Origin of the sequence: Dapis purpurea BLCC-M126, assembly GCF_050015975.1 — a bacterium.
GTDB lineage: Bacteria > Cyanobacteriota > Cyanobacteriia > Cyanobacteriales > Microcoleaceae > Trichodesmium.
Genome location: NZ_JBNHER010000145.1, coordinates 1 through 54,928 on the forward strand (window position 1 = coordinate 1; position 54,928 = coordinate 54,928).

Annotated in this window: 34 protein-coding genes and 1 tRNA gene; 21 read left to right on the top strand and 14 right to left on the bottom strand. The window is 35.9% G+C overall.

Annotated features, from left to right (window positions below; translation table 11 throughout):
- Nucleotides 1–350: 350 nt before the first annotated feature.
- The gene (locus tag ACP6PL_RS12755) at nt 351–1,772 is read right to left on the bottom strand and encodes an AMIN domain-containing protein (RefSeq protein ID WP_426545639.1); all 1,422 of its coding nucleotides are present in this window, start codon (nt 1,770–1,772) and stop codon (nt 351–353) included.
- A gap of 152 nt (nt 1,773–1,924) precedes the next feature.
- Between ACP6PL_RS12755 and ACP6PL_RS12760 the strand changes: the two genes are divergently transcribed.
- Together ACP6PL_RS12760 and ACP6PL_RS12765 are read left to right on the top strand one after the other, a co-directional pair.
- Nucleotides 1,925–2,512, top strand: a complete 588-nt coding sequence (locus ACP6PL_RS12760) for a Uma2 family endonuclease (protein ID WP_426545640.1) — start codon at nt 1,925–1,927, stop codon at nt 2,510–2,512.
- Nucleotides 2,513–2,702: 190 nt separating this feature from the next.
- A complete protein-coding gene (locus ACP6PL_RS12765) occupies nt 2,703–4,193 on the top strand; it encodes a TldD/PmbA family protein (RefSeq protein ID WP_426545641.1) in 1,491 nt (496 codons plus the stop codon).
- Between the two features lie 262 nt (nt 4,194–4,455).
- On the opposite strand, the gene ACP6PL_RS12770 is transcribed toward ACP6PL_RS12765, so the two are convergent.
- From ACP6PL_RS12770 to ACP6PL_RS12790, 5 genes are all read right to left on the bottom strand, one after another.
- Nucleotides 4,456–4,947, bottom strand: coding sequence for a tellurite resistance TerB family protein (locus ACP6PL_RS12770; RefSeq protein ID WP_426545642.1), 492 nt, complete (start codon nt 4,945–4,947; stop codon nt 4,456–4,458).
- Nucleotides 4,948–5,401: 454 nt separating this feature from the next.
- On the bottom strand, nt 5,402–6,421 hold the full coding sequence (locus ACP6PL_RS12775; protein WP_426545643.1) for an ABC transporter ATP-binding protein: 1,020 nt from the start codon (nt 6,419–6,421) through the stop codon (nt 5,402–5,404).
- A 149-nt stretch (nt 6,422–6,570) separates the two neighbouring features.
- A complete protein-coding gene (locus ACP6PL_RS12780; RefSeq protein WP_426545644.1) occupies nt 6,571–6,774 on the bottom strand; it encodes a hypothetical protein in 204 nt (67 codons plus the stop codon).
- Between the two features lie 830 nt (nt 6,775–7,604).
- Nucleotides 7,605–7,808: a hypothetical protein gene (locus ACP6PL_RS12785; RefSeq protein ID WP_426545645.1), complete on the bottom strand. Its 204-nt coding sequence runs from the start codon at nt 7,806–7,808 to the stop codon at nt 7,605–7,607.
- Between the two features lie 663 nt (nt 7,809–8,471).
- Nucleotides 8,472–9,404: a histone deacetylase family protein gene (locus ACP6PL_RS12790; RefSeq protein ID WP_426545646.1), complete on the bottom strand. Its 933-nt coding sequence runs from the start codon at nt 9,402–9,404 to the stop codon at nt 8,472–8,474.
- A gap of 257 nt (nt 9,405–9,661) precedes the next feature.
- Here ACP6PL_RS12790 and gyrA point away from each other — a divergent pair, with 257 nt between their 5' ends.
- The 5 genes from gyrA to purF all read left to right on the top strand — a co-directional run bounded on the left by gyrA (nt 9,662) and on the right by purF (nt 18,585).
- Nucleotides 9,662–12,298, top strand: a complete 2,637-nt coding sequence (gyrA, locus tag ACP6PL_RS12795; RefSeq protein WP_426545647.1) for a DNA topoisomerase (ATP-hydrolyzing) subunit A — start codon at nt 9,662–9,664, stop codon at nt 12,296–12,298.
- A gap of 1,188 nt (nt 12,299–13,486) precedes the next feature.
- A complete protein-coding gene (lnt, locus tag ACP6PL_RS12800) occupies nt 13,487–15,103 on the top strand; it encodes an apolipoprotein N-acyltransferase (protein WP_426545648.1) in 1,617 nt (538 codons plus the stop codon).
- A 368-nt stretch (nt 15,104–15,471) separates the two neighbouring features.
- Nucleotides 15,472–15,687: a hypothetical protein gene (locus tag ACP6PL_RS12805; protein ID WP_426545649.1), complete on the top strand. Its 216-nt coding sequence runs from the start codon at nt 15,472–15,474 to the stop codon at nt 15,685–15,687.
- A gap of 347 nt (nt 15,688–16,034) precedes the next feature.
- Complete coding sequence (locus ACP6PL_RS12810) at nt 16,035–16,400, top strand: hypothetical protein (protein ID WP_426545650.1); 366 nt, start codon at nt 16,035–16,037, stop codon at nt 16,398–16,400.
- A 706-nt stretch (nt 16,401–17,106) separates the two neighbouring features.
- Entirely contained in the window at nt 17,107–18,585 is a 1,479-nt protein-coding gene (gene purF, locus ACP6PL_RS12815) for an amidophosphoribosyltransferase (RefSeq protein ID WP_426545651.1), read from the top strand.
- Between the two features lie 1,111 nt (nt 18,586–19,696).
- Here the strand turns inward: purF and ACP6PL_RS12820 are convergent.
- The gene (locus ACP6PL_RS12820; RefSeq protein WP_426545652.1) at nt 19,697–20,323 is read right to left on the bottom strand and encodes a chorismate lyase; all 627 of its coding nucleotides are present in this window, start codon (nt 20,321–20,323) and stop codon (nt 19,697–19,699) included.
- A gap of 803 nt (nt 20,324–21,126) precedes the next feature.
- Between ACP6PL_RS12820 and ACP6PL_RS12825 the strand changes: the two genes are divergently transcribed.
- On the top strand, nt 21,127–22,755 hold the full coding sequence (locus tag ACP6PL_RS12825; protein ID WP_426545653.1) for a hypothetical protein: 1,629 nt from the start codon (nt 21,127–21,129) through the stop codon (nt 22,753–22,755).
- Nucleotides 22,756–23,721: 966 nt separating this feature from the next.
- Nucleotides 23,722–25,674 carry an ATP-binding protein gene (locus tag ACP6PL_RS12830; RefSeq protein WP_426545654.1) on the top strand — a complete coding sequence of 651 codons (1,953 nt, stop codon included), beginning with the start codon at nt 23,722–23,724 and terminating at the stop codon, nt 25,672–25,674.
- 583 nt (nt 25,675–26,257) lie between these two features.
- Here the strand turns inward: ACP6PL_RS12830 and ACP6PL_RS12835 are convergent.
- Nucleotides 26,258–26,338 (bottom strand) — tRNA-Leu (locus tag ACP6PL_RS12835).
- 288 nt (nt 26,339–26,626) lie between these two features.
- Between ACP6PL_RS12835 and accC the strand changes: the two genes are divergently transcribed.
- Entirely contained in the window at nt 26,627–27,982 is a 1,356-nt protein-coding gene (accC, locus tag ACP6PL_RS12840) for an acetyl-CoA carboxylase biotin carboxylase subunit (protein WP_426545655.1), read from the top strand.
- 185 nt (nt 27,983–28,167) lie between these two features.
- Here accC and ACP6PL_RS12845 read toward each other — a convergent pair whose 3' ends face one another.
- A complete protein-coding gene (locus ACP6PL_RS12845; RefSeq protein ID WP_426545656.1) occupies nt 28,168–28,452 on the bottom strand; it encodes a YggT family protein in 285 nt (94 codons plus the stop codon).
- Nucleotides 28,453–28,731: 279 nt separating this feature from the next.
- Between ACP6PL_RS12845 and psbX the strand changes: the two genes are divergently transcribed.
- From psbX to ACP6PL_RS12865, 4 genes are all read left to right on the top strand, one after another.
- Nucleotides 28,732–28,851 carry a photosystem II reaction center X protein gene (gene psbX / locus ACP6PL_RS12850; RefSeq protein WP_293141669.1) on the top strand — a complete coding sequence of 40 codons (120 nt, stop codon included), beginning with the start codon at nt 28,732–28,734 and terminating at the stop codon, nt 28,849–28,851.
- Between the two features lie 299 nt (nt 28,852–29,150).
- Nucleotides 29,151–30,038 carry a Ycf66 family protein gene (locus tag ACP6PL_RS12855; protein WP_426545657.1) on the top strand — a complete coding sequence of 296 codons (888 nt, stop codon included), beginning with the start codon at nt 29,151–29,153 and terminating at the stop codon, nt 30,036–30,038.
- Nucleotides 30,039–30,984: 946 nt separating this feature from the next.
- Nucleotides 30,985–32,154: a trypsin-like peptidase domain-containing protein gene (locus tag ACP6PL_RS12860; RefSeq protein ID WP_426545658.1), complete on the top strand. Its 1,170-nt coding sequence runs from the start codon at nt 30,985–30,987 to the stop codon at nt 32,152–32,154.
- 423 nt (nt 32,155–32,577) lie between these two features.
- Nucleotides 32,578–33,384, top strand: coding sequence for a PPC domain-containing protein (locus tag ACP6PL_RS12865; protein WP_426545659.1), 807 nt, complete (start codon nt 32,578–32,580; stop codon nt 33,382–33,384).
- A 106-nt stretch (nt 33,385–33,490) separates the two neighbouring features.
- On the opposite strand, the gene ACP6PL_RS12870 is transcribed toward ACP6PL_RS12865, so the two are convergent.
- Complete coding sequence (locus ACP6PL_RS12870) at nt 33,491–33,694, bottom strand: chlorophyll a/b-binding protein (protein WP_426545660.1); 204 nt, start codon at nt 33,692–33,694, stop codon at nt 33,491–33,493.
- Nucleotides 33,695–34,172: 478 nt separating this feature from the next.
- Nucleotides 34,173–35,210: a succinate dehydrogenase/fumarate reductase iron-sulfur subunit gene (locus tag ACP6PL_RS12875; protein WP_426545661.1), complete on the bottom strand. Its 1,038-nt coding sequence runs from the start codon at nt 35,208–35,210 to the stop codon at nt 34,173–34,175.
- 790 nt (nt 35,211–36,000) lie between these two features.
- Between ACP6PL_RS12875 and ACP6PL_RS12880 the strand changes: the two genes are divergently transcribed.
- The 4 genes from ACP6PL_RS12880 (at nt 36,001) to ACP6PL_RS12895 (ending at nt 39,960) form a co-directional block, all read left to right on the top strand.
- Nucleotides 36,001–36,534 carry an RDD family protein gene (locus tag ACP6PL_RS12880; protein WP_426545662.1) on the top strand — a complete coding sequence of 178 codons (534 nt, stop codon included), beginning with the start codon at nt 36,001–36,003 and terminating at the stop codon, nt 36,532–36,534.
- A 33-nt stretch (nt 36,535–36,567) separates the two neighbouring features.
- A complete protein-coding gene (gene rpmG / locus ACP6PL_RS12885; RefSeq protein ID WP_094672223.1) occupies nt 36,568–36,756 on the top strand; it encodes a 50S ribosomal protein L33 in 189 nt (62 codons plus the stop codon).
- 69 nt (nt 36,757–36,825) lie between these two features.
- A complete protein-coding gene (gene rpsR / locus ACP6PL_RS12890) occupies nt 36,826–37,041 on the top strand; it encodes a 30S ribosomal protein S18 (protein WP_426545663.1) in 216 nt (71 codons plus the stop codon).
- Between the two features lie 876 nt (nt 37,042–37,917).
- Nucleotides 37,918–39,960 (top strand): ribonuclease catalytic domain-containing protein, encoded by a 2,043-nt coding sequence (locus ACP6PL_RS12895; protein ID WP_426545664.1) that lies wholly within the window; start codon nt 37,918–37,920, stop codon nt 39,958–39,960.
- Between the two features lie 919 nt (nt 39,961–40,879).
- Here the strand turns inward: ACP6PL_RS12895 and recJ are convergent.
- Nucleotides 40,880–42,964, bottom strand: a complete 2,085-nt coding sequence (gene recJ, locus ACP6PL_RS12900; protein ID WP_426545665.1) for a single-stranded-DNA-specific exonuclease RecJ — start codon at nt 42,962–42,964, stop codon at nt 40,880–40,882.
- A gap of 1,278 nt (nt 42,965–44,242) precedes the next feature.
- Here recJ and ACP6PL_RS12905 point away from each other — a divergent pair.
- Nucleotides 44,243–44,374: a hypothetical protein gene (locus ACP6PL_RS12905; protein WP_426545666.1), complete on the top strand. Its 132-nt coding sequence runs from the start codon at nt 44,243–44,245 to the stop codon at nt 44,372–44,374.
- 707 nt (nt 44,375–45,081) lie between these two features.
- Here ACP6PL_RS12905 and psaB read toward each other — a convergent pair.
- Nucleotides 45,082–47,310 carry a photosystem I core protein PsaB gene (gene psaB, locus ACP6PL_RS12910; protein WP_426545667.1) on the bottom strand — a complete coding sequence of 743 codons (2,229 nt, stop codon included), beginning with the start codon at nt 47,308–47,310 and terminating at the stop codon, nt 45,082–45,084.
- A 115-nt stretch (nt 47,311–47,425) separates the two neighbouring features.
- Entirely contained in the window at nt 47,426–49,687 is a 2,262-nt protein-coding gene (gene psaA, locus ACP6PL_RS12915) for a photosystem I core protein PsaA (RefSeq protein ID WP_426545668.1), read from the bottom strand.
- Nucleotides 49,688–50,346: 659 nt separating this feature from the next.
- Here psaA and ACP6PL_RS12920 point away from each other — a divergent pair.
- Together ACP6PL_RS12920 and ACP6PL_RS12925 are read left to right on the top strand one after the other, a co-directional pair.
- The gene (locus ACP6PL_RS12920) at nt 50,347–52,539 is read left to right on the top strand and encodes a ubiquitin family protein (RefSeq protein ID WP_426545669.1); all 2,193 of its coding nucleotides are present in this window, start codon (nt 50,347–50,349) and stop codon (nt 52,537–52,539) included.
- Nucleotides 52,540–53,004: 465 nt separating this feature from the next.
- Entirely contained in the window at nt 53,005–54,519 is a 1,515-nt protein-coding gene (locus tag ACP6PL_RS12925; protein WP_426545670.1) for a thioredoxin-like domain-containing protein, read from the top strand.
- The last annotated feature ends 409 nt before the right edge of the window (nt 54,520–54,928 follow it).

The window sequence follows — 54,928 nt, forward strand, 5'->3', positions numbered from 1 at the left end:
CTCTACTGTAATGATTCTGGTTTTATTATAAGTGATCATCCGAACATGATATTACCTCTCCTTGAAAAGAAGAGGATTGACGAACAAGAAAATTTTGATTTATTATCCCCTTAAAAGGGGAGGCTTTAAACCACAATATTTCGGTAAGAATTATCCCTTGATTTTTCTGCCCAACTATACGGCTCAAATACTAACTTTTTGAGCATGAAAAGCTGAAACAGGCGCACTTTTTTGACCCAAAAAAGGCACTTGTCTTTATATGTCAATGCTTTTAGATTTAATCAGCCAGCCCTAATTATCTGAAAATGAAGTAACATCATGTTATACAGATAAATCTTTTTTTTTAATCCCTAAAAACTGCTAATATCATAAAATCTGGAGCGCGGTAAATCTTCAACCACACGCACTTCTACAATATGCTCTTCATCTATGGTAACGGAACGAGGAGAAGCAAGAAGAACAGTACCAGCTCCAACTGCTGCTCCTGCCAAGAAACCAAAACCCGAACCAGTTAGAAGTAATAATGCTAATCCCCCACCAGCACTACTGGCTGCCAAAACCTTTTCATTAAAATCAGGGTGTCCTCGGAACAATTCAGATTGAGCAGCAAAAGGGATAAAACGACCATTCAAATATATAGCTCTGGCAATAAATTGACTACCATGACTATTAGTATCAAAACCACCAATTACAGGTGTTTTAGCTGGCACTATAATTCTACCAGATTCATCAGCGATCGCTTCTTCAAGAAGTAAAACTTCTTGTATCTCAATATCCCGTGGTAGTCTAATTTCTCCTGTGGGGTAAATTAAACCTATTATCTCTCCTTCTTCAATTAAGATAGAAGTATCATCTTCAGATTGGTTTTTCCCCGAAGTCCCAGGTAAAGGTTCTCCAAAAGAAATGACATCTACTGATTCTGTAGTGCTATGGTTTGATTCTTCTACAACTTCAGCTTCTGGGGGAGGTGGAACAAAAGTATCTTCAGTCTCTTTCGTTTGGAGTTGTGGCACTTCGTCAATTTCAGAGGGTTCAGTAGGAGGTTGTTGATTACCCAAAGCATCTATTAATGGAGAACTTACACTATCTGGTTTGTCAGTAGGAATAACCAGGAATGGAATGGAAGGATCTGCCGAAGGTGGGGGGTTTGGTAGAGGAGATTCTGCTTTTGGATCGGTTTCTAGAAAACCTACTCTATCTTGCTTTGGTGGAGTAGAAACTTGATTATCTTCTACTGTGGTAGATTCAGAACTTTCTATTTCTGTAGATGTTGTTGCTGGTGCAACAGAATTTTCATCTAAAATGATTTGCTCTTCTGCTGTTTCTGAGATTTCCCCCTCATCCACAAGTAGACGCAACTGCCAACTATTTTCTTGCGGTTCTACCTGTTCTAATTTGATTTGTTTAGTAGATATAGCTACCTCTGGAGCAAAATCTATAATAACTTTTGCTTGTGTTGGTTCCTCTTGAGAAAGACTAACTCGACGCACCAACCCTGCTGGATATAACTCAGTCACATTTACACTAACCTCGGTATCTGGAATGTAGACAACTAGACGAGCAGGTTTGCGTTCAACAGAATAACTAGGAATTGTACCTCCTGGGAGAGTAAACTGAAGTTGATTATTATCTGGGTCAAAAAACCAGTTTGTTAAGAAAGCTGCTAAAACTGGTCGAGGCAAACTTAAATTAATCACCAGTGTTCCCACTAAGCCAATCAATTTGAATCGAGATTTTAATTTTGAGAGATTTTTTTGATATTGACTTGCCATAAGCTAACTCCTCACAATCCCACAACCATTTAATTATTAAGCTAGAATTTATAATCTATAAAGTTTGTCAAACTGGACTAAATATAGAACATTATCTAAAATAGATTAGACAAGCTTCAGATTAACATAAGAATGGTAAAGGAGGCAAAGTTATGGAAACATCGACAATTTATTTACCAGCCAGATTAGAATTAAAAATTAATCTCACCCAGTCACAATTTTGGCAACTTTGTCAAGAAAATGACGATTTAAGATTTGAAAGAACTGCCACAGGAGAATTAATTATTATGCCACCTACAGGGGGAAACACAAGCGAACGTAATGCAGATTTGATTTATCAACTAAAAGCTTGGAGTCGTCAGAAAAATTTGGGTAAAGTATTTGATTCTAATGGTTGTTTTCAATTACCAAATGGGTCTGACCGCTCTCCTGATGCTTCTTGGGTCAAACTTGAACGTTGGGATAGTTTAACCGTTGAAGAACAAGATAAGTTTGCACCTTTATGCCCTGATTTTGTGGTGGAATTAATGTCTCCTAGTGATTCTTTGCCAAAAACACGAGAAAAAATGTTGGAGTATATAGAAAATGGTGCATTGTTAGGATGGTTAATTAATCGAAAAAAACGAGAAGTAGAAATTTATCGCCCTCAGCAAGAAGTAGAAATATTGCTAAATCCTGAGACAGTTTCTGGAGAAAATATTTTGCCTGGATTTGTATTAGATTTAGAGACTATTTGGTAATATAATTCTTAGCTATCAGTAGTCAGTTTTTAGCTATTTGATAAATGCAGAAACCTGATTTATCAAGGAAATTTGGTAGTTTAAAAAATAATAGCAATCAACCGGGTTTATTGTTTGGGATGCGTAATTTATGTAGATTATGCAAAATTTGATATAGAATAAATAAAGGCAAATTAATACTAACAAAAAAATGGTACAAGCACCAGTAAAAATTCAAACTACGGAACTAGCAACATTAGCAATAGACCTAATTCGTCAGGCGGGATGTGAATATGGAGATATTCGGTTATGTACTTACCATTCTCAAAAATTGATGGCTCGCGATCGCTCTCTCAAGCAATTACAAGATAAAGTTAGCTCTGGGTTTGGAGTACGAGTTTTGCTCAACGGTGCTTGGGGTTTTGCTGCGAGTCATCGCCAAACACCAGAGGAAATAGTTAGAGTTGTTGCCTTAGCAGTAGATATTGCTAAAGGTAGTCGTCTATGTCAACAAACACCTGTGCAGTTGGTATCTGTAGAAAGCTACCGCGATACCTACATTACTCCTATCGAAATAGATCCATTTACTGTTCCTATTCAGGAAAAGGCGGAACTACTTTTAAGTCTGAATGAGAAATTATTAAGTTATGAAGAACAGGGGATTAAAAAAGCTTTTTCTTTTCTCAGCTTTACTAAAGAAGAAAAAGTATTTGCTTCCACAAATGATTCCCTAATTGAGCAAACAATTTACCGGAGCTATCCTGGGTTTACTTGCACAGCCATTGCTAATAATGATGCTCAAAGTCGTAGTTACGATAGACCTCCTTTAAATATAGGGTACGAGCATATTAACCCCACTGATTTATTGAGTCAAGTAGACAGAGTTGCTTCTGAAGCAATAGAAAAAGTTCATGCTCCCAAGGGACCTGCTGATATTCGTTCTACTTTAATTTTAAAGCCAACAAATCTATTTTTAACAATTCACGAATCAGTTGGACATCCCACCGAGTTAGACAGAGTTTATGGTTATGAAGCTAATTTTGCTGGTACTAGCTTTGCTACTACCGATAAATTAGGTAAACTCCAATATGCTGCCCCTTGGGTTAACTTCAAATGTGATCGCACTCAAGCTGGTGGTCGTGGTACGGTAGGATACGATGACGAAGGTGTTAGATCGCAAGATTGGTATGTTGTCAAGGATGGAATTTTAGTAGATTATCTGACAGACAGAGAAACAGCTTACCGACTTGGACGTGGTAGCAGTAATGGTTGTGCCTATGCTGACAGTTGGTCGAGTATACCTATGGTACGCATTCCCAATTTGGGATTAGAAGCAGGTGCAGATGGTGGCAGTAACACTGCTACTTTAGCAGAAATGATTGCCGATACTGAAGATGGAATTTTAATTGATGGTATTGGTAGTTTTTCTATCGATCAACAACGGCGAAATTTTCAATTTGGTGGGGATGCGTTTTGGCAGGTGAAAAAAGGTAAAGTTGTGGGAATGTTGAAAGATGTAACTTATCATTCTATGACGACTGATTTTTGGAATAGTGTTGATGCTGTGGGAAATGCTGCTGAATGGGAGCAGTGTGGTACTAATATGTGTGGGAAAGGAGAACCGATGCAGATAGCACAAATGACTCATGGTTGTGTACCAGTGCGAGTGCGTGATATTTTGATTGGTAGTGGAGCTGGTTAATTTCAGTTATCAGTTTGTAGTAGGGCTTCAGCCCGATAAATCTATCTGGGGCTAAAGCCCTACTACTACAAGCTTCATTATAGGAGTCTTGGAAAAATGCCCCTTACTTTTAGCTCGCAAAAATATAGTGATTTATTGGTAAAATAAAAGTTAATTTAGTAGGTTGGGTTAAGCGACAGCGCAACCCAATATATACCTAAATTATTGTTGGCTTTCCTTAACCTCAACCCAACCTACAAAGCTGATTAATAATTCCTCCTAATTATAAGGTTTCAGTATGAATCAACGCCTTAAGCATACTCTCAACATTTTCTTCCATGTCTACTAATGTATTTAGAGCCATGGTAATATCATCTTCAACTCCCAACAATTTAGCCGCTTTTTTTACAGCTTCTTGCTCTTCTTTTGAGTAATCCTTATCTGCCCGAGACATTTTAATGGCATGATACAGTAATGTTCTTGGTGCCGAAAAACCAGGAACATCTCCTTTGACCTTGGGCAACAGGTCTTCCAAGTTGGCATTCTTGTAGTTAAATGTTTTGTATTTTTCTATTACTTCTTCAGGAGCGCCAATCATCCGTTGATGATTTATTAACCAGTTCATCTCTGACTCTGGCACATCTCCATCAGCTCCAGCAATAACGAGCAGTACGTACCCAAAGTTAAGATATGCTTCCAAGGGAGCTGAGGAAATACCCTGAGTCCTTTTCAGGTATTCTGAACCTGCTATCATTTGCTCTTGATTTGTCGTCATAATTTGTTTCCTTTTCCTATCTGTTCAAGTCGAGTTTACTGTAGCAACAATTTTTTGGCCTCATCGTGAGGACAAAACTTGCAAAAGTTGGGAATAAAAGAATTTTAGAGAAATGGGAATAAACATAAATGAAACCCTATAAGCCAAGTTAACTTATTTTGGCAAATATTGAAACCTTATTTAAAATGGCATGAAGCTAGTGCCGCTACGCAGAAGTCATGCATCGAGTGCGTAATTCTAAGGTCTCCATTTCCTGCGGAAACCCTTCGCGAACAGAATGTAAGACGCACTCAAGACAGTCAAAAGTCAAAAATAATCCTTGAATGAATTTGATCATTTATAACTGTCCTAACCATAATGCGTAGTGCTATATAAAATGGCACAGAAACCAGGTTTGTCTAAGTAGATGTCAGTCTTGTGGAATACCTAACACAAACCCGGTTTATACTAAAGTTTACCGCATACTCTGTTTTTTCTCTGCTTTCAAGTCTCGACTCCCGGCAGCAGCTAATTCTGCATCCATTAGAGTTTTTCCTGTTGCTGCTAGATAAACATCATCTAAACTTGGTCGCGCTTGAGCAATACCAAAAATGGGCAAGCCTGCTGCTTGCAATGATTGTTGAATTGTGATTAAAGCATCACTTTGGGGTGTGACAACTAAGTTTAAAGAATTGCCCTGAGCAGCATTGATAATCACTTCTTGAACTATTGGTAAAGGTTCAAGTAATGTTTTTGCTGTTTCTGCTTCTTCAGTAGGGGAAAATTCTCTAATGCGGAGAGTTATGCGATCGCCTCCTACCCGGTCTTTAAGTTCAGAAGGAGTTCCAGTTGCGATCACAACACCTCGATCAATAATAGCTACCCGGTCTGCTAAAGCGTCAACTTCTTCGAGATAATGACTGGTAATCAAAACTGTTGTCCCTGAGTCTCGCAACTGACGTAAAAAATCCCACACTGCTACCCGACTATCAATATCTAAACCAACTGTGGGTTCATCCAAAACCAAAACGTCTGGTTGATGTAGCAAACCTGCTGCTAGGTCAAGACGTTTCCGAATACCACCAGAGTAAGTACCTGTTTTTTTATCCGCCCAATCTTCTATACCTAGGAGGCGAATCACTTTGTCAATTCTTTCTTTGGCCAATTTGCCAGGGATATGATATATTGCTGCTTGTAGTTGCAGTAGTTCTCGACCTGTTAATACTTTGTCTAGGGCCACTTCCTGGGCAACATAGCCAAGGCGTTGTCTAGCTATTCTCGGTTGGTCAACCACTGAAACACCAGATACTTCTAAACGCCCAGCATCTGGTGTAATTAGGGTACATAGAGCGCGTAGCGTAGTTGTTTTGCCAGCGCCATTGGGGCCAAGTAAACCAAATATTTCCCCAGGTTCTATCTTGAAGGAAATGTCCTTAACTGCTACAGATGAACCATAACTTTTTTGAAGGTTTTCTATTAAAACTGCTGGTGCCATAGTTATTGGTATATTCAGAGTTTTCCCTAAATATTGTAATTGTTTATTCTTTATTTGGCCAAGACATAAGGTTTTAAGTCTCCAGTTTCAGGCACACAGAGGTGCTGATAACTGAAAAGGCACTCAGCAGACACAAAGATAGATAAATTTTATTCAACAAATTTTACCCATCCACGGCGAACATGGTAAACCAATCTATTAATTATGGCATATTCGTCATCATCTAGATAACCGGTGAATAGTACACGCCGAATCTGTTCGCGTTCATCGCTGGTAATCATACTAGAGGACATCACTTCACTGAATACTTCATCAAGTACATTTTTTGCTGGTGATATATTGAGTAATCTCATGTAAATTATTAACTAATGACTAACTAAAACTGATACTTTTATTATTAGGATTTTTGTAATTAGATAGGGTGATTTGAGTAATGATTAGTTAATGATTATTCTCAACTTAATTTATAGTTAATATCATAGGTTCGATGTGAGTATGTTTCTGTTTGTTAGTGATGTTTGTCACTCATATTAAATCTGGTTGTGAAAAATCACATAAAATTAGCGGAAAACATAGGCAGCAGCCAATAGATGAACCATAACTATTTTGAATATTCTCTATTAAAACTACTGATACCATAGTTATTGATATATTTAGAATTTTTCTGAATATTGTAATTATATCAAATCCGGTAGTATCGGTGTAATTAGATAGTTAATCTAGGAGTCAGGAGTCAGGAGTCAGGAGGAAAGAGAATTTAGAAACATTTGCTCTTGAATGAAGATGAAAATTTTTTTTATACCGAATTAAGCGGATTTGATATTAGATATTTCTGATAATTCACCTGAAACCCCTTTGACAAGCTTGTTGAATTTTAATTTCCAAAAAAGATATAGACTTTTTGCATTAGTAGGCAACAGATAATAGCTCATCTGGCAACAGGGAATAAATTTTCATACTAAAGGTACGACAAATGATTTTGTCAGTAGCTTTTACTTCTATTGCTTAGAATAAATAAAGGGTAGGTTTATTTTCTGGATATATCTATTGTTTATAGCAGTTTTCATTAATATAGAATGCAGAGATTTTTGGCTTAAAGGTAGAACGCAGAAGTTTTGTAGCTTACCTTTGTGAAAACCTCTTATCTATTTGGTACTAAGTATAGTACAGAAGTAGGTCAATTTCATTTAACAAATTTTACCGATCCACGACTAATATGATCGACTAACGTTTCCATCATGGCATATTCACCATCATCTAGATAACCAGTCAATAATACACGCCGAATCTGTTCGCATTCATCGCTAGTAATAACACTTGAGGACATCACTTTACTAAATATTTCCTCAAGTACACTTTTTGCTGGTGATATATTGAGTGATTTCATGTAAATTATTAACTAATGAGTAACTAAAACTTCAATTGTTATTATTAGGGTTTTTGTAATTAGATGCTGTGATTTGAGTAATGATTAGTTAATGATTGTTCTCAACTTAATTTATAGTTAATATCATACCTTCGATGTGAGTATGTTTCTGTTTGTTGGTGATGTTTGTCACTGGTATTAAATTTAGTTGTGAAACACCATATAAAATTAGCTGAGGTCAAAGGCAGCAGGCAAGATACAAAAGTATTTTATAGCACTTTTGATGCTAGCAGGAAATACAACAACCTGGACTATTATAATTTTAAAGCAAATTTTACTTGGTAAATATTTGATTTAGCTTATGTTGCATGAGGTTAATATCTCAACAATTTGAGAATGACCGTAAGCTTTAGTAATATCTAATGTTGTCATTCCATACTTGGTTATCAAAAGGTAATTTTTCAAATTCCTTTCTAACTTTGATGCCTTATCTCCAGAATAAATATACCGTCTAAACTGGATTTAGTATTAGTCATTAGGAGGCTTGAATAAAAGGAAATTAACAATAATTAATTATTCACTAAATCTTATCTATTATTAAGATTTTGGTAATTAAATAGATTGATTTGAGTCATAATTAGTTGGTGATTTTTCTTGATTTAAAATGTGAACATTTTAAATTATTTACATGAATTGAAAACAACTTTCAATTGTTGCTAATACTGACTGAGATAAACTAGGTAAGTCATAACCCCCTTCTAAACCAAATAATATTTTGTGGGTTATTTGTAAACAATATTCTGTAAATAATCCATAGTCTTCTGGTTGTAGAGAAATACCTGCTAATGGATCGTCATGGTTAGCATCATAACCAGCACTAACAATCAATAAATCTGGTTGAAAGTTAGCTAAAAAGGGTATGACTTTTTGCTCGAAAATAGGTTGATAAATAGCCATTGTACTACCTGGTGACATAGGTAAATTTAGTACATTATTGTAGGAACCATGTTCATCAGCATATCCTGTTCCTGGATAGCAGGGAGATTGATGTAGAGAACAGTAAGCTATATTCTCATTAGTTTCTACAATTTCCTGGGTGCCATTGCCATGATGTACATCCCAGTCGAGAATGGCAACTTTGTTAATATCTGGTTTTTCAAGGGCGTAATGAGCAGCGATCGCTGCATTGGAAAACAAGCAAAATCCCATACCCCGTTTAGTTTCAGCATGATGTCCGGGTGGTCTAGCCAAGACAAAAGCAGGTTTTCCATTTCCCAGGACTAGATCGACCCCATCTAACCAAGCACTTACCGCTAACAATGCCACATTATAACTTTTAGCAGAAACTGGTGTATCCCCATCTAGATAACCGCCACCTTGATTAGCGATTTCTGCTACTGCTTCAATATGACTGCGAGAATGAACTTTTTCGAGCAGTATCATCAATGATGGATCGCGCTTTTCTACGGGAGTAGGTGACAGCCATTTCAGTTGGCCATTTTGAGTAGGAAACGTTTTGAGAGTTTCCACAATAGCAGTTAAACGTTCTGGTCGCTCTGGGTGTAACATACCAGTTTTATGTTCGAGAAATTCATCAGAATAAATAACAGAAACCATATTACAAATATAAATATTAGAGGTTGTCCAACTGACTCAAACTTTTAAGTGAAATTATACCAATCTTTTAACTTTTCATCCAACTATAAATATCTCTCTATTTTCCATTTATTTTAGCAAATATTCAGACACAATGTGCTATAATTTTAGATAGAAACAGCATATTTTTTTTATCATGCCGAAGTTAATCGGATTTCCTCCGATTTTTTGGGATTTGTTGTTAGTTAATTCTAAATTTTAATGGAGTTTTTCATTTTATGACTACTTCTGAGTCACGAATTGTACCAACCGATCTGCGGAACGAAATGTCCCAATCATACCTAGAATACGCCATGAGCGTTATTGTAGGTCGGGCATTGCCAGATGCTAGAGATGGTCTCAAGCCCGTGCATCGTCGCATACTTTATGCTATGCACGAATTAGGTTTAACTCCAGACCGCCCTTTCCGGAAATGCGCTCGTGTAGTGGGAGAGGTACTGGGTAAATACCACCCCCACGGCGATACGGCAGTATACGATGCTTTGGTGCGAATGGCTCAAGATTTCTCAATGCGATCGCCCCTGATCCATGGTCACGGTAACTTTGGTTCTGTAGACAACGATCCACCTGCTGCTATGCGTTACACAGAATGTCGTCTGCAACTCCTGACTAGCGATGCTATGCTGCGGGATATTGATGCCGACACAGTAGATTTTGCAGATAACTTTGATGGTTCTCAACAAGAACCGTTAGTACTCCCTTCTCGTGTTCCGCAACTATTCCTCAACGGTTCCTCTGGAATTGCAGTAGGGATGGCAACTAATATTCCTCCTCATAATTTGGGAGAATTGATTGATGGTTTGGTTGCACTAATTCATAACTCAGAAATAACTGAAAATGAATTAATGCACTATATTCCCGGTCCTGATTTTCCTACGGGCGCTCAAATTCTAGGTAAATCTGGTATTCGAGATGCTTACACCCTCGGTCGCGGTTCCATTACAATGCGTGGTGTTGCTAACATAGAAACCATTGAACACCGTGGTCGTCCTGACAAGGAAGCTATTATTGTCACCGAGTTACCATACCAAACCAACAAAGCAGGATTAATTGAAAAAATTGCCGAACTGGTTAATGACAAAAAAATTGAAGGTATTTCTGATATCCGGGATGAGAGCGATCGTACCGGAATGCGAATCGTTATCGAACTCAAACGAGATGCTTATCCGAGAGTTGTACTGAATAATCTCTACAAACAAACTCCCCTACAAGCAAATTTCGGAGCCAATATTTTAGGATTGGTAAATTCCGAACCACAGTTATTAACCCTGAAAAAATACCTGGAAGTTTTCCTAGAATTTAGGGTGGAAACTATTACCAGGAGAACAGAATATGAGCTGCGAAAAGCCGAGGAAAGAGACCATTTATTACAGGGTTTACTAATTGCTTTAGATAATCTAGATGAAATTATTCAATTAATTCGCCATGCTGCTGATACCCCTACTGCCAAACAAGAATTAATGGAAAATTATGGTTTATCTGAAGTTCAATCCGATGCAATTTTACAAATGCAGTTAAGAAGATTAACCGCATTAGAAGCACAAAAAATTCAAAAAGAACATGAAGAATTATTATTAAAAATTGCCGACTTGCAAGATATATTAGCTAAACGGGAACGGATTTTAGAAATCATCGAAACTGAAGCTCTAGAAATTAAAGAACGTCATGCCACTCCTAGACGAACTGTGATTGAATTAGCAGAAGGAGAACTAGATGATACAGACTTAATTGCGAATGAAAAAGCAATTATTTTATTAACAGAACAAGGCTATATTAAACGGATGCCAGTTAATTCTTTTGAAGCTCAAAGTCGAGCAACTCGCGGTAAATCTGGCACTAAAATGAAAGAAGATGATGTAGTCGAACATTTTCTCAGTTGTTATGACCATGATAGTATTTTATTCTTTAGTCAAAGGGGTGTTGTTTACTGTTTAAATGCTTATCAAATTCCTATTGGTTCTCGGATCGCACGGGGAGTACCAATAGTCCAAATGTTACCAATTCCTAGAGATGAAAAAGTTACTTCTATTGTACCTGTTTCCGAATTTACAGATGACGAATATTTAGTCATGCTGACTAAGGGTGGATATGTTAAAAAGACAAGTTTATCTGCATTTGCTAATATTCGTTCTAATGGATTAATTGCGATTTCTCTTGCAGAAGGAGATAGTTTAAGATGGGTAAGGAGAGCTAGAGTTGACGATAGTGTAATTATTGGTTCTAGTTCTGGGATGGCAATTCACTTTAGAACAGATGATAAACAGTTACGTCCTTTAGGTCGAAATACTAGAGGCGTAAAATCTATGAAACTTATCAAAGGTGATGAGTTAATTAGTATGGATATTTTACCTAGTTCAATAGTAGAAAAAATTGCTGATATAGATGAAGAAAATCTAGAAGTAGAAGAGGAAGAATTAGAAATAGAAACTGATGAAATAGAAGAGGTAGAAAGTGATGAAGTTCCTGCCACTAACAATATAGGACCTTGGGTATTAGTGATTACTACAAATGGTTATGGAAAGCGAGTACCAGTTTCTCAATTTACTCTACAAAACCGAGGTGGTAAAGGTCGTATTGCTACTAAGTTTAAACAGAAGAAAAAGAAGCAAGATCAAGTAGCTGCTTTGCGAGTAGTAAATGAGGCAGAAGAGTTAATGATAATTACTGTAAAGGGAATTATTATTCGTCAAGCAATTGATGCTATTTCTATTCAATCTCGTAGTGCTACAGGGGTCAGGGTACAAAGACTCGATGATGCAGATGCTATAGCAGAAGTTGCTCTAGTTCCGGCAACAGAAACTGAAGAAACAATAGAAATAGAAGAAGAAGAAATAATGGAAGTAGAAGAAGAATAAACAGAATAAAATATGGAAGAATAAATATTTGTTTGTCGTTGCGCTTTAGCGCCCAGACACATCTATTGTACTGTAAGCATTCAGCCATCAATTATTAGCTGTCAGCTATAAACTTATTCTTTTTGAAGGAAGAATTAGAGTTGAAGGATTGAGCGAAAATTAAAAGTTACTGTCATTAATTGATAATGAATAATGGATAATTACCTCTGGTTAAAACCCTAACAGAATTGAATATAAGGAAATCTGATTAATGAATAATGGAGAGTGGATCATAAAAACTCTCTCTAATTATCAATTATCCATTGAAACGGGGAGCCTTTAAACCGGATTGATTAATTATCCATTATCCATTGGTAAAAGTATATTAGCTAATCTTTCTTATTAATTACTTGGTGCAGAATTATTACTAAGGAAAAGCTAATACTTGAATGTTTACCTTGTGCTTTAGCACAACTACTAGCTTAACCAAAAAATCAGGTCTTACTCTTTAAAGGGGCTCAAAAAAGAAAATTAAGTATTTCAAGTGTCTTACCTTAGTAAGATAACTGAAATGACATTACTGTTTTTCCAGATATGATATTGATTTATCGAATGTTATTCTTCTTTATTATTTAGTGTAAGAAATATTTACAACAGAAAAATCTTAAATGACGTACAAATTTATCAATGCTTACAAGACTTACAAAACTGGCAGATAAAAGATAATAAATTATCCTACACCTATCAATTTCAATAGAGAAGAAAAAATATTAATATAACAAAGTAGACATATGTGTAGGAAATAATGTAGAACCTCGAAAAAACTTACAGCATATTTCGGGCAAATGAGGTATAAGGTGAATAGTGAAAATATTGCAGTGCGGGATCTTGCCCGCTTCTTGGTTTACCTCATAACTTCGGAAACCGCTGTATGTGATTTCTGGAGATGTCTAGTCTTAAACTAATATTGATATGAACAGTTAAGAAAAGTTTGATTATCTGCAAAATAGCGATAGAATTCAAAGCTATAAACACTTTTTACACACTCGATTATGACTTCGTTTTGAGGTTATTTGTGTTAATTATTATTTATGTTTACTAGAAAGTTAGTTTTAGAGCCTCCCTTTTAAAGGGAATAAAAAAAGAAAGTTCAGTATTTAAAGTCTCCTTATTACACAAGGTACTGTTAACTATTAACTGATAATTGAAATGACCTACTTATTAACACTTATTAGTGGCATTTTAATGGGAATTACCACAGCACCAATAGGTGCATGGTTTCTTGGATGGGTAGCTTTAGCTCCTCTATGGATATTAGTAATTCAACAGAAACAATCCTTTGATAAATTTTTATTAGGTTTAACTTGGGGAATAGGTTATCACGGTTTATCACTATTTTGGATAACCGGAATTCATCCCATGACATGGTTAGGAGTTCCTTGGTTAGCTAGTCTAGCGATCGCTCTATTTTGTTGGATTTTTATTACTCTTTGGGGAGCAATTTTAGTTGCTATTTGGGCTTATTTATTTGGAATTTTAACTCCTGTATCTTTCTCAGAGAAAATATCCTCATTTGTCAGAGTTTTATTAGGCATAACTTTATGGTGTTGTTTAGAGAAAATCTGGAGTTTAGGAAACCTTTGGTGGACGTCTCTAGCTTTTACTCAGAGCAACCACAATTTAGTAATTTTACACCTTGGTCAATTATCTGGACCAATTACAATTACAGCAGCTATTGTTACAGTAAATGCTTTATTTGGGGAAGCCTTTATTAAAGCAAAATCCCGGCAAAATTCAGGAATTATTCAACAAATTAGATTTTTTCAAAAACAAAATAATTCAGAGCAAGTAAATTTATTGGTGAAGTTTCCCTTCTCACTTCTTCCTTCTTACTTCTTCCTTCCAATAATAACTTTAATATTTTTCCACATCATAGGTTTTAGCCTATATAACACTCCTTTAAATACTGACTCAGAAACAGCTTTAAAAGTTGGAATTATTCAAGGAAATATTCCTAATGAAATTAAGCTTAATTCCACAGGTTGGCATCGTGCTTTGGAAGGTTATACCCAAGGATATAAAAAATTAGCAGAGGAAAAAGTTGATGTAGTATTAACTCCAGAAACAGCTTTACCTTTTTTGTGGACAAATCAAAATAATCGTAAATTTCTTTCCTTTTACCAAGCAATTTTAGAGAAAGGAGTAGTAGCTTGGGTAGGAGGTTATGGCAAACAAGAGCATAATCTGACAAATAGCTTATTTACTATTGACAAGACAGGAGAAATATTCAGCCGTTATGACAAAATTAAATTAGTACCTTTAGGAGAATATATTCCCTTTAATGAAGTGTTAGGAAAACTAATAGATAGACTCTCACCTTTAGATGCTCATTTAGTACCTGGAAAAACAAACCAAATATTTGATACACCCTTTGGCAAAGCTATAGTTGGAATTTGTTATGACTCAGCTTTTTCGGAAGTATTTCAAAGACAAACATTAGCAGGAGGAGAATTTATTTTAACTGCTGCTAATAACGCTCATTATAGTGCCACAATGCCAGCTCAACACCATGCTCAAGATGTAATGCGGGCAATAGAAAATGATAGATGGGCAGTACGAGCAACAAATACAGGTTATTCTGGAATTGTAGACCCCCATGGTAGAACAATTTGGCTATCAGGGATTAATACTTATGAAACTTATACAACCACAATTTATCGGCGGAAGAGCCAAACTTTATATGTAAAATTTGGTGATTGGTTAACACCAGTATTACTTGTGGGAGGAGTATTAATAAAAATAATTTTATGGTTAATTATTAAATAATATATTTCATTAATTTATAATGGATAATTACCTCTGGTTAAAACCGATAGGATTGAATATAAAATATTTTTAATTGATAATTAATAGTGGATAATAAAAACTATCTCTAATTATCAATTATCCATTGGTAAAGAGAAGCTTTAAAACGAATTGATTAATTATCAATTATTCATTGGTAAGCATTTTAGTACCGGAATACTCCGCAAACAGCTATTACCATTACTATGGACCATCATCACTTTTTCTAGTAGGTATGGGAGATATTAGTTTGGCAATAGTAATAAATTAAATTTGAGAGTTTTCCCAATTTTGTTATGTATACTCTGTTGACTAATACTGAAATAAGTATCATAACTTACTGAATAAAAATGAACAAAAAATTGTTGATATTTATATTTTTTCTGGTCAGTTTACTAATAATAACCTGTACTAAGCAAACTGCTAAATTAGATTCTCAAAAAATACCTTTACCAGCAGCAACTCCATTAATAATTTGGTGGAAAAAAAGTTTCTATCTCGAAGAAGATGAAGCCATTAAACAAATAATTGCTAACTGGGAGAAAAAAAAGCGGTTATTCAACTAAACTTCTTTTATTAAACGACGATGACAATTTAGAAAAGATTCTGGCGGCTGTAGCAGCAGGAAATCCTCCAGATATTGTTTATAATCATGGAGTAGAATTTTCTCTGAGTCCCCGTCTTGCTTGAGTAGCAAAATTAGCAGATGTTTCTGATGTGATTTAACCTGTTAAATCTCTATATAGTAAAACTGCTCTGACATCTGTATTATCTAAACAATAATATAACTAAACAACGCAGTTATTATGCAGTACCAATTCAACAGCAAACTCTACATATCCATTACTGGCAATATCTGCTCAAAGAAATTAATTTAAAAGAATTCATATATCCCGAATGAATGGGATGATTTTTGCCATCAAAGACACAAAAATTTTTGCGTCAACAAGGTGAATATCATATTTATTGTATAGGTTTGCTTATGTCTATTTATGCTACAGATATTTATCTGATATTTGAACAAATATTGGAATCTAATAATTTACAAATAGTAGATGAACAGGAAAAATTACAAATAGATAAACCAGAATTTAGACAAAAAATTATTGAGATTTTAGACTGGTATACCAACTTATATAAAAATGGCTATGTACCACCTAATGCAGTTAATTGGCTCAATGTTCATAATAATACTAATTTCCTCAACCGTAATACTTTAATGACAATTAACCCTACTATTTCAATTCCTGCTTCTCAACAAGATGATGAAAAAATTTAAAAGTTTTAATTGAAGGCTTATTACCAACTGAAGCAACAGACCAAGCTATTAACCGAATTAAAGAAATATTTTCGGTAGTCCATCAAAAAAGTCTCGAATTAAGCTGTTGTGCATTGAAACAAATTATTGTTGTGTGCATTATTCTCAGAAAAACCCTTATTACTTCTGGCTTGCTAATACTGATTTTAAATACGTATTAGCCTAAGCAACTAAACAAAATTTATTGTATACTTTGAACCAAAATTAATCAGAAGAGATTCTACTTCTTTGACTAAGTTTATAGCTACTATAAGTTCAAGAGTCTAAGCATTTATATTTGATAAATCTCCACAATATTTCTATTTTTTTGACTGATAACTGAATAAATGTCTTCAACCTAGAGGGCAAATCTACCACAGTGTAGTTTACCCTGGGACATACGGTACATAGTGCTTTTTGTAGCAGGCATTAGAAACCATAACCATACTAGGGGCATTTCATGGAGAATCTCTCGTATCGTAGATTGATATGAAAACTGCTGTAATTTAAATTACCGCTCTCTCTTGTCAGGTTAATTTTAAATATTAGTTTACAATACTTCATAACATCAGTTACTATAGTTAAAGAAAGGTTAAGATGTCCCCAACCTATTCCTAGACAGGATAATTTTTCACCTTGAAAAGAGTTATAAAAACTAACAATTCTAATAAAAAGTTAAAATTTAACCATGACTGATAACTACTCCCCAGATACAGAGCAATATTCAGAAAATTACCAAACAGATAAACCAGAAGAAGCTTGTGGTGTTTTCGGGATTTATGCCCCAGAAGAAGATGTAACTAAACTTACCTACTTTGGCTTGTATGCTCTACAGCATCGAGGTCAAGAATCAGCAGGAATTGCTACTTTTCAAGGAGATCAACTATATATACACAAAGGAATGGGGTTAGTATCTCAGGTTTTTAATGAGTCAATCCTACAACAGTTGCCTGGTAATATAGGAATTGGTCATACTCGTTATTCTACTACTGGATCTAGTCGTATTATCAATGCTCAACCTGCTGTTGTTGATAGTCAGCTAGGGCCACTAGCTCTTGCACATAATGGTAATCTTGTCAATACAGCAGAATTAAGGGAAGAGTTAATCAAACGTGGGTGTGATTTTAACAGCACTACAGATTCAGAAATGATTGCATTAGCGATCGCCACAGAAGTTAAAATTGGTAAAAGTTGGCTAGAAGCTGCTATTAGTGCTTTTCATTTATGTCAGGGAGCCTTTAGTTTAACTATTGCTACTCCAGAGGGTCTTATGGGTGTACGCGACCCCCACGGTGTAAGACCTCTGGTGATTGGGACTTTAGAAGATACCAACCCAAAAAGATATGTCCTGGCTTCAGAAACCTGTGCATTAGATATTATTGGCGCGGAATATCTGCGAGATGTTGAACCTGGAGAATTAGTTTGGATTACAGAAGAAGGTATGGCTTCTTTCCACTGGAATCAAAAACCCCAGAGGAAGCTATGTATTTTTGAAATGATTTATTTTGCCCGGCCCGATAGTATTATGGAAGGGGCTAGTTTATATAGCTACAGACTTAGAATTGGACGCCAGTTAGCAAAAGAATCTCTTATAGACGCAGATATGGTAATAGGTGTTCCTGACTCTGGCATTCCGGCGGCGATCGGTTTTTCCCAAGAATCAGGTATTCCTTATGCGGAAGGATTAATCAAAAATCGCTATGTTGGTCGTACCTTTATTCAACCGACTCAGCACATGAGGGAATCAGGTATTCGTATGAAACTTAACCCTCTCAAAGATGTTTTGGAAGGTAAAAGAGTTATTATAGTTGATGATTCCATTGTCCGGGGTAATACCAGTAAAAAAATTGTTAAAGCTCTACGAGATGCCGGCGCAACAGAAGTCCACATGAGAATTTCTTCCCCACCAGTTACTCATCCCTGTTTTTATGGAATTGACACAGATAACCAGAAACAATTAATAGGAGCAACAAAATCAGTGGCAGAAATTGCTGCAAAAATAGGTGTTGACTCTCTAGCATATTTGAGTTGGGAGGGGATGTTGAAATCAACAGAAGAAGACCCTAACACTTTTTGTTCTGCCTGTTTTACTGGTAACTATCCTATTCCTCTACCAGAAACATTAAAGCGTTCAAAATTAATGCTAGAAAATTCAGTTCAAGTTTAAATATACATCTCTATAAAATAGGGAGTAGGGAGTAGAGAAAAATAATTAATGATTTATGTGGGATAATTGATTATATTTTTTATTCTAATAGTATTGTGTCTGGTTAATTAATGACCATCAAGGTATTAAGGTTATAGGTTTTAGGTATTATATTGAGTTTGTCTAATTCATTCTCCTGCAAAACCTTATTCTCAGATTTTTCTTTGTTTCCTTTATTTCTTGTTCCTAACTATTGATAATTATTCAACCGGACATAATATAAAACGATAGAATAATCTTTTAATCCTACATCCGTACTTCAAAATATAGTATTAAAAAGGAGTCAGGAGTCAGGAGTCAGGAGTCAGGAGTCAGAATTCAGGAATAAATCATCGTGATAACTTAATAAATCAACAATTAAGTAAGATTTATGCTTAATATCTCCTCAGAATTTGACTCAATAGAAAGGTGAATGAAGATGATTTACATAGTGTAAATACCTAGCAAGCTAAGGATTTTAATACTACTTTTAATGTTACAACTTGACGTGCGGAATGTGGGTTTAATGATTAATTACCAATAATCAAAATTTTTTGCTGAAACACCCACACCTATTTTTATCTTGTGCTGTGGGTTTTTAAATCAAAAGTAATATTTATTACTCAATATTATCAATTCTTTTTTTATATTCATCCTGATTTTATGTTTTAAATAAATCATCGATCAGCCAAGCTAATAATCCAAGTTTATAATTACCAACTTTATTATCATCTTTCCCAAAAATTTGCAGAAAACTAAGTTACACTCTGAGATTCAAGATTATCATAAACTTATTTTATTAATTCACTATCATAAATAGTATCGTCTTTTTTTGTCTCCTTATACTTACTTAATTAACTATTAAAATTTTTCTCTATTTTCTTAATTAATCATATTTTTTCTACATTTATTTGTTACTTATAAAGGTTAATTTTAAAGTTTTTATTTAATAAGTTATTGCATTTTTTAATAAAACTTTGACAATTTTATTTTGAGGTAAAACGGAAAAGATAAGATGAAATAGTAAACAAAAGAATGTCCTATCTTTAAATAGTTAGGGGTATATTTATAGTTATCAAAAAACTAACAACTATTACTTTGAAGAATCCCCATCCATAACGTTTATTTGTCCCAAATATTTCTTAAGATAAGGCGAAAATACCTCATAAATTAATGTTAGTGGTTGGCCATGATGCCAAAACAGATAATGTCGTCCCCAAAACGGTCCAGATTCACCAAAAGCAAACTCTAATTCTCTAGAATTACCATAATAAATTCCTTGGACATCTCTATATAACTCTGTTCGCAAACGAGCTAAACTAGCCCAAATTGGCAAAGACCGATTTTGCAAATACTCATCTACATGACTTGCTTCCCACCAAGATGCAGCATAGGCTAATCTTTGCCCAGAAGCTGTTCTTAACCATACTTGTCGCCGTAATCTTGGGCCAGGTACAGCATGAATTAAATCAGGAGCATTATCTAGATTCATGCCAATATGAGACATATCAATTACATCAACCTCTGTGGGTTCAGTTGTCAAAAGTTGCAAGTGACGAGTAGGGGAACCATCTCCCAGAAGTAATATTTGCCATGGGGGCGAAAGTTGGGAGTGGGGTAAACCTTGGCGAACAAATTCTTCTCCTCCTTGCCACAAGGGAGTTAAGGAATACCAACCTCTCGGCTGTGTTACAGGGTTTTTGGGTGAAATAGCAGTCATTTCAGTTATCACTTATCAGTTATCACTTATCAGTACTTCTGGTTGAAGCCTTATGCTTGAAATACTGAAGTTTATTCTCTCTTGGTCGATTATATGGCGAAGAAACCTAGCCATCCCATCCTACGGAAATCTCCGCTTTTTCCTGACGGAATGCTCCGCAAAAGCCGAAGTGTGAAGTTGTGCACCAGTTAAACGACCGCTTTTTATCCACTATCCAAGGGAAGGCTTCAGACCCTATTTTTTGGCCAATATTCTTCTTTACAAAACTTAACTTCTTATTATCATCATAGCGTTTCTACTAAATTTTTTCTACTAGCATCACACTGTAGCAATCCTATTTTAGAGTTTGCGGAAAAAGCTTTATGGGTAAGGGCGGGAATAGGACATAGGCACTCTTAACAATAGTGTGAGTATTAATCTTTCTGCATTTTCCCCTCACCAGACTAGGAAAAATCTCTGGTTTTTAATCTTAAATTTACTGATTTTATGGCATTCCCAGCCAGGGAATTCAGGACTTAAAACTATGAAAATTATCGGTTTATCGATTTATTCAGCAGATCCTATTTTAGTTGTAATATTTTGGTGGTAGTTAGGAGTGAGAATTTAAAAAGTCTTCAGTTAAAATTAACTGTTATAAAATTTTCAAAACCAATGTGCGGATTGCTATAAAATATTAGTCATCATATTTTGTATTTTTTATAAAAAAAATCAATTCCAGCATTTATTTAAAGATTTTATTGCTTTTTCAAACTTTGAGTATGATACAAGAGAAATAGAGAAGGTAATCTTAGGCAAGAAAAACAATGAAGAAAAAACAGGAATCATCTTTGTGGAAATCAATGGCTAACAAAGCATCAGAAGTCAGAGAAAATTTCGGCAAAGAAGTATCTAAAGCAACTAAATCAATCAGCGAGCAAGCCTCAGAAGCAGCAAAAAAGAAAGCCTCAGACATGGAAGAAGTTATTAGTAATAAAGCATCGGATGTTAGTAAATATTTCCGAGAAACTGCTAAAAAATCTACTTTAAAAAAACAGCAAACTAATTCAGAAGTATCCCAAGAAACAGAAAATAATTTAGAACAAGAAGAAATATATCATATCTTTGTTGGTTATCAGACTGCTAATCAGGGAGGTACTCAGAAAGTCACTCTCAAATCAGGTAAAAGTTATAACGTAAGAATTCGCCCCAATAGTACCGAAGGCTCGACTTTACGACTACAAAAATGTGGTTTACAAAGCAATGATGCGTTCCTAGTTTTACATACTTTTTATAATCCCGAATTAAACTTAGACCGCCGGATAAATAGTTTAGTAATTCGTACATCAATTTATGAAAGAAGTAAAACTAGATGTTTAGAAGTTTATAATAGAATTAATTCTGGTTTATATACCTATGATTTGGCAGCACTGAATTTATTAGATTTTCTTGTAGAATCATCAAATATAGATTCACTAATTGGTTTACGCTATAGAATTGCCAGTGAAAATTCTCGGTGGGTTGGTATTGATAAAGGTTTGGAACAAGTTTTAGATTCTAGCAATTTAATGGAAGTTGAAAAGTATAATTTGAAAGCAACTTATCTATATATTAAATCTGGAGAACCTCTACCTAATTTTGAGAAATTTAGACAGTTAGATGCAATTATTTTAAATTCAGCGATCGCTCCGGAGCTAAAAGATAAATATTTATTAGCAAGTGCAACTTCAATGGCACTGAGAATAGATATGTTAATCGTAAATTTGCTTTATAGTAGCCCAGAAATAGATAAGAGTAAGCATCGTAAATATTTATCTATTTATCAACAACTGAGGGAAGGAGCAACAGTAGTAGATAATGGGATTATACAAAATTTAGACAGTGTAATTTTTGCAGCTGAAATTCCCAGGATTTGTAAAATTGTATATCAGCTTTTAAGAGATAGATATTTTGAATCAGAGTTAGAAGTAAATGCCAATGATTTTCACACAGTTTTTAGCAAATTAAAGAAAGCAGAAAAGTTTGTCAGACAGTCAGAAAATTCAGAAAAAATTACAAATAGGTTTGGTAATATTGCTATTCAAAAAGGGATGTTAATTGAGGGAGTTGATGATGCTGTAATTATTGGTGGTGTTGGAGTATTAGCAGGAGTAAAAGTATTGAAAGGTGGAGAAGCTTTAATTGGAGCAGTAGGTTTAGTAGCGATCGCCTCAACTTTAGAAATTAGTACAAAGGAGAAAATTAAATTAGGAATTACTGAAGAAGGTAATTTTTTGGGAGAGGTTACTTATAGTGGAATTATGAATGCTATTAATCAAGTTAGTTGGGTTATTGGTGATCGAGGAGAAAGAAAGTTAGAGCAGGAACTTGATATTTTTAAAATGTTTAAGGGGAATCAAAATCGAAAGCAAATTTTGCAAGAGTTGGAAACTAAGTTGTATAGTTCAAATACATAATATTTTATTGATTAAATTATCCAATATGAAAAAGTAATTGCTTTCCACGTTTGCTGAAAGTTTCCATTGAAAAGTTTTGTACTCTACATAATAAGTAGATTTTTTGAACTTAGGAAAACTTTTTTTACCTTTAATACTTTTCTGGCAGTTATCATAAAATATAGATATTGCGGACTAAGCTATTTCCACAGTAGATTGTCAAGCCAGTGAATTTAGTTTTGCTTCTCAACTAATTCTTTAGTTAATACTTTGCCATGTTTATTCAAATCATACTTATAGTTATTTTTAATCAGAATGAAACATTTTTGTAGCTGAAACCTTTCGACAGTAATAAATTATTGTCTCATCTCAGTCTAAACTAAAATAACTATACTTATACCATTTCACTTTAAAGATGTCAGAAATAGTTTCAAAGTTATAATTTCAAATAATTCGTTGAAACTATTGTAATGTCAAAGTTGTCTATCTATTAAATCTAACTTTTAATTTTTAAATTTTGACTTTTTACTTCCGTGAACACGGTATAGCTTTTTCATTTTTCATCCAATATCTTAAACATTTATTTTGGATAAACTTAGAAGTATTAATAGCTTCATATATTGCTTTGTATTGCTCTGGTTTAGCTTTAGGTTTAAACTCATAAATTATCATTTTCCTCGACCTAAAATATTCATCTGTATACTTTAAACTATGGCATAAAATCTTAAAATACATAACATCGAGTCGTCTATTTTAATCTTGAGGAGTTCATGTATCCTAGGCATTTAATGCGCGGGGTTTTATAATTCCCCAAACCCCACATCGGATAATACTATCAATAATTCAGAATTATTTTTTTATAATATGTGGTTTGGTGACTAAACCCCGACACTTTAGTTTGATAAATATGATGATTAAACTTACATCCTATAACTGTAATTTTTTGCTTCTATTATATTCTGAGAACATCAAACTAATTGAATTAATATGTCAGAACTGAGAAAGACACTAAACCCTGTTATTTCTTACAATCATATACTCTCTGAACTTTCTGTCAATCGTGAAGATCCATGTGAAGTTATTAGGGAATTAATCTCTAATTCTTATGATGCTAAAGCTTCTCAAATTCAAATATACCCACTTTTACAAGAAAAAGGATTTATATTTTTTGATGATGGTACTGGTTTAAGTGAAACAAAAGAAACTAATGGTATTACTCCTTATCGTGCGTTTTTCTCAATTGGAAAATCTACAAAAGTTGAAGGAGAATCTATTGGTTATAAATGTCAAGGTTCTAAACTTTGTTTTGCATCTAAAAAAATTACTATTATTACTAGATGTTCAGATGAACCTTCGTGGCGATATATATCAATAGATAATCCCCAAAAAAATATTAATGAGTCTTTTAATATTTCTTCTAAGTTTAATGAAAAACCTTGGGATAGTCTAAGTGAACTTTTTCCTAGACCAAAAAATCCAATAAAAAACATACTTAAAGAATTAAATCAAGATTTTTTTACTAATCATTTTAATCATCAAGGAACAATGATTATTATCGAGGGATTAGACGTTCAAGATTTTTCAGATTTTTATTCCTCGGATGACTATGGAAGAAAACAATGGTCATATTTAAAACATTACATTCGCTTTAATACAAGACATGGGGATATGAGAATACTTAAACCTGATAATACAGGTTTTCCCAAAAAGAGAGAAGTTTCATTTAAAGAAACTTTTGGATACAATGATGAATGCAAACTGTCTCTATGGTCTAAAATTAAACGTAATGAATATGGATTAGACCAAATAAAACCAGGATATCCTTATTTACCAAAACCAGATGCTACTGAAAAAATCAAAACTCCTACTCAAGTATCAAGTCTTTATGATGGTAATTTTTCAGGTCGTTATTGTTCTACTTTTTCATATCAAGAAATAAATTACTGTATCACTTTAGCAATAGATGGAAATAGAAGAGCATTAAATAAATATCCAGAATTAGGTAGAAAAGGGAGGGATAATAGCAGGTCTGGAATTAAATTAGTAGATCAAAGAGGAACTTTCATTTCATCTGAAGGTGTGAAAATTTGTGCTTACAATAAAATTTTTGAACATCCATTATTAGAAAACTATTCCATACTCGCAGATACCAAAGTTAAATCTCATTATATTTTGATAGTTAACGGTAGTTTTAACGTAGTGACAAATAGAAATTCTTTGACTGATGCTTCTAAACAGATATTAAAAGACGATTCATTCTTGAAACAAATAAAAAAGTTTTTAGATGAAGCTCAACGAGAAGTTCCTGTTTTTCGTGAATTGATTGAAAGATTAAATAAGGAAAATCAAGAAGCAAGATTAGAGGCGTATACTCAAAAATTAGACAAGCTTAAAAAAGATATTAAAAATAGAACAAGGTTTCAAGTTAACAATATAGAACAATTAAAAGATAAATGGATTATACAACCAGAAATAGGAGAAGAACATTGGGTTGGATCATTATATACAATGTTTTCTCATCTAGTTACTGTTGATTCATCTTATGCAGAATTATGGGTACGTCCAAGAACTTTTTGTGGTGTTGGTCTTGATAGTATAGCTGTTCCATTAGAAGAAAATAGTTTAGCAGAAAAGGTTCACAGAGGACTAGAATATAAATACACTTTTTCCCCAATTGATGAATATAATCATCCTTTTATTGTGACTAATTTTATAGTTTGTTGGGATATGTCTATCCCAGAAGAAGGGGAACAAATTAAGGATACTTATAGCTATTTTGGATATGTATATTTAACAGAAGAATTAAATGATATTGGTTATGAAATAGTTGATATTCAAAGTCAAACTGGTCAAATTCATAATCAAAATATTAAAGTAATTAGCTTAAAGAAATTACTAGATAAGACTTTTAATTGTAAATGGACTACTCCACCAAAATAACTATCTTCTAATATGTAGAGCTATAGTTTTTCTTGTATAGAGGAGTTGTTAGTATTTCCTAGAGAGTAGACCTGCTTAAGGTCACTCTTCTCAAATTCCAGGGATTCAAATAATTTCTATGGAATTCTTAACTAGGAAGACTGTGTTATTATTGGGTTGTTCAAAATCTACAGGTAGATAAGCCCACCTAAGCAAAACATCTCTTTATATTTTGCCTAGTTGAAGAGTAAATAAACTATAGCGCTATAGTTTCTCCGCCAAATCTTTTTTGATTATTTGACCTCTCAAAAATTATCAGCATCGTCCTACCCAAGCAAAACATCTTTAAGACAATTTAATTTCTCAAACCCAACAGTAAATAAACTATAGCGCTATAGTTTCTCCGCCAAATCTTTTCTGATTATTTGACCTCTCAAAAATTATCAGTATCGTTCTTACCTAGGAAAGATATTACAGATTAGAAAACAAAACAGTAAATAAACTATAGCGCTACAGTTTTGAGTTTCCATATCTACTGTTAATTCCTTGCCACGAATAAAGATAAAATCAGAGGCTATTACTTTCACCCCTGACTCTTCTCTGATGCGGATGGCGAGACTCGAACTCGCAAGGCAAAGCCACACGCCCCTCAAACGTGCGCGTATACCAATTCCGCCACATCCGCTCTAGTTAGCATTTATAAAACAAACTTCCATAGTTTTATGGAATCTTAGCTAACAATATACAATAATAACATAAAATTCCCGAATGTCTACAAGAAATTTTCTCAAATCTTTTTGATATAGCAGTCGTCAGAGTGTTGAGGAAATTCTCAAGCCTCTGAAATTTAGTCTATGCTGCGAATTTAACTTCATGAGTTCTGAGTTCTGAGTTCTCACTTCAGCTATAGGCTCTTCCCTAAAAACCCAAAACATTTTATCCTAACTGAATAATTGAGCGAAAAGCACCCAAAATGCGGTTCTCTAAAATCCTAATAGCTAATCGAGGCGAAATAGCCCTACGCATTCTCCGCACCTGCGAAGAAATGGGCTTATCTACCATAGCCGTCCACTCAACCATAGACCGCCATGCCCTCCATGTCCAACTGGCAGACGAAGCAGTTTGCATTGGTGAACCTACCAGCAGCAAAAGCTACCTCAATATTCCCAACATTATCTCGGCTGCCTTAACTCGTGATGCCTCTGCCATCCATCCAGGCTATGGCTTTCTAGCTGAAAATGCCCGATTTGCAGAAATCTGTGCTGACCACGACATTGCTTTCATAGGCCCATCACCAGAGGGAATGCGGGCAATGGGGGACAAATCTACAGCCAAAGAAACCATGCAAAAAGCCGGAGTTCCAACAGTTCCTGGAAGTGATGGTATTTTAACAGATGAAAAAGAAGTAGTAGCGATCGCCGAAAAAATCGGTTTTCCTCTAATGATTAAAGCCACCGCTGGAGGTGGGGGACGAGGGATGAGACTGGTTCGCCAAGCTAAGGAACTAACCAAACTATTTCAAGCTGCTCAAGGAGAAGCAGAAGCAGCTTTTGGCAACCCAGGAGTTTATATAGAAAAATTCATTGAACGTCCCCGTCACATTGAATTTCAAATCTTGGCTGATAGTCACGGAAATGTGATTCACCTGGGAGAAAGAGACTGTTCAATTCAGCGTCGCCATCAAAAGTTACTTGAAGAAGCTCCAAGTGCAGCATTAAATCCTAAACTTCGACAAAAAATGGGCGAAGCTGCAGTAAAGGCAGCTAAGTCTATCAACTATATTGGTGCTGGTACAGTGGAATTTTTGCTAGACCAGTCTGGTCAATTCTACTTTATGGAGATGAATACCAGGATTCAAGTAGAACATCCAGTCACAGAAGTAATTACAGGACTTGATTTAATTGCCGAGCAAATTAAAATTGCCCAAGGTGAGAAATTACAACTAAGTCAAAAACAGGTAAACTTTAATGGTCATGCCATAGAATGTCGCATTAACGCTGAAGACCCAGAGCATAATTTTCGTCCTCATCCAGGTCGTATTAGTGGATATTTACCACCAGGAGGCCCGGGAGTTAGGATGGACTCTCATGTTTATACAGATTACGAGATTCCACCCTATTATGATTCGTTAATTGGTAAATTAATAGTCTGGGGGCACGACCGTCCTACTGCTATTCAGAGGATGAAACGCGCTCTCAGAGAGTGTGCGGTGACCGGGGTTCCGACTACTATAGGTTTTCATCAAAGAATTCTAGAGAGCCCAGAATTTATTCGAGCGGAAGTCTATACTAACTTTGTTGAAAATATGATGAACCAACAAGCAAAATAATTCCCAAATAATCGGGTAAGGGGTTTGTTTAAATAAGGTATTCAACAATCTAGATATCATTTTGCTTGTCTGTCGAATCATAAGATATTTTCAGTCTGAAAAGAATAAAGATACAGCTATTTTTATCCTTGTTTGAGATAGCTAACCTTTATAGTTTCGGATTTTGGGGATAACTTCACTTTTAGCTACAGCATCATTTTCAATAAACCTTGCTGACCCAAAAGCATCTCTCGCAACAAGCTGAAAATACCCACCCAAATAATTGGGCTAATATCTACCCCACCTAAAGGAGGCACAATTTTTCTTGTGGGAGCTAAGAATGGTTCTGTAGGCCAAAAAATCAAATTAAATGGAAATTGATTAATATTTACCTGGGGATACCATGTCAGAACAATTCGGAAGATAAATAAGAAAGTCATTAACCCCAGGATAATGCCTAGAGTCCAGTTAGCTAATGTCAGATAGTCCATAAAACCAGCTAAAATTTAACTTTTGTAAATAAAATCAATCTTATTGTATTGCAAATTATTAAGCCAGACTAATATTCTGCAAACCTGAAACTCAACCGAATGCTTTATCGTAGTCTACCTTCTTTTCTTGATAACAGCGAAACGATGGAATTAACGAATGCTCAGTACAAGCATCCTGAAAATTAGACCTCCTTCCAGATGTTAGGAAAAAATTTTGACTAAATGGATTAATATTGAAAACTAAAGGAAATCAATTTTTGTAACAAAGGGTAATAATTTATGACTCCTTCTTTATCAAACTTCTTCTTCAGTCTGTTGGCAGGAACTTTAATTGTAGTGATTCCAGCTACAGTTTTTCTGATATTCGTCAGCCAAAAGGACAAAGTTACCCGTTCCTAGACTCTAGATATTTTTCTTTGTGACTCAAAGGTTAATTAACACTAATGGAGAAGACTTTCTTCTATAAAATTAACCTGACCTTTATTTTAAACCTCAGCTAAAGTAAAGGGTAGGCAGCGATCAAATTGTCCAACCCCTACAAACTGAGGTTTTTCTTTGTTAAATTGAGAATGTATTATCAAACAAACACAAATATTAAGTGAAATTTATATATAAAAATAGCTTGAAGCCTTGAAAGCAGGCTAGGGTTAAGATTCTTAACCCAAAAGGCTAATTTGTGACTGATTAGGAGATTTATAATGGTAAATTTAGGATTCGGATTTCAGACCCTCATGGGAGTAATTCTGGCCTTAGCTGGAGCTGGCCTCTACTTTTTGCGTACATGGCGTCCGAAGTTAGCAAGAGATCATGATATTTTCTTTGCAGCAATTGGTCTATTATCTGGAGGTATTTTAGTATTTCAGGGTTGGCGACTAGATCCAATTTTAGCTTTTGGTCAATTCTTATTAACCGGTTCTACTATATTCTTTGCAGCAGAAGCCATAAGTCTAAGGGGAGTTACAACTAAGCAAGCTAGAGAACGCACACCTGTTGTAGATGAAGAAAGGTCAGTTAGTCCTGTTTATAGCTATGCAGAAACAGAGTTCGATGAACTAGAGCCTTATGAAGAATATCCTGCTAAACGTCGGATCAGAGGTGCTGAAGATTATCGTTCTTCTAGATCAGATTATTATGAAGATGACTACCGCCGTCGTCCTCCTAGTCGCAGAAGTAATTATGATAGACCCGGAGAACCAAAACCAAAATTACGCAAGCGTAGTACTACCCTAGAAGATTACCCAAGGTCATCTGAAGATTGGGAAACTTCTATAGATTCAGAGAACAGGCGAGCTCGCTCTCGTAGTCGGGAAAACTTTGGTTATACAAATGGGCAGGAAAATAGACAACCTCGTTATAGTAATCAAGATAGCTCCGAAACTAGAACTGATGAAGAAAGAGTAGCCCGTGGCCATAGTAGTAGGTCTACTCCCATAGCAAATTATTCGGAAGAAAGACCTCCTAGAACTAGGAAAATTGCTTCTCCAGAAGCATCATCTTCTGGTAGAGAAGTGACACCTACAGATTATGTGGAGTATACCCCTATGGACTCTGCTGATAATGATATTGATGGTTCTACAAACTATTAATAGGAGTAGGAATGAGGCGGATATAGTTATTTTCACTGGTATTTCATTGCTAAAGTTAAAGATGAAAATTTCTAGTTTCCTCATTCCTTATATTCTTTACTGTAGGTGAATATCACTTTAGTAAGGCATCTAATAGGACTAGGCGCAACTCAAAAGTCTAGGGGTCATTAATGTCCAATTCCTATTTGCATAGTACTATAACTATCAAAACTAAACTATAAAAAATTAAAATCTTGTACTTCTACCGATGATTAGTTACTGAAAAACTAGGTTAATAGGAAGATTTATTACTCAAAGTTAGCATAAAAAATACTGAAAAATGTAGTTGCGTTATTGAACTATAGATTATGATTTATTTAAAGCTAACAAAAAAGGCAAAATTACAGAGAAACACAGGATAATTAAATATAAAATAAAAAAAGGTAATGCCTACAGTTAGTTATCCACTATCAGCTATAAAGAATTCAAGGCAATTAAATTAAACTAGAATTAAGCAATACTTGTAAGCACTGGTTTAGTAATAATAACTTCTACATCCATAAGCATTGGAATTATAATTTTGACGATATTTGATGAGTTGCGAAAATCCTAACTTGTTGAGACAAAAGAATTATTATAAAGTAAATTAATAAGTAGTTTAGAGCAGTAACAAAGTTGAATATAACTTGAATAAAAATTGTATTCATCACTAATACCAAGCGTGATAAATTTCTGCTACAAATAGTTACTGCTACTTAGGAAATAGGTATAAAGAAATATAGAATTGGCGATCTACAGTAAGGAAGAATGGAATCTAACCATTTTTTTTCTGTTGAGTCTCTATTCTTACTCTAAAGAGAGATTAAAATCAAATTCTTTGATGGGTCAAGCTTATTTGTAATATTATTTTTTTCACGCTTGGTATAACTAATTGTTTGGTTATATAAATTAGATTTTACAAGCAACAATGAATGTCAAACTTTTGCAAAAAGCTACATTAGGAATATTAGTAGTAGGTGTAAATTTCACTAACTTTTCTGCCGTTAATGCTCAAATAAGACCCGATAAAACCATAAAAATTTGGCACAAAAACCAAACAGAATCAATACTTGCTCTTAGTATAGAAGAACAAACTAATATTCGTGTTTATCAACGAGCAAATCAAGCCGTAGTCTCCATAGATACAGATAAAACAAACGGTAGCGGTACAATTATCTCTCCTGATGGAATGGTATTGACTAATGCTCATGTTGTATCCCAAGGTGGTATGGTACAAATCACTTTAGCAAATGGAAGAAAAGTTAAAGCAGATGTTATAGGATTTGGTGAAAAAGGTTTAGACTTAGCAGTTCTAAAAATTAGAGGAGAAACAAACCTTCCCACAATTACAATAGCTCGTCCTGGTTATACAAAAGTAGGTCAGCGAGCTTTTGCCATTGGCAATCCTTTTGGTAGATTTCAAGGTACTCTTACTGTGGGAATAGTTAGTCGCATAGACCAAGAAAGAGGTTTGATTCAAACAGATGCAGCGATTAATCCTGGCAACTCTGGGGGACCATTATTGAATAGTGCTGGAGAACTTATAGGTGTGAATACTGCTATATTTACTCGTGGTCAATTAGGGGGTAACATTGGTATTGGCTTTGCCATATCTATAGATAAAGTCCCAGAGTTTCTCCAGGCAGTTCGAGAAGGACGAGCACCTTTAGTCGCTCAACAGCAAACTGCGATATTTGATGAACAGCTTGCTAAACAATTAGACCTTAATGCTTTAATAGAAGTAAAAGGCAATTTGGATAGAGAGTCTAATGTATTACCTGTAGACAATAGTTACTACGATCTTTACGCTTTTGAAGGTAGAGCAGGTCAAAAAATTTCTATTGACATGAGCAGCAATCAAATAGATTCCTACTTAATTTTATTAAACTCAAACGATCAAGAATTGGCTCAAGATGATGATAGTGGTGGAGAGAAAAATGCCAGAATTATAATTACATTACCAGAGGATGGAACCTATAAGTTATTAGCAAATTCTTATGAAGCAGGAGAGTCAGGAGAGTATGAGTTGAAAATTGAAACAACTTCACCTAGAATTAGACCTTTCTTTGAACGAGAAAGAATTAACTATTATAGATAGATTGAATTGTCTAAAAATTCCTCTACTATAGCAATGACTATCAAGAGTAAAGTACAAAATTCCTGTGTTTGAGGTTTGAGAGATAAGAAAGAAAAAAGATAGGTATACCTTATTAGCCTCAGAAACGCTATATTGATTTGTAGAGAAAAATATCAAATCAAAAAAATATAGTAGAGGTTGAGAACTGAACCATAAATAGAATAGACTCAAAAAATTCACAATGACTTGATAAAAGCCAAATAAAACATTTAATAAACTCAAAAGTCAGCATTAGTTTGGAAATAAAAAAATGAGTAGGTTGAAACTATCTAACTACTGACTAAAATCCACTCTAAACTTTTTTAGTTAATAATTATTTGTGATTATTTCCCACTATGCTAGTAGGCTAGTTGGAGAATTTAAGTAATATATTTGAGGTGATTAATGCGTCAAGCAAGATTTTGGGCGATCGCTCCTTTTAGTCTACTAACTATTTTGGGAAAACCTTTACTTTCCCCTCTAGTTCCACTTCATCAAGTGGTTGTTAATCCTAGTTACATAAATAAAATTTTAACGAAGTCGGAAATTTTAGCCCAGGATACTTCATCTCCAGAAGAGAGCCCATCACTAGAAACTACTCCGACTCCAGAAGAGAGCCCATCACTAGAAACTACTCCGACTCCAGAAGAGAGCCCATCACTAGAAACTACTCCGACTCCAGAAGAAAGTCCATCATTAGAAACTACTCCGACTTCAGAAGAAAGTCCATCACTAGAAACTACTCCGACTCCAGAAGAAAGTCCATCACTAGAAACTACTCCGATTCCAGAAGAAAGTCCATCACTAGAAACTACTCCGACTCCAGAAGAGAGTCCATCACCAGAAATTACTCCCCCCACCCAAGAACAAGAAGTTATATTACAGCAAGAAGGAACACTTGGTGATGGAGACTTAGTGCTGCCATCCGATGAAAGTATTTATGATGAACATACCTTTGAAGGTATAGAAGGCCAGGTAGTAAATGTAACCTTAGAAAGTCCTGATTTTGATACTTATTTAGCAGTCTTTAGTCCCACTGGTGAACTACTTGGAGAACATGATGATGTTAATCAGAAAAATACAAACTCTCAACTAACAATTACCTTACCTGTGACAGGTAAATATCGTGTAATAGTTAACTCTTACGATAAAACAGGTAGGGGTGAGTATAATCTGAAAGTAATTCAATCAGGAGAAACATCTGATTTATAACATCTGAAACAAGTGAATGGCTAATAGCTAATATCTAAATAAAGTCTAAAGACTAGATATTAGCTATTAACCATACAAGAAATAATACAAATAAAACTTAATTTGGCTAGCGTAAACCTATCCAAGAAAACAAATCTTGATGAGTAAATACTTCCAGTAATAATAAAATAAAAAATCCTACCATAGCAAACCTGCCATTGATTCGTTCTGCATAAGTATTCCAACCAAAAGCTGGTTCAGCGAGGTTGGCAGTTGTGACTTTTTTTGTAGGTTCTGAGCTAGTAGATGAAGAAGTAGAATTTTCCGACATAATTATTGATAGAATTTTTTACATTATACTATTTCTCAAATGAATAAAATAACTAAGTTTTCAATTTTAGGAATCTAACTATAAATAGGGATAAGGCAATAAAAAAATACTTTAGAAACTGCTTGAGAAGTATTGCATAGAAGCGATGAATCCTAAAACCTAACCCCCCTGCACGCCTTCCCTACAAGGGAATGAGAGTTTCAAAGCTTCTCTCCTAGCGGGAGAGAGGTTTTTATGAGTTTACAAACAGCTTCTCAGGTGATTAAAATGAGAATAACTACAGAATCAATTTAATATATATTTAATTACCATTAGTAAATCTTTTAAATATAAAATAAATTTTGAAGTAAAAACTTGCCCTAAAATTGAATTTTCTGGTATTTATGAGTGCTAACTCCTAATTCCTGGCTTCTATTAAAAAACTTAATCTTGAGAAATGTACAAAATAGTTTATATCTAAATTCAGAGGTATAAGTTATTATTTTGCCACAGTATATTTATTATCTAAGCTTTTTACTGATTCAATTAGCGATCGCACGGTTTTAGTTCCCTCAGAAGGTTCAAAAGTTAAAGGAAACTTACCCTTGGCCAACATTCTTAATCCCAAAGGTCCCAAACTACATAACCCTTGAATATCTCGAAAATAGTTACCAACTACTTGAATACCAAATTTTCTTTCATCGATCCAACCCCCATCCTTAACCAAATCAATTAATACTTTTCGGTGGCGAATAGAACGACTAGCTTGTTGGTCTTTACGAGCAAGAACTTCTTGTTTAATCTTACCTATTTGCTCCATAGGTGAAACTTCCATCGGGCAAACAGAATTACAATAATAACAACGGGTACAACCCCAAACTCCTGCAGTATCAAGATTATATTTTTCTAATCTTTTTTCTGTTTGGTCGTCCCGCGAATCAGCTACCATTCTGTAAGCTTTCGCTAAGGCGTGCGGTCCAACAAAAGCTGGATTAACTTCACGAGCATTACATTCAGAATAACAAGCCCCACAGAGAATACAATTACCTGTTTGATTTAATTTATCCCGTTCAGCAGGAGTCTGTAAAAATTCCCTTTCTGGAACCTTTCGTGCTTCTGTACTTACATAAGGTTCAACTGCTTCTAGATTTTGCCAAAAGCTACTCATATCTACTACTAAATCTTTAATTACTGGCATATTGTTCATAGGAGAAATAGTTATTTCTGGAAGATATTTGGCAGTAGTATTATTAGTAGAAAGATCGTAATTATTATCAGCTATTTTTTCTAGTCTAGCTAATTCATTTCCAATATTTTCTTTGCAAGCTAAAGCTGAACGACCGTTTATTCGCATCCCACAACTACCACAGATAGTATTTCGGCAGTTTTTACGAAAAGCTAATGTTCCATCTTGTTCCCACTTAATTCGATTGAGGCATTCTAAAATTGTATTGCCTGGTTCAACTTCTAGGGTGTAAGTTTGAACTTTGGGTTCAGTATTTTGATTTTGTCTAACAATATTAAAATTAACTTTCATAGATGATAATTTGATCGGTATATTCTATTAGTTTAGCCAGGGTAGTTAACTATAACAGTTATTATAAGTATTTAGGAATGAGAATTTATTAAGCATGAAGTATCAAGGTATTTTTTATAAATTTTAGGAAAACTAGATATTATTATTTAACAAGGAGATTAATTATTCTTAGACTTGTCCAGATAACTCACTTAGATACCTAAAATCAAGAATGATAGAGTTTTAAAAAATTTAGCATACTATCAGTTTGGGATTTATATTTAATGATATCTAGTTTAGTTTACCTCAAAAGCATATCAAAATCAATAAGTGTTTTCGATAAACTAGTAACGCTACCCGGAAGTCAGAATTCAGAATTCAGAAGTTTTGATTGGAAAGGCTTTGAGTATTTTGTCACTGGTCACTGGTCACTTATTTCCGTCATCCTGCACTAGTAACTTAGCCACTAATCTAGTGCTATGCACAAAAACAGATAAAAGTTTTCTAATTTTTGTCTTTATTTCATCTTTGATGAAAGGTTAAGTGATGAAAGGTTAAGAAAAATTGACAAAGAAAAAAATAATAAAATCCTTATAATATAGCACTTTTTTGCATGATTGTGAAAAAAGTCTTGGAATTACGAAACAAGTAATAGGGCTCATAATATCAGGATTTTGATATAGTGGCTAGATTTTTGATAAATCATTTAGGATTACTACCAAATGAAAAACAGTAATTTACAATAGTAAGAAAAGTCAATAAAGCAATTAAATATTCTGCTAGCCAGACCAAATAATTAGAGTCAAGCATAATGAGTGATGATATTATACCCCAACTGCCAAAAGCTCCTCTATCCCGTCGTACAGCAGCATTCAGCATAGATGCTGGAGTGGTTTGGTTTATTAGTGCCATAATTAGCAATAATTGGTTCACCTTTATTTTATTTTTTGTGGTACTTTGGATCGCTATACGAGTGCTAATGGTCTACAAAAACCAAGGTCAAAGTATAGGGCACTTTGCTCTAGATATGAAAGTTTTAGATACTAGATACCAAAGAACTCCTGGTATCCTAGAATTATCAAAGCGAGAAGGAATTTTAGCACTAGCTGGGTCATTTGCTATGCTAGGGGTGAGTAATTTGACATCAGGAAATGCGGCTGTTTTACTACTAATAATGCCCTTATTTCTGGACTTTACAGTAGCTTTGGTAGATATTGAAAGGTATCAGCAAGCTTTCCATGACAGAATATCCCAAACTATAGTAGTGGGAACTATGCGTGGTTACTCTCTAGATATTAAGCTGAGGTGGTTACTTGACGAAGCCAAGCGTTATATGAGAAAATAATAATTTGTGTTTAAGATTAATGGAAAGTGAAATATGGCTAAAGGGGTAAGAATTATTATTACACTAGAGTGTACGGAGTGTAGAACTAATTCTGATAAACGTTCACAAGGTGTTTCTAGGTACACAAGCACTAAAAACCGTAGGAATACAACAGCAAGATTAGAGTTGAAGAAATTCTGTACTCACTGTAATAAACATACAGTTCACAAAGAAATTAAGTAAAACGTCAGTGAGTATTAAAAACAATAGACAGCTAAAACGTAAACAAAAATAACTAACAAATAATTAGCAATGAATTACTACCGTAAAAGAGTATCACCAATTAAACCAGGAGAACCCATCGACTACAAAGATGTTGAATTACTGAAGAAATATATTACAGAAAGAGGAAAAATTCTGCCAAGAAGAATCACAGGTTTAACATCCAAACAGCAAAGAGATTTGACAAAAAGTATCAAAAGAGCCAGATTAGTGGCATTGTTGCCTTATGTTAATAAGGAGAGCTGAATATCGGGAGGTTTGAGACTGGAGATGTTGGGAAAATTAGAAAAATTTTAATATATAAAACCCAACATTATTCAAAAAATATTCTGTTATAGTGGCAGTTTAATGGATAAGTAATTGAAAGTGAATTATTAAGCCAGTTAGTGTAAATTTAGGGTGATCGACTGTTAAACTTGAACTGTAGAAAGTTGTTTTTTTGTAGAAAATTTTGATTCCGATAAAATAAACATCAAGTTAATGGATAAAAAATTGAGTTAAGTGTCAATGTATTTAATCCTTAAGTTGTTAGTTGGAATTAGTAAATGAAAGTTGTTGATAGATATATAATTAGACAAAAATATCAGTATTGACGGGTGTCTTATGATTTAGTTTTTTCGACGTAAAAACTTATATAGACTCCCTAATTATTACTGCGGTCAACAATTTTTTTTACTGGTGAAATTCTGGATTCAACTTAACTATATTACTATACTAAGAATAGTGATTCTTATATATAGCCTTGCCGAGTAAATTATCAAAACAAATGATTAAATATAACGCAAGTCGATTAACCTTAGGTAAATATCAGAGTAAAAGAATATAGTAAGCATTCAGCTATAGTAAGCATTAAGCTTTTCCTGTAGAATGCTATTTAAGCAGCTTTTGAAAGAATCAAGCAATTACCAAAATAAACTGATTACCTTTTTATTCGTAAATCTTATTCTTCTTGGAGGCTAATTATTCCTTGGGAAACAGTTAATAACTTAACCTTTAACGTAGTCCCTCTGTAAAAGGCTAGCTGACGGCTGAATGGTTACAGAATCTCAAACAAGATTATAGAAAAAACCACAACCCAGACAAAGCTTAAGAAAACTTACACAATATAAATTTTAAGATAAAGTGGAGAAGGGAAGATTAATAGAATTTAGACTGCACGGAGAGCGACGACTAGCTGTGGCAGAACGTCCTGATGGTAAAAAAAACTGGGTCGTGGTAGAAGCAAATGGTAGGTCTAATAGTATACCCCCAAAGCAAATAAGTTATGAAGTAGCAGGAGAAAGTTACAAATCATCAGAAATTCCCCAATTTCTTCAGGAAGTAGAAACTTATCTAGACCCTTCAAGTTTAGAAGTAGCATGGGAACTGCTAGTAGAAGAAGCAGAAACAGTAAATCCAGCAGAAATGGCACTATTGCTATTTTCAGAACAAACACCAAGCCAATGTTACGCAGCACATATATTATTATCAGACGATAAACTCTACTTCAAGCAAAAAGGCGATCGCTACGAACCCCGTCCCCTAGCTCAAGTAGCAGAAATCAAACATCAACAAGAAGTCCAAAAGCAACGAAAACAAGAATTAGAAAACTTTTTACTTCGAGTACACAACCGATTAGCAGGAGAAGAGGTGGACTGGCAACAAAGTGATTATAATCGCCTAGATGCCATAGAAAAATTTGCGACTCACGGAGAAGAAACCTCTCATCGGAACCAGGCCATGGAGACCTTGGCTATCTTAGAACTACCAGAAACTTCAGAAGCAGCGTTTAAACTATTAGTGGATCTAGCTATATGGAGCGAGCATGAAAATTTATATTTGCGACGTAGCCAGATTCCAACACATTTTTCTACCAAGGTACTAGAAGTGGCCAAAAGCTGCCTGCAATCCCTCCCACCAGATCCAGACACAAACCGTTTGGACTTAACCCATCTCAAAGTCTATACAATTGATGATGAAAGTACGCGAGAAATAGATGATGGTCTGAGCATAGAATTTTTAGAAGATGGTCAACAACGGATATGGGTGCATATAGCTGACCCCACTCGTTTACTGACTCCTGGTGATGAGTTAGACCTAGAGGCCAGACGCAGAACTACTACTTTATATTTACCTACTGGTATGGTTCCTATGTTTCCCTCAGAGTTGGCAACGGGACCAATGAGTCTAATTCAGGGACAAGTTTGCAGCGCTTTGAGTTTTGGCATTCTTTTAGATGAAACTGGGGGAGTTATAGATTACAAAATTCATGCCAGCTTAATCAAACCCACCTACCGCCTCACTTATGATGATGTGGATGAAATGCTACAGTTAAAAATTAAGCCAGAACCAGAAATTCATGCTCTGAATGACTGGGCTAAACAAAGATTTAAGTGGCGACAGTCACAAGGCTCGATTAGTATCTATATGCCAGAGTCAGTAATTAAGGTTAAAAATGAAGGTGAAGAAATAACAGTAGAGGTTTTGGATGATTCACCATCAAGGCAGCTCGTAGCAGAGATGATGATTTTAGCAGGGGAAGTAGGGGCAAAATATGGTCAAGAAAATAATCTTCCTCTACCTTACCGCAGTCAACCTCAACCGGAACTGCCGCCAGAGTCAGAACTAATGTTGTTGCCAGCAGGCCCAGTTCGTTCTACAGCTATGCGTCGATGTATGCCTAAAAGTGAGATGGGTACTATACCTGCTCGTCATGCAAGTTTGGCTTTAGAAACTTATGTTCAGGTAACTTCTCCTATTCGGCGTTATAGCGATTTATTAGCCCATTTTCAGATTAAAGCTCATTTGCGGGGAGATCCTTTACCTTTTACTCCAGATCAGATGCAGGAAATGGTGATGAGTTTAGTTCCTGCGGTGAAAGAAGCTTCTAGTGTGGAAAGGTTTACTAACCGTTATTGGGGTTTGGAATATTTACGGCGTAATTCTGATGAGGTTTGGCAGGCATTGATAATTCGCTGGTTGAAAGAAGAAATTAATCTAGGGTTAGTTTTGTTAGAAGAGTTGGGCTTAGAGTTGGCGATGCGGTTTGGTAGATCGGTTGAAGTGGGCGATCGCTTGGAGGTGAAGGTTGCTCATGCTGATCCTCGTAAGGATGAAATTATATTCCAAGAAATAATTTCGACTGTAGCAGAATCAACAAGAGAGGGAGTAGGGAGTAGGGAGTAGGGGAGTGTGAAGAGTGTGGGGAGTTCGGTAGTGGACTGTTTTATCTAAAATAGTCCATGAGTAATTAATGAATAGACTAACAAAGCTAAAACTGTGCAGATCGTTTTTTTCGTATAGTTTGTTATGGCAAGGTTTGAGCTTTTTTTTCTAATGCAACATTTGGTCATGGTGTACAAGTAATGATTTTTGCTCTTTTACCGATCTGTAAAAGTGCTTGAGAAAATGAATTAACTATTTCCCTATAGGCAATAGTTGGAAAATTTTACTATCCATCACCTCTGGCGGAGTGCTTCAGCAAATAAATTAACTATTGTTCTATAGACAAGAGTAAGAAAATTTTACTACTCATCACCTCTGGCTGGGTGCTTGAACAAATGAATTAACTATTGCTCTATACGCAATAGCTGAAAAATTTTACCACCCATCACCTCTATCGGGGTGCTTGAGCAAATGAATTAACTATGGCTCTATACGCAATAGCTGAAAAATTTTACTATCCATCACCTCTGGCTGTGTGCTTGAGCAAATGAATCAGCTATTGCTCTATACGCAATAGTCAGAAATTTTGACTACCCATCTCCATCTTGCGGAGTGCTTGAGCAAATAAATTAACTATTGCTCTATACGCAATAGTTGGAAATTTTCACTATCCATCACCTCCGGCTGGGTGCTTGAACAAATGAATTAACTATTGCTCTATACGCAATAGCTGAAAAATTTTACCACCCATCACCTCTGGCGGGGTGCTGACAGCAATGAATCAACTATTGCTCTATACACAATAGTTAGAAATTTTGACTACCCATCTCCATCTTGCGGAGTAGCAAATGAATTAACTATTGCTCTATACGCAATAGTCAGAAATAAGGAGAAAGTTTAGAGACCAAGGAAGAGTTTAGAAGCCAAACCTACGTTATCGTTAACTCAGCTTCAAAGCATTCATCGCTGCCCTAATTAAATTAAAAAAACGAGCTTCAGAAACATTGACCTCTTTAGCATCATTTCGACTTTTTCCTAACAAACCAAATTTTTTTCCCTGTTGAATTGCTAAGACTTCACCACGGGAATTTCTTATTCTTAATTCTTGTGTATCTCCGATTTGATAAAGACTGCAAGTATAGGGGCGATCGCTGTAAGAAAATTCTGCTTTTTGAGGAGGAGTAGATGAGTTTTGGTGATGGGAAATTTCTATAGGTAAACGTAAACCAACTAATTCTAATTCAATATTAGTTTGAAAATTCCAAGTATTTTCCTTTAACTGATAAGCAATATCAACTAATTGAGGTAAAGGAAAATAATCTCCCCAACGCCAAGCGATCGCCTGAATTTCTGTTTCTCCTTTAGCTAAAGTTAATTTAATATGACCTTTACCGACAATTCTTTGTTGAGAAATTCGTACATTCCGACTCCAAAATATAGGAGCTTTATTTTCGATTCCGCAGGGATGAAGTAAATCTATTTGACGAAATAAGTCAAAATTAAGTTCTGGAAATTCTGCTTCACCATCAATAGTAACCAACGGTTTTAACTGATTAATTTCTAAACATTGAGAAGCAAATTCACTCAAACGGGAGCGAAATTTATCTAAATTTTCTCCAGGCAAAGAAAAACCGCCTGCTGCTTTATGACCACCATATTTTCCTAATAACTCGTCACAAAATTGTAACGCTTCAAAAACGTGAAATTCAGGAATACCACGAGCAGAACCCCGAATTGTGGAAGCTAAGGTCATCCCTACATCTGTGGCCAAATCTGTGTCTACCTCTTCCTCATAACTGCCAATAAAAACAGGCACGCCATAACGTTCCACTAACCGAGAAGCAACAATACCAATAACCCCATGATGCCACCCTGGTTGCACAACTACTAAAACCCTTTCCTGCTGTAAATTTATTTGACTCTCTTCGCACCAAGCGATCGCCTCTGCTTCAATTTCTGCACACAACTCTTGTCGTCGTTGATTAATTTGTTCACATTGCATCGCCCTTTCTAAAGCTATGCCCATATCATTTGTAGTTAAAAGTTCAATCACAATTTGCGGGTCAGCGATACGCCCCACAGCATTGATACGAGGGCCAAGACGAAAGCCAATATCATCAGGTTTCAGAGATTTTTGATTATTAGTTTGTTTAGTATTTCCCTGCTCTTGTGCTTTAACACCGGATACTTGAATTAATGCTTGCACTCCCGCTAACTGGGAGCGGGGTAAAAGTTGTAACCCTCGTTTCACCCAGCGACGGTTGACTCCAGTTAAAGGTGCTAAGTCAGCAATGGTGCCGAGGGTAAATAATTCTAACAGAGGTTTAATTAAACCATCGAGTTTTCCCAGACGTTGTGCTAGAGATACTGCCAAAATATAAGCAACTCCTACACCTGCAACACTGCGATAGGGAGAATTTTCTGAGATTAATTTAGGGTTGAGGATAGCGTTAGCAGGTGGTAGGTTAGGTGGAATATCGTGATGGTCAGTAATAATAATATTTAGACCTAATTCTCTAGCTTTGGCAATAGGTTTATAAGCAGCAATACCATTGTCTACAGTTAGGATAAGACTAACTCCTTCTTGATGAAACTCTTCGACGATGCGTTCGTTGATACCATAACCTTCCTGCATCCGACTGGGGATGGCATAGTCAACTTTTGCTCCCAGGTGTTTGAGAGTACGTAATAATAAAGCAGTGCTGGTCATTCCATCTGCATCATAATCACCACAGATAGCAATTTTTTGCTTTTGTGAAATTGTGATTTCTAATAAATTTAGACTGATATCTAAGTCGGGAAATTCTTGTATTGGAGAAGGTAATTTGATTGACTCAGGGTCTAAAAATGCTTGTGCTTGTTTTATAGTAGAAATATCACGATTAATTAATGTTTGAGCTATTAAGGGTAATATTTCTAAGCTCTTAGATAATTGTTGGGTTGTTTCTCGTTGCTCTTGATGTATTAACCATCTTTGGTTAGGTAGTTTTTGCTGTTTGGTTTGGCCGTGAGATTTATTTTGCACAGTATTTTTAATTCAAAAGTTAATAATTTTTCAGTTGATAATTAATTCTTTGTCTTAGAATAACATTGTGACAAAATAATTTTTGATGTACGAGATAAATATGCTAATAAAGTTTAAGAGTATAAAAATTTGTGGTAGCAATATTGCTCCGTTTTAAACCTCTAAACGTCAACATTTAGCTATTAATATTCAGCTTTTCCTACGAAATACCACGCACATGGCTTTTGTCAAGAATAAAGCAAATCTAAAGTTAGCTAATGACCAATTTCATTTGCTGGGGATGCTGTACAAACAGAACTTTTAATTCTCTTTAGAGACTAATTCCTTTTCCTTCTTTCCTCTGATAATGAGTTAATGATTCATAGTTGTTAACGGAGTTCCTCCCCAGGAGGCTAGCTAATGACTGATGACTGTTTGCGAAGCATTGGGGAGAAAATGCTTACTTCCAAATTATGAAAATTTTCTAAATAATGAAGAAATTAAAAAAATTTACCGAAAATAATATTCGGATGCTAAAATTTTAGTAGTCTATCGTAATAATTTTAGAAATGACTCATTTAATTCAAATGCAAATGAACTGTGCTTGTGAATCATGTTCGTGCATTTTTTGTCCGATAGTTGCAGTAACTGTTGTCTCCATGCTATTTTTTGCCCTTAAAAAGGTTTTGAGTCCAATCAATAGTCAACCATCAATAAATAGTAGCTATATTAATGAGAACGTTAATCAGTACAACTGATTTAACTACGAAATTCAATCTGTGACAGACTAGATATTTTGCAGATTTTTGTTTGACTTTTGATTAATAACTTGCCATATATTATCACTTCATAATTTTCAGGGTGAACTTCTACTTATAAGAAAAATTATTATTAAGCTGTTCTTTCATTTATTTGTATCTAATTTTTTTATTTTTGAAGAAGAGAATGCCGAGAAGTATTTCTTTTTGCGATTAAAAAAGCTCTCCACAAATACATAACACTACACAAATAGATTAGGACATTTATAAATTCTCAAACTCACTCAGAGATTACTTTTGACTTTTGGCTTTTGACTTGCATGTAGCGCTACACTGCTATGCGCTTTAATCAGATGTTGAAGCGTACTTGATACTTCTGGGAAAAACGTTATTTTGCAGAAGGTTTTCCCAATACTGACCAAGAAATACCTCTCCCCAACCCCTCTCCTTGCAGGAGAGGGGAGAAACTCCCCCTCCCCTACTAGGGAAGGGGGAAGGGGGTTAGGTTTTTCATGGAAATGGAAACCCCAAGGCAGCTAAAATGCGTGAGGGTTTTTTCTATGACTTTAGTAATTATAGTAGTTATGAATGTTTGACTAATGATGGTCTAACTCAATGGCATCCAGCTTTTTTACGCTTGGGTAATACTCTGGAGGAATGTGCCAGAAAGTAGAAGCGTTTCTGTCGTCGCTATCGGTCAAAAAAGAAGTCCCCTAGAAAATGCGACTCAGTAAGTAGATTTCTAGAGGATGTTATGATTGAGTCTGCGGGTAAGAGGCGATCGCTAACTAAACCTCAGTCTTCTCCTTTTGTTCTCCCCCCGTACCAGTTATCGGAAAACTCCGAACTGACAAGGGTAGTGAGTCAATTTTTCAGGGCAAACAGACCTAACGTTGTTGAGTTGAAAGAATTTTGATAATTGAGTTTGAGCAATGTTATTGCACGAAGACCTTATCAAAGGAATTAACCTATATGTGGGACTCCATGTGCCGAAGTCCACTGTGAAAAATGTACGAATACATGCCCTATAGCCCCTCCATTGACTTTATCCAGAGACTCCTCGGACAATTCCTCCATTCCGTATATCTTTCCTTCACCTCCAGTTGTGGGTGATTGTTTTTTTTGGTTTTGTTGTTTTTTGTTTTGTTTTGACTTGTACATTCTCTTTCTTTTCTCTCCTTGTTTCTTAGTTGATCCTAAATACAATATACAAAAATATACAAATATACCATTTATCGCCAATAGTATTTTCACAACTTTATTAGATAGTTATTTGGAAATTAAAATTTAAACAACAGATAAAAAAAAACCTCCACCAACAAAGGTAGGAGGTTTAATTTAATTAATCTACTCAACCAGAGTTTAGCTAATCTCTAAAAGTTAACCAAACTTACCAGCAGTCGAGGCTATCAAGAACGCCGCGTAAGTCAGAACATAACCCACCGTGAAGTGAGCTAAACCAACAACACGAGCTTGAACAATAGAAAGAGCAACAGGCTTATCTTTCCAGCGAACTAAGTTAGCTAGAGGAGTACGCTCATGCGCCCAAACAATTGTTTCAATTAGCTCTTGCCAGTAACCACGCCAAGAGATGAGGAACATGAAACCAGTTGCCCAAACTAGGTGTCCGAATAAGAACATCCAAGCCCAAACAGACAAGTTATTAGTTCCATAAGGGTTATAACCGTTAATTAACTGGGAAGAGTTCAACCACAGATAATCACGGAACCAACCCATCAAATAAGTAGAAGATTGATTGAACTGAGCGAGGTTACCTTGCCATACAGACAGGTTCTTCCAGTGCCAGTAGAACGTTAACCAACCAATGGTGTTTAACATCCAGAACATAGCTAGGTAGAAAGAGTCCCAAGCAGAGATATCGCAAGTACCACCACGACCAGGGCCATCGCAAGGGAATGCGTAACCGAAATCTTTCTTGTCTGGCATTAGTTTAGAACCACGAGCATCCAACGCACCTTTAACCAAAATCAAAGTAGTTGTATGCAAACCTAGAGCGATCGCATGGTGAACCAAGAAATCTCCAGGCCCAATGGTTAAAAACAGAGAGTTAGTACCACTGTTGATAGCTTCTAACCAACCTGGTAACCATACATTACCATGGTTTGGCCAAGCTGTAGCAGCAATACTATCAGGGTTTGACAACAGCACATCCATGCCGTATAAAGCCTTCCCGGAAGCAGCTTGAACGAACTGAGCAAATACTGGCTCAATCAAGATTTGCTTTTCAGGAGTACCGAAAGCAACCACTACATCGTTATGTACATAAAGACCTAGAGTGTGGAAGCCTAAGAATAAAGAAACCCAGCTCAAGTGAGAGATGATTGCTTCTTTATGATTTAATACACGATCCAATACGTTGCCTTTGTTTTGCTCAGAATCATAATCCCGTACTAGGAAAATAGCACCGTGAGCAAATGCACCTACCATGATGAAACCAGCAATATACTGGTGGTGGGTGTAGAGCGCAGCCATTGTAGTGTAATCCCTTGCCATGAAAGCATAAGGAGGCAGAGCATACATATGCTGTGCTACCAAGGAAGTAATTACACCCAAGGAAGCTAGAGCTAAAGCTAACTGGAAGTGTAGAGAGTTGTTGAGAGTCTCATACAACCCTTGGTGAGGGAGGTTAAACTGACCTTCACTCTTACCACCAACTAAACCAGCTTTGGAGTCCAGCATTTCTTTGATGCTATGACCAATACCAAAGTTAGTCCGGTACATATGACCAGCAACTATAAAGAGAACCGCGATCGCCAAGTGGTGATGAGCCATATCAGTCAACCACAGGGACTCAGTTTGAGGATGGAAACCACCCAAGAAAGTCAAGATTGCAGTTCCCGCACCTTCGGAAGTACCAAATACATGGCTAGCAGTATCAGGATTTTGAGCATAAACGCCCCAATTTCCTGTAAAGAACGGACCTAAACCTGCTGGGTGAGGCATAGTACTTAGGAAATTATCCCAACCAACATGCTGTCCGCGAGATTCAGGAATTGCAACGTGAACCAAGTGACCAGTCCAAGCCAAGGAACTAACACCGAACAGACCTGCCAAGTGGTGATTCAGGCGGGATTCAGCATTTTTGAACCAAGCGAGACTAGGACGGAACTTGGGCTGGAGGTGTAACCAACCAGCAAACAGCATGAAGGATGCCAAGATCAGGAGGAAGATAGAACCCTGATACAAGTCTCCATTTGTTCTCATGCCGATGGTATACCACCAGTGGTAAATACCAGAATATGCAATATCTACTGGGTTAGAGGCACCTGCTTGAGTGAAAGCATCCACTGCAGGTTGACCGAATTGAGGGTCCCAAATCGCGTGGGCGATAGGACGTACATTTAGAGGATCTTTAATCCACTGTTCAAAGTTTCCTTGCCAGGCAACGTGGAACAGATTACCAGAAGTCCAGAGGAAAATGATTGCCAGATGGCCGAAGTGAGAAGCAAAAATCTTTTGGTAAAGATTTTCCTCCGTCATGCCATCGTGAGTCTCAAAGTCATGAGCTGTAGCAATCCCGTACCAGATCCGCCTGGTGGTTGGATCTTGTGCCAAGTCTTGGCTGAATTTTGGGAATTTTGTGGCCATAAATCTTTGATCTAAGTCTCGCGAGTCTTTGAGAATTTAGTGAGAATTTAGATTGAAATAGGGGATTGAGGATGAGTCAACCCCCAAGGAAGAATGTTAAAACGTTATTGGATTCTTATCCTACTGAAATTATTCGAGCCAGGAAGAATGCCCAAGTTGTAGCAATTCCACCTAGGAGATAGTGAGCTACCCCCACTGCCCGACCTTGGGTGATGCTTAAAGCACGAGGCTGAATTGCTGGAGCAACCTTTAACTTATTATGAGCCCAAACAATAGACTCGATCAACTCTTGCCAGTAGCCACGACCACTAAACAAGAACATTAAGCTAAATGCCCAGACAAAGTGTGCACCTAAGAACAACAAGCCGTAGGCAGACAGTTCTGAACCATAGGATGTAATTACATTTGAAGCTTGCGCCCACAAGAAGTCACGCAACCAACCATTGATGGTTATTGCACTTTGTGCAAAGTTACCGTAGGTAATGTGAGATACTGAACCGTCTGCGGCTACTGTTCCCCAAACGTCTGACTGCATCTTCCAGCTAAAGTGGAAAATCACAATTGACAGAGAATTATACATCCAGAACAGACCTAAGAACACATGGTCCCAACCGGAAACTTGACAAGTACCACCACGACCAGGACCGTCGCAAGGGAACCTGAAGCCTAATTCACTCTTATCTGGAATTAGACGAGAGCTACGAGCATACAGTACACCTTTGAGAAGAATCAGAGCTGTAACATGGATGGTAAAGGCATGGATATGATGAACCATAAAGTCCGCCGTACCCAATGTCATTGGCATCATTGCTACTTTGCCACCTACTGCTAATACATCGCCACCAAAAATTGGGCTAACAGATGCTAAAGCATTAGGAGCAGTATTGCCAGGAGCCATCATATGGATATTTTGTACCCACTGAGCAAAGATTGGCTGCAATTGAATACCGGTATCAGAGAACATATCCTGGGGACGACCAAACGCACGCATAGTGTCGTTGTGGACGTATAAACCGAAGCTATGGAAGCCCAAGAATATACATACCCAGTTCAAATGGGAAATAATTGCATCCCGGTGACGAATGACTCGATCCAACACGTTGTTAACATTCTTTGCTGGATCATAATCCCGCACCATAAAAATAGCACCATGTGCTCCTGCTCCCACAATCAGGAATCCGCCAATCCACATATGGTGTGTGAACAGAGATAACTGAGTTGGGTAGTCAGTAGCAATATAGGGATATGGTGGCATTGCATACATATGATGCGCCACAATGATGCTAAGGGAACCCATCATCGCTAAGTTAATTGCTAACTGAGCGTGCCAGGAAGTTGTCAGAGCTTCATAGAGACCTTTATGACCTTCACCACCAATTAGAAGTGGATCTTTGTGAGCCTCTAAGATTTCTTTCATGCTATGACCAATGCCCCAGTTTGTCCGGTACATATGGCCAGCAACGATGAATAACACCGCTAGTGCCAAGTGATGGTGAGCTGTATCAGATAACCATAAGCCACCTGTTACAGGATTTAAACCACCCTTAAAGGTTAAGAAGTCAGCGTACTCTGCCCAATTCAATGTAAAGAATGGGGTTAAACCTTTGGCAAAACTAGGGTACAACTCTGCCATCAAGCTTTTGTTCAAGATAAACTCATGGGGTAGAGGAATATCTGCTGGTGCTACCCCAGAATCTAACAACTTATTAATTGGCAGAGAAACATGAATCTGGTGACCTGCCCAAGACAAGCAACCTAGACCCAGTAAACCTGATAAGTGGTGATTCATCATTGATTCCACATTCTGGAACCATTCCAACTTAGGAGCACTTTTGTGATAATGGAACCAACCAGCAAACAACATCAAAGCAGCCATTACTAAGGCTCCAATTGCTGTGCAATATAGTTGGAACTCATTGGTTATCCCAGAAGCACGCCATAATTGAAATAATCCAGAGGTAATTTGGATTCCGTGGAAACCACCACCAACATCACCATTTAAAATTCCTTGGCCTACGATAGGCCACACTACTTGAGCACTTGGTTTAATTCCTGTAGGGTCTGTTAACCAAGCCTCATAGTTGGAAAACTTAGCGCCATGAAAATATGCGCCACTCAACCAGATAAAGATTACGGCCAGATGGCCGAAGTGTGCGCTGAAGATTTTACGTGATACGTCTTCTAAATCGCTGGTATGACTATCAAAGTCGTGAGCGTCAGCATGGAGGTTCCAAATCCAGGTAGTGGTTTTTGGTCCTCTTGCTAAAGACCGATCAAAGTGACCAGGCTTGCCCCACTTTTCAAATGAAGTAGGTACTGGGTCCTTATCTACGGTTACTTTTACTTTTGCCTCGCGCTCTGGAGGACTTATGGTCATGAAGACTCTCCTCTCCCAAAGACAATTAACTAAATTATTTATGTTGTAGATACTGATAAAAGTTGTAAAGAATTATCAACATCTTTTGCAAGTTTACAGGTTTTAACTGCTCTATTGCTGGAGTGCAACATCACACTCTTTGTTTATGCCAAAACTATACAATATTTTGGCGATAATCTGACAAATACATAGATTGGGTTTTACCAATTCAATGTAAGTGCAAACTTCTTTAGGTGATTATAGACTTGCTTAAGAAGTTTAAGTTGTATGTTTACAATTATTAAAATTTCTTGATGACGGATTAATAAAGTATGATTTGTTTTTCACAGTAGAGAAAAAAAGTCAAGGCATATAACCGGAAAGTTAACTAATCTTTAAATTTGACTATGGTCAATATGGACATTTAAACATTTTACTAAGCTCTTACAACCTTACGTCCATCTTGTTAATTAATTATCTATAATTGGGACTCATTTACAGAAGTTCCCCAGTCAATATAGATAAAATGTATATAATCCCCTATTCTCTCTAGCTGAAACCCTTGATTTTCCTTGAAGTACCTAATCTTAAATTTATAAACGTCATATCTATATATATAGATAACTACCAACTATGAAACACAAAAAAATTAGTTTGTCCTTAATAAATACTGATAAACTTTGGTTTGTCAGACTAAAGTTGCCAGTGAAGTTAGAAATACACGGCAGAGTAAGAGTCTTGGCGTTAAGCTAATTCATAGAAAAAACTTAAATGTTAACTCTAAATTTATAGGAGTATCCTCAGTGTTTGGCATAAATTTGCAAGCAACATATCTCAGAAAAATTATCACATTCCTAATTACAATAGTTTTAATATCTGGTTTAGTTAGTTGTAGCGATCGCCTCCCAGAATTACCTCAACTTCGTCCCCAAAAATCTGAAACCATATCTAAAACTAAAATATCTGAAGTTTCTCCCCCAGAAATAATTCAAAAATTACGTCAAGCAATAGACATATATCAACCCCAAATCACAATACAAAACCCACAACCAGATCAAATATTTGAAGACAATGATGTTACTCTGGAAGTCCAGGTGCAAGACTTAAATATGGGTAAGTCTGACCTAGATCTAGGATCTTATATAGAAGTAATCTTAGATGATAAACATTACACAAAAATTTATGATCTCAATGAGTCCTTTATCTTATCTGACTTAGAACCAGGTACTCATACCCTAAGAGTTTTTGCTTGTAGTCCATGGGATGAAAGTTTTAAGAACGAAGGTGCTTATGCTCAAGCTACATTTCATATCTTCACCAAAACCGCAAATAATAATCCTGCTCCAGACTTACCATTGTTAACTTATAATAGTCCGGTAGGTAGCTATGGTGAGGAACCCATTATGCTTGACTACTATCTCACCAATGCACCATTGCACTCGGTAGCGCAAGCAGATACTGAAGATGAAATAGATGATTGGCGTATTCGTGTTACTGTTAATGGAACCAGTTTCATCACCGATCAATGGCAATCAATATATTTACAAGGATTCCATCCAGGAAAAAATTGGATACAGTTAGAATATATTGATGAATTGGGTAATCCAATTAATAATGTTTATAACAATACTGTTCACCTAATTAACTACAAACCAGGTTTGGAAGATCCTCTCAGTAAAATAATTCGAGGAGAAATTTCACTAAAAGAAGCATTGAGTATCATTGATCTGGAATACATCTACGAGGAACTTGAACCTGAAATAACTCCAGAAGCAGAATTAGAACCAGTTCCTGTGACTGAAGCTATAACTGAAGAATTAGAGTCAGAGGAAACTTTTGTCGAACCTGAAATAGAAACAGAAGTAGAGCCAGAACTAGTTCCTGTGACTGAAGCGATAACTGAGGAATTAGAGTCAGAGGAAACTTTTGTCGAACCTGAAATAGAACCAGAAGTAGAATCAGTTCCTGTGACTGAAGCGATAACTGAGGAATTAGAGGCAGAGGAAACTTTTGCCGAACCTGAAGTAGAACCAGAACTAGTTCCTGTGACTGAAGCGATAACTGAGGAATTAGAGTCAGAGGAAACTTTTGTCGAACCTGAAATAGAACCAGAAGTAGAATCAGTTCCTGTGACTGAAGCGATAACTGAGGAATTAGAGGCAGAGGAAACTTTTGCCGAACCTGAAGTAGAACCAGAACTAGTTCCTGTGACTGAAGCGATAACTGAGGAATTAGAGTCAGAGGAAACTTTTGTCGAACCTGAAATAGAACCCACCTCAAAAGTCGAACCTACTGAATCAGAAGTACAACAAATACTGAAAGAAAAAATTGGCAAACTAAGGAATTGGGTTCAAGGTAGATTTAAAGGTATAAATCAAGTTACTGCAGAACAAGAAGAAACAACTCTTGAAGAAACTTTAAATTTTCCAAAAGAATCTGAAATTGAAGACTCACTTCAGGAAAATGAACCTTCTAATTTACCAGAAATAGTAGAGGAATTACCAATACCACAGTCACCAGAAGAAATAGCTCCTGAAGAAAATTCTAACCAGACTTCAAATCCAGAAGAAGTTAATAACTCTGTGGAAGATTCCTCAATGTCAGCAAATGAAGATGCTCAAGCAGAAACTACTTTAGAGTTAGAAGAAATTACTGAGGATAAACCTGAAGATGTTGTGGAATCTATACTACCTAAAAGTGATGATTCCGCACCAGAGGTTGATCTAGAAATTGAACCGGAAAATTTAGATGATTCCGTACCAGAGGTTAATCCAGAAATTGAACCAGAAAATACTTCTGATGTGGTGGAAAATTTAGATGATTCCGTACCAGAGGTTAATCCAGAAATTGAACCGGAAAATATAACTGAATAAACCAGGACTTACGAAGTACCGCTATATATAGCGTATAATTTTGTCATTATTCAAGATATACCCACTATAATTAGTGCCGTTGCGTAAGTTCTGTAAACTTTTGTATTAAGTCAAAAAATATGTCGATAAAAAACAAGTTCTACTTAATAATATCATGTCCGGATAATCAGTGATAAAAAAGTTTTTGTTTGTAGTAGGGCTTCAGCCCTAAGTATATATCGGGCTGAAGCCCTACTACGAACTTTAATTCTAACTATTCAACCGGACATGATATAACTGGTTTTTTATCAAGCAATAATTCAGGTAGGACTAACTATTGAACCTGAATAACTGGACAAAGTGCGAGTCCCCTGGGCGTAATTTAGATGGTGAAATGTGGACAAAATATGACCCACTTTGCTCATTTTCTCAGACTTCGCTAAATTTAGAAAAATATTAACTTTTAGTATTATTAATCTAATACCTATGTCTCGCGTTAGAGCTCCTGAACTGCCTCAAAATTACCCTTGGCTCAATACAGACCAACCTATATCCCTTCAATCTCTGAAAGGACGAGTGGTTATCTTAGATTTCTGGACTTACTGCTGTATTAACTGCCTCCACGTTTTGCCAGAACTAAAATTTCTTGAGCAAAAATACCCAGATAGCTTGACCGTTATTGGTGTCCACTCAGCTAAATTCGAGAATGAGAAAGAAGTGGAAAATATCCGCCAGGCCATACTTCGCTATGACGTTGAACACCCTGTTTTAGTTGATAGTGGGTCTAGAGTTTGGCAACAATATGCTGTTCGTGCATGGCCTACTTTCAAGATTATTGATCCAGAAGGATATGTGGTAGGGTCTTTTTCTGGTGAAGGTAAACGTGATGCTTTGGATGAAATTATTGGTAAGTTGATAGAAGAATATCAAAATAAAAGCAATATAGATTTTAAGGAAGTTAGTTTAATTCTGGAAAAGGAAAAGCAACCTTTAACTACACCTTTGGCATTTCCTGGTAAAGTTCTTGCTGATAGTCTTACCAATCAATTATTTGTTGCTGATACCGGACACCATCGCATTGTTGTCAGTACACTTGAGGGTGAGGTTTTGCAGATTATTGGTAGTGGAAAAGCAGGATTAATTGATGGTTCATTTGATGAAGCTCAATTTTCGGCTCCCCAAGGTATGACTTTTGATGCTAAAAATCAAGTTTTATATGTTGCTGATACAGAAAATCATGCTCTACGCAAAATAGATTTTCAAACTCAGCAGGTGGAAACTATTGCAGGTACGGGAGAACAAAGTCGTCAAATTTTACCAGATACTGGGATTGCTAAAGAAACTAAGCTTAATTCTCCTTGGGATGTGGAAAAGGTAGGCGATCGGCTTTTTATTGCTATGGCAGCTTCACACCAAATATGGTTATTGGAACTTGATACTGGTATTATTAGTATTTATGCAGGTAATGGTGGGGAATCTTGTGTAAATGGTTCTTTGACAGAATCAGCTTTTGCTCAACCTAGTGGTATTAGTACAGATGGCAATGAGTTATTTGTTGCTGATAGTGAGGTTAGTTCAGTTAGAGCTGTGGGTGTTAATGAGCATCCTAAAGTGCGTACTATTTGTGGCAGTGAGGAATTATTTGGCTTTGGAGACAAGGATGGTCGAGGTCTAGAGGTTTTGCTACAGCATTGTTTGGGAGTAGAGTATACTCAAAATTATGTTTGGGTTGCTGATACTTATAATCACAAAATTAAGCGTGTGGAATATCATGCGGGTTTATGTCGTACCATGTTAGGAGATGGTACTGCTGGTCATCAAGATGGACAAGGTATTAATTCTCGTTTTTCTGAACCATCAGGATTAAGTGCGATCGCGCAACATTTATTTATTGCAGATACAAATAATCATCTGATTCGGAGAATTGAACTAGATACACTTGAAGTAACTACCGTGGAATTTCCTGGTTTGTGCGCTCCTGATGTTTGTTTGCCTAGTTAGGATTTGGGATTGGAAGTCTTATGGGTGAGGAGTCAGGAGATGTCTATTAATTATAAAAAAGTTTTTGTTTGTAGTAGGGCTTTAGCCCTAAGATAGATATTTATCGGGCTAAAGCCCTACTACGAGCTTTAATTATTACTGTTAAACCGGACATGATATTACTTGATTAATTGCTCGCCTGATAGTATTTTACATTATTGGTATACGTTAATATCTGTTGATAAATCTATAAAATTAGAGATTTTCTTTCCTCCTTCCTCCTTATTACCGAATAATTAAGGTATAAAGCCTCTCACTCGCCGTGGAGAAACAATGAATCTATTTTCCTTTTATTCAATCCAATCCGTTTTAGGGAGAGTTCATTAATTGATAATTGATAATGGATAATTGATAATTACCTCTGGTTAAA

Coding starts and splice junctions, on each gene's coding strand:
- ACP6PL_RS12820 (WP_426545652.1), bottom strand. CDS start 20,323: ATGACTGCTATTTCACCCAAAAACCCTGTAACACAGCCGAGAGGTTGG.
- ACP6PL_RS12860 (WP_426545658.1), top strand. CDS start 30,985: ATGAATGTCAAACTTTTGCAAAAAGCTACATTAGGAATATTAGTAGTA.
- ACP6PL_RS12925 (WP_426545670.1), top strand. CDS start 53,005: ATGTCTCGCGTTAGAGCTCCTGAACTGCCTCAAAATTACCCTTGGCTC.
- ACP6PL_RS12790 (WP_426545646.1), bottom strand. CDS start 9,404: ATGGTTTCTGTTATTTATTCTGATGAATTTCTCGAACATAAAACTGGT.
- ACP6PL_RS12875 (WP_426545661.1), bottom strand. CDS start 35,210: ATGAAAGTTAATTTTAATATTGTTAGACAAAATCAAAATACTGAACCC.
- lnt (WP_426545648.1), top strand. CDS start 13,487: ATGACCTACTTATTAACACTTATTAGTGGCATTTTAATGGGAATTACC.
- accC (WP_426545655.1), top strand. CDS start 26,627: ATGCGGTTCTCTAAAATCCTAATAGCTAATCGAGGCGAAATAGCCCTA.
- ACP6PL_RS12765 (WP_426545641.1), top strand. CDS start 2,703: ATGGTACAAGCACCAGTAAAAATTCAAACTACGGAACTAGCAACATTA.
- ACP6PL_RS12755 (WP_426545639.1), bottom strand. CDS start 1,772: ATGGCAAGTCAATATCAAAAAAATCTCTCAAAATTAAAATCTCGATTC.
- rpmG (WP_094672223.1), top strand. CDS start 36,568: ATGGCTAAAGGGGTAAGAATTATTATTACACTAGAGTGTACGGAGTGT.
- gyrA (WP_426545647.1), top strand. CDS start 9,662: ATGACTACTTCTGAGTCACGAATTGTACCAACCGATCTGCGGAACGAA.
- ACP6PL_RS12770 (WP_426545642.1), bottom strand. CDS start 4,947: ATGACGACAAATCAAGAGCAAATGATAGCAGGTTCAGAATACCTGAAA.
- psaB (WP_426545667.1), bottom strand. CDS start 47,310: ATGGCCACAAAATTCCCAAAATTCAGCCAAGACTTGGCACAAGATCCA.
- ACP6PL_RS12785 (WP_426545645.1), bottom strand. CDS start 7,808: ATGAAATCACTCAATATATCACCAGCAAAAAGTGTACTTGAGGAAATA.
- psaA (WP_426545668.1), bottom strand. CDS start 49,687: ATGACCATAAGTCCTCCAGAGCGCGAGGCAAAAGTAAAAGTAACCGTA.
- ACP6PL_RS12825 (WP_426545653.1), top strand. CDS start 21,127: ATGAAGAAAAAACAGGAATCATCTTTGTGGAAATCAATGGCTAACAAA.
- ACP6PL_RS12830 (WP_426545654.1), top strand. CDS start 23,722: ATGTCAGAACTGAGAAAGACACTAAACCCTGTTATTTCTTACAATCAT.
- ACP6PL_RS12775 (WP_426545643.1), bottom strand. CDS start 6,421: ATGGCACCAGCAGTTTTAATAGAAAACCTTCAAAAAAGTTATGGTTCA.
- ACP6PL_RS12880 (WP_426545662.1), top strand. CDS start 36,001: ATGAGTGATGATATTATACCCCAACTGCCAAAAGCTCCTCTATCCCGT.
- ACP6PL_RS12780 (WP_426545644.1), bottom strand. CDS start 6,774: ATGAGATTACTCAATATATCACCAGCAAAAAATGTACTTGATGAAGTA.
- ACP6PL_RS12865 (WP_426545659.1), top strand. CDS start 32,578: ATGCGTCAAGCAAGATTTTGGGCGATCGCTCCTTTTAGTCTACTAACT.
- ACP6PL_RS12905 (WP_426545666.1), top strand. CDS start 44,243: ATGCGTGAGGGTTTTTTCTATGACTTTAGTAATTATAGTAGTTATGAA.
- rpsR (WP_426545663.1), top strand. CDS start 36,826: ATGAATTACTACCGTAAAAGAGTATCACCAATTAAACCAGGAGAACCC.
- psbX (WP_293141669.1), top strand. CDS start 28,732: ATGACTCCTTCTTTATCAAACTTCTTCTTCAGTCTGTTGGCAGGAACT.
- ACP6PL_RS12870 (WP_426545660.1), bottom strand. CDS start 33,694: ATGTCGGAAAATTCTACTTCTTCATCTACTAGCTCAGAACCTACAAAA.
- purF (WP_426545651.1), top strand. CDS start 17,107: ATGACTGATAACTACTCCCCAGATACAGAGCAATATTCAGAAAATTAC.
- ACP6PL_RS12845 (WP_426545656.1), bottom strand. CDS start 28,452: ATGGACTATCTGACATTAGCTAACTGGACTCTAGGCATTATCCTGGGG.
- ACP6PL_RS12760 (WP_426545640.1), top strand. CDS start 1,925: ATGGAAACATCGACAATTTATTTACCAGCCAGATTAGAATTAAAAATT.
- ACP6PL_RS12805 (WP_426545649.1), top strand. CDS start 15,472: ATGAACAAAAAATTGTTGATATTTATATTTTTTCTGGTCAGTTTACTA.
- ACP6PL_RS12855 (WP_426545657.1), top strand. CDS start 29,151: ATGGTAAATTTAGGATTCGGATTTCAGACCCTCATGGGAGTAATTCTG.